Consider the following 55,734-nt stretch of genomic DNA (forward strand, 5'->3'; position numbering starts at 1 on the left):
ACCGGTACAACGCCACCGCGTCCGCCTTGAACTCGGCGGGGTAATGCTTCATCCCCACGGGGACTCCGTTCTCCTGGACCATCAAGATCCAAGTCTCTCCGGTGTCCAAAACCCGGGGTCAAGACCCCTTCGCGGTCAAGCCCACTAGAACAGCGACGTACCCGCCGGTGGCGAGCACCACGTCAGTGCGGAAATCTGCGACCATCTTGCACGCCAGATCCACAGCCCACCGCGGCGCAGGCTGCCGCGAACCAGAGGCCCGCCTCGGGCAAGAACCCCGCAGCCGGCCTACCGTTCACCAAGAAGGACGGCGTCTGGGAGGTCAGCACCGCCACGCCTACGTTACGCAACACTGTCACCGACCCGGATGGTGACAAGAGCAACCTCACCTTCGAGGTGTGGACCACGGACACCGGAGGTAAGCCGAAGAGCCGGGTCAAGCTGACGGACGACAACGAGTACGGTGTCCTCGTCTCCGGCTTTGTCGCCTCAGGCAAGACCGCCCAGGTCACGGTCCCGGCTGGCAAGTTAAACGGCGGCCAGACCTACGCGTTGCGCACCTCCGCTTTTGACGGAACGCTGTACGAGACGGACTGGTCGCCCTGGGCCACGTTCAAGATCGACAAGCCGGTGCCGGCGAAGCCCACCAGCGTGGCGAACAACGGCAAGCCGGGTGAGTTCACCGTCTCCCTCCCCGCCGGTCACACGGCACAGTGGGTGGAGTGGCAGCTCGACCAGGCTGCATGGAAGCGTGCGGACGCTTCCGGGAAGACGTCGGTGACGATCGACACCGGCCTGCGCGCAGCCGTCGCGGCCGCCCGTGCTGCGGGTGATCACGTCCTCAACGTGCGCACTGCCAACGACGGTGGCGCCTCTGACGCTGTCTCCGTGGCGTTTTCGGGGAATGGAACCGGCAATACCGGCAAGGACCACGCGGTGGACCTCACCCTGCCGAACCCGGTCTCCACGGCACCGAACCCGGATCAGACGGGCAAGGTCACCCGCCCGCTCGGGGCCTCCGCGTCCAGCAGCCCGCCGCCCTTCGCGCCCTCCGGGCCCAAGGAACAGTGCGGACCGGTCGGCAAGGACGGTGGGCAGGCGTGCTTCGGCGCCCCGGTGAAGTTCGACGACCTGCCCGACGACGTCAAGGCCAAGGCGAAGCTGCGGGCCCCGGCCCCGGCCGCGGGCGGCATGACCGACTGGTGCAAGACGAGCAACTCCGGCGCCCTGGCCACCCGCACCGTCCAGTGCGAGTCCAAGCAGCTGCCCGTCATCTACCGCGTGGACGGCAAGCCGATCGCGACCGCCTACTTCACGATGACGCGTGAGATCTCTGTCGAGAATTCCGCGAACAGCTTCACCCATCGCCTGAACATCCACCCGGTCCTGGTCGCGCCGGCCTTCCGTGCCATCGAGATGGTCATGGACAACCGGACGTGCGTGGGCAGCACCGCCGCCCAGTGCAAGGACCCGGGCAAGGCCGAACTGTCGGACTGGGACGGGAAGGCCATCTGGCAGTCCCCCACGGACACCCATGACGCCAGCCTGACCACGACGTACACGTGGACAACTCGACCAAGGGCGCGGAGTACGACCTCCGGGCGGACTTCATGATCAAGGGAATCCTGATCGCGGGCAACACGCCCGGCCCGGTGTTCATGACCGACTTCCGCCGGGCCATGTCCGACCCGTCGGACCAGGAAGAGATCCGCTGCGACACCAAGGGCACCGCATCCGCGCTGAGCGGCTGCGAGTTCAAGAACGTCGCGCCGGGCTACACGTTCAACGCCGCCAAGTACCCGCAGGCCGCTGCCCACACGTGGCTGCTGCAGGAGAAGCTGCCCAACACCATGGGCGTGAAGACCCGCGACACCCCTCTGTACTACCTGCCCGGCGGAACGCGCGCGGACGGCAAGAAAAACAGGGACGCCATCTGCGACGTGGCGTCCTGGGCCAAGGGCAACGGCGATCTCAGCGCCATGGACGGAGCCGGGGACAAACCCAACTGTGACGAGTTCGCGTTCAACACCACCTACAACAGCGGCGGCATGCCAAAGAGCGAGGGCGGCCTGAACGAGGTCTCCTCCGGCAGCCAGTGCGTGCAGACCTTCACCAAGAAGGCCGACGACCGAGCCGTGCACCTGTACGACATCGACGGACACGCCCCCACCTGGCGCGAGGTGTGCGGCCGCTCGGCGATCTCCGGAAAGCGCAACAGCGGCTCAATGGCCGGATTGTCCGGATTCGTCAGGAACATGCGCCTGCTGGACAAGGACCCCTACTGGCTCGAGACCGGCATGACCGGGCAATGCGCACAGGACTCCAAGACGGTCAAGTGCACCCTGCGCACCCAATAGCGAGACCATCCGGCCGAACTAGCCGGTGAACCGGGAACCACAACAAGGACACACGTGTGGGCGGCACACCCCTGGTGCGCTGCCCACACCCCCTACTGAGCAGGGTCCGGCAGCCCCGAGGGGTGTCCGGCCGGTCGGGAGGCGTGTGACCGGCCGGGGGTCCTTGGGGCGCGGCGGCCGGGTCCTGTGCATGTGCACCCGGATGCGCGTGGGCCGACCGCCGCTAGGGCCTGTCCGGCCGATCATGCGGCTGATCCTGCACCGGTCTGATCCGGGAGTCGGGAGGGACACAAGGAAGCGCCGGGCCGGAGGATTCTTGGCGCGCCGGCCCTGGTAAAACAGTGACCGGTGGGTATCCAGGAGCGCGAACGAAAGATGTACCGGCCGCTGCGGCGGGCCGGCCTCGAGGTGATCCCCGACGCAGTGCCGGACGGCACGATGCCGTTCGTCTCCGGATGGCATCCCAAGGACGTTGTCGGCGGCTTCTCCCACCGGTATGAAACCCCACGGCTCGTCGAGCGTCTCAACGAGGACTGGTACGACCTGGCGGTTTCCTCGGGCCTTCTCGACCACCGGCGCGAGTTCCTCGTCCTGCTTCCCCACGGCACCCACACACACCAAGCCGTCCTGCGTAAGCAGAACCAGCACTATGGCCGCCGTGCCGCACCGGCGGTCTGGGCCCGGGTCCGGCTCCTGGACCGCTGGGACGTCATGGGCCGGGGTGCGGCATCGGCGTTCCTCGGCGTGCGTGCGGGCCACCCGGGCTTTGGCATGATGGCGCTCGACAGCAGCATGTACATCAGCTGCTCGACCGGTGAGGCCGGTGTCGACGTGCTCGCGGTGCGTCACCCAGACCGCTCTGAGAACATCCTGCAGCACCTGGAATGGTACGCGAATTGGGACTACCCCCTTGCGGACAAGGAGTTGCAGAAGCGGATCGCCGTCTGGCTCGCGGGCCGCGCACCGGGGACCGTCAGCCGTCCCGACCGATGACCGCGCGCCCCGGCGGCGAGGTTGGCAAGAGTGCCACCGTCCAGATGATTATGCGACTACTCCGTTGCTGAATCGTTGACGTGGTCATGGGGCGGGGTGGCCTGACGGATGCCGAATGGGAGCGGCTCCGGCCGTTTCTGCCTGTCAGTAACGGCTGTTGTGGCAGGTGGCGGGATCACCGGCAGGTGAATGACGGGATTCTGCACCGGGTGCGGGCCGGCGTTCAACGGCGCGACCCGCCCGAACGGTTCGGTCCGTAGATGACGGTCTATGAACGCCACCGCTTATGGTCGGCTGACGGAACCTGGGAACGCCTGCTCCGGCAGGTCCAGGCCGGGGCCGATGCAGCGGGTGAGATCGACTGGGACATTTCCGTCGACTCCACCATCGTGAGAGCGCATCAGCACGCCGTCGGCGCCCGCACCGATCCGCCGCTGGCTCCCCCTCAAAGGGGGGACGTGCCGGCAGAACACCAGGACGAGACGCGGTGGCAGAGCCTCGTCGCCCGTCTGGCGGAGGTGGTCCTGGAGGTGAGGGCCTGGGCCGTTCGCGCGGCGGGTTCACGACCAAGCTCATGGAGGTGTGTGAGAAGCTCGGGCCGGCGACCGTGCCCCGGGAGGCGACGCCGGGCCTGCGCCCGGTGATGGAGATAGCCGACGTCGACTCCGAGCTCATCGACTGGTCGGCCACCCGTCGTGAGCAGATCGAGAAGGCGCTGGAGGGCATCACCGACCAATCCGTCCGTGAACACGGGCGGCTGCCCGGCGAACGCGTCCGGCGCGGACTCGGGTGGTGGGCGGCGCAGGACACCCGCCGGGAGAAGAAGCCCCTGAAGCCGCTGGAGATGCTGCGCGCGTGGTGGCGGGCGTCCGCGCTCCTGCGCTTCGGCAAGCAGATGGTCCGACGGCCTGCGGGAGCGGTGCCGGGCTGCGGGGGAAGGTGATCCGGGCCCGGGTGGGCCCGCTGGTAGACACGGTCCTCGCCGCCGTCGACGTCGCCGCGGTCGTCTTCACCATGCGCCGCACCTTCGCCCGCCGCCACGTCCTGGCCGAAGCCCGCCGGCACCTCGCGGAGACCCTGCGCGGCCGCGCCTTCCCTCCCGGCCTGGACGACTACATTGCGGACCGCGCCCTCCCCTGGTGCCCGACGGCGTGGTGCTCCTGCACAACGGCTCCCACGTGTTCGTGGAGATCGACCGCACGATGTCCTACACCCGCCTGCTCGCCAAGCTGGAGCGCTACGACGCCTACCGAGGCGCACCGGCGTCCGGCCGCGGTAACGCCGCCCGCGCTCCCACTGGCAGGAAACCTACGCCGAGCCGTCGCTGGAGCGTCCCTTCCCGCCGCTGCTGTTCGTCCTCGCCTCCGCGCGGCCCCGGTGACGAGGGAGGTCGCCTTCCAAGACCGCGCCTGGCCGAACCGGCGGATCACCGTGGCGACGACGCCCCTGTCCCTGCTGACCGCGTACGGGCCGGCCGGTGTGGCGGGTCGTCGGCCATGGGGAGAACGGTCGGGCCCTGGCCACGCGGCCGACGCTGCGGTGAACACGATGGGCCCGGCTCGTGTGTCGTTTCGGCCCTGGGGCGCACTTTAGCGCCCTGGGGACCATGACCCGGGCCGGACAGCGTCGATCTGCAGCCTCCGCCCGTCTGGGCGGCGTGGAGGGTGCCGCGGGGCTCCGGGCAAGTCCCGAGATGCACCTGGTCCAGCCTGGCCATGGGCGCGGCGCGCCCCTGCTCCCCGGCCGGGCCCCAGGGGGCGGTGGCCTCGCGCGGACCCGAACGCCTGGGCGAGCCACCGTCAGCATGTCACACCTTCGCTGGGTTTCCCCCGCTGGCAGCGCCTTGGGCCCCCAGGCCCGGGAACCTCTTCCCGGGGCCCTGCCCACCATGGGCCCCTGCGTCCCACGGAAAGGCTGGGTACCCATGAGAGCGTTCCGCCATCCGTCCCCACGTGCCATGCGGACCGTCAGGCGGGCCGGCGCCTTGGCCGCCGCCGCGGTGTTCACCGCCTGCGCCCTGCCCTCCCCGGCCCACGCCATCATCGGCGGAGACCAGGTCAAGGCGGGCGATTTCATCTTCGCCGCGTACCTCCGCGTCGGCAACAGCGACTCCTGCGGGGCCACCGTTCTCGACAGCCGCAACGTGCTGACCGCCGCCCACTGCGCCTCCCTCCTCGGCCCGGTTCCCCGCACCGATCTGACCGTCTACTTCGGCGTACGGCAGGTCAGCGGGAGCCGGATCGACGCGGCTGCCAGGAGGGACCCGTTCCTCCCGGGGGACGTCATCGTCCATGAAAACTACTGGGGCCCGCTCAACCGATTCCACAACGACATCGCCCTGATCCGGCTGCGCCGCCCCTTGCCCTTGGAGACCATCGGCGTCCAGGCGGCCACTCTGCCGGAGCAGGGCTCGGGCCCCGCCCCCGGCAGCCCGGTCACCGTGGCGGGCTGGGGAGCCACCAACCCCAACGGCACCATGCCAGCCGCCGTGCTGCGCTCCGTCACCGTCCCCGTCATCGAGCGCACCGCGTGCAAGCCCCCGGACAGATTGGGCGTGGACGACGGCCAGTTCTGTGCCGGGGAAGCCGGTGTGGCGAAGGCGACCTGCGCGGGGGACGGAGGCGGGCCGGCCGTCAACGCGGACGGGGTCCTCGTCGGCATCCCGTCCTACGGTGCAGTCCCCTGCGGTCCGGCGGACGTGTACACCCGCGTCGGCAACTACATCGACTGGATCAACGCCCACCGCAGCCCCTGACCCCAACAGGATCCGCACCAGCACGGAGTGATCCAGCGGCGCCTGGCCGAGGTCTACCTCCGGCTGGACCGGGACGACCACCGTCGACCCGGAGGGCCGCTTCCTGGGCGATGGAACTGTGCGAAGTCGCAGCCGCTCGCCATCTATCAGCAGCTGCTCGCCGTGTACTGCCGACCGTCACACTGTGGTGAGGTGTGAAGATAACCCAGAATGTTAGTGGCCAGTTGGAATTCTCCATATTCTCCACTGCTGGCCAGTTGATGCGGAAAATGTTCGGCCGCCATTGATCACTCAGAGTGGTGGTTGTCGATGGGGGGTGGGCTGCTGGTCGTGTGCCGGGGACGCCGAGTCGAGTTCGCCGTGCCGGCCTGCCTGTTCAGTCGGGGCCGGCGGGTCAGGGCCGAGTTGGGGATGTCTGTTCTGGAAGTTCGCCGAAGATCATGCGGTGCCCGCGGGCTGTGTCCACGTATTCACGGACGCGGTGGATCAGCCCGTCCCGGAGCTCGAAGAGGAAGCAGTAGTCGTTGGTGTAGGGGCTGCCGTTGGCGAGCGTGGCTGTCATGGTCGCCTCCACGGTCACTCGGTCGCCGTCGGTGTGAGACCCGTGGAAGGTGACGGTGACGTCACGCGCGAGCAGACGGGGGAAGCCCTCGGTGAAGAAGCGCACGATTGCCTTCCTGCCCACCATGTGGTGGGTCGACTCGAGCGCGAGGGCAGTGGCGTTTCCAGGGGGCGACAGCCATTCGGCGTCCTCGGTGAGGACCGCGGAGATCTGGTCAGGGTCGCTGCCGGCAAACGCCTGGAAGGCGCCTCAGATCCCCGCCGCAGATCTCGCCGAGGGATGGTCGGGGCCAACCCGCCGCAACAGCTGCTGTCGTATGTCAACCATCTGCGCGGCGCACTCCCAAAGTCACCGCCGTGCACGAAGCCCGAACCAGGAGGTTGGTAGTACATCGTCAACGTGGCCCAGCGGATTCCGCCTGCGGTGCGGGACCGGGGGCCGCGCACCGGGGAGGGGTTCGCCGCGGACGTACGGCTGCAACTGCACCGTGGCCGGCGGTTCGAGATCACGGTCACCGACGCGCATACGGGCACGCGCACGGTGGACGGCTTCGAGTCGGTGGCCACCAGCAAGGTCGTCCTCCCGCTGACCGCCGAGCAGGCTGAGGCCTTCGGGCTGCCGGAGTCGGAGGAGGCGTACACGATCGAGGGTCTGGTCGTGGACGCCGAGCGTATGCCGGTCAAGCTGCCCACCACCCTCGCTCGACGACCAGCCACCGCACACCGCTTCTCCCGCGGCTGCCGCGATCGAACACGGAAGCGTACGGCCGTGAACCTCGTCGTACGAGCGGCCGATGTCACGCTCAAAGAGCGCAGGAAACTCGTCCTCGTTCCCCGTGAGGCGCCGCTGAACGAGATCCACCTGGAGAACATGCCGACCCTGGCCCGCATGGGCGCCCTGATCCTTCCGCCGATGCCGGCCTTCTACAACCACCCCAAGACCATCGACGACATCGTCATGCACCTCGTGGCCCGCATTCTCGACCACTTCGGTCTCGAAGTTCCTTCCGCCTTCCGCTGGAAGGGCGGGCTCGGCAAACCCCAAGCCGAGCTCGCGATGGACCCGATCGCAGAGCCGCCCCTGATGCGCATGCGCACACGTAGAGGGACGGGGTGAAGCCCCATCAACCCGCGAGAAACGCGGTCGTGGAGCACGCCGGAAATAAGAGAGAATCTCTTGGTTCACTCATGTACCAGGAGATTCATGCACAAGCGTCTGCCCCTGCTCGCCGCCTGCCTCACGGTCGCCGTCTTCGGCGTCTCGGCCTGCGGCCCGTCCGGTGACAGCGGGTCGAGCCCCTCGGCGACACCGGCCGCCGCGTCCGCCTCGGCCGCCCCGTCCGGGAGCCCGTCGGCGTCTCCCGCGGAACTGCGCGGGCTGACAGGTCTGTCGGCCATGCTCTACCTCAGGACGCTCCGGAAGCACTATCCGGACCTGGACCGCATCAGCGACGACGTGCTCGTCGCTCACGGCAACGCTCTCTGTCTCGCCGGCGGGCAGGACCTCGTCGACCAGGTCAAGAAGTCCAAGCAGGAGCTTGAGCTCAACGGGAAGGAAGCTTCGGCGATTATGGGTATCGCGCACGGGAGTTGCGGCAGGAAGAACGTGTTCGATTGATGTCGGCCGCCTGGTCGGCAACGCCCCCGGTGAGCTGACGGGCGTAGTGCCGCACATAGGTCGAAGCCGGCGGGAGCGGCGTCGGCTCAGCCTTCGGACCGTGGTTCGCGTTCGGCCTCGATGAGGACGCGGCGGAGCAGGTTCCCCAACAGCTCCCGCTCGGCCGGGTCGAGGGCCCGCAGGATGCGGTGCTCCTCGCGTCCTTCTGTCTCCAGGGCGGACTGCCAGGCGGTCCGCCCTGGAGCGGTGAGTTCGACCGTCACCTTGCGGCGGTCCGTGGCGGACGCCTCGCGGCGGACGAAGCCGCGCCGCTCCAGGCCGTCGAGGCGGCTGGTCATCGCGGACGGGGAGAGCGTGAGCGCGGCCGCGAGTTCCGAGGGCGTGGCCCGGCCGTCGCGGCCGGCGAGGGTGTGCAGTGTCCGGTACTCGAAGCTCTGGAGGCCGTGCTCGGCGAGGGCCGCCTCCTTGGCCCGGCCCAGGTGTCTGACGAGTGCCGACATCCGGGCCACCGCGCCCTCCACCACCGGATCGAGGTCCGGCAGGATCTTCCGCCAGCGGGTGACGTGCTCGTCCACGGAGTCGCGCTCAGTCATGGACACATTTTACTTCGCCGCCACAAAGTACGTTGTCGAATATTGCGACGTCGAAGTAATCTCGCGGGATGACGACCCACCCCCTGCGGTTACGCGACTTCCGGCTGCTGTTCCTCAGCCGCACCATGTCCACGCTCAGCGACGCCCTCGTGCCCACCGCACTGAGCCTGGCCGTCGTCCAGATCACCGGCTCCGCCACGCTGCTCGCCGTCGTCCTGGGCTGCGCCCTCGGCACCCGGCTCGTGCTGCTGCCGGTGGCCGGCGCGATCGCCGACCGGTTCGACACCCGCCGGGTCGCCCTCGCCGCGGACCTCACGCGGATGGTCACCCAGGCGGTGGTGGCCGTGGAACTGCTCGGCGACGATCCCGGCATCACGTACATCGCGATCGCCCAGGCCGTGGCGGGAGCGGCGTCGGCGCTGGGCCTGTCCAACCTCTCGCCCCTGGTCACCAAGATCGTGCCCGCCGCCGGGGAGCTGCGGATCAAAGCCAATTCCCTGATGAGCGTGGCCAAGAGCGTCTCCCTGCTGGCCGGTCCCGCCCTGGCCGGAACCCTGATCCTCGCGGTCGGCTACGGCTGGGTCTTCGTGCTCGACGCGGCCGCCTTCGGCATCAGCGCCGCCCTGATGCTGACGGTCCGTCTGACCGAGGCCGCCCCCGCTCCCCGGGCGCGCACCTCGATCCGGGCCGACCTCACCGAGGGGTTCGCCGAGGTACGGGCCAGGGACTGGTACTGGACCAGCCTGATCGCGCACGCCGTGTGGAACTTCGTCGCCAACATCCTGCTCACCCTCGGCCCGCTTATCGCCGTGCGGCGGCTCGGCGGCGAGGGCGCCTGGGTCGCGGTGACCCAGGCGGGCGGCATCGGTCTCCTCGCCGGGTCCCTCCTGTCGGGCCGGGCCCGCCCGAAGCGTCCCGTGCTCGTCGGAAACATCGCCCTCGCCAGTTACGCGCTGCCGCTCGCCCTGTTCGCCGCCGGGGCCCCGCTGCCGCTGCTGGTGGCCGGCTACGGCATCGCCCTCGCCGCGCTCGGCTTCCTCAACCCCACCTGGGACACCACCGTCCAGACCGTCGTCCCACCGGGCGCGCTCGCCCGGGTCAGTTCCTACGACTGGCTGGTGTCGCTGGCCGCGCAGCCGCTCGGCGTGATCCTCGCCCCGGTCGCGCTGTCCCTGTGGGGCGAGCGGGTGCCCTTCGTGGCCGCCGCGGTCCTGGTCGCGGTGGTCTGCGTGGGCACGGCCGCGGTCCCCGGCGTACGGAACCTCCGCCTGGACCATGCGGAATCCGCCCGCACCGGGTCCGCGGGAGGAGAGGCCCGCGCGACGGCCGGGAGTGCGGCCGAAGCTCTCAGGGAGTGCGGGGAAGGCGCGAAAGCCCCCGTCTGATCGGCCAGGCGCGTGCCCTCAGCCGTCGAGGTGGCGGGTGTCGCCGAGGCGGGCGATCTGGCGGTTGTGGAAGAAGTCGTCCTCGCGCAGGTGGGTGATGCTGCCCGACGGCGCCCGGAGGTTGACGTAGCCGAGGGACTCGATCGGCATTCTGATCCAGGACGCCACGACGAACGTCAGGGCGAACCCGTGGGTCACGATGATCTGATGTGCGCAGGGACGCTCCAGGATCTCGTCCATGGCCGCGTAGACGCGGCGGGCCAGCGCCGCCTTCGTCTCGGCTCCCGGCACACCCTCGTCGTGCCCCATCCGGTCCCCGGTGGCGGGCGGCGGGACGAACCGCTCGTCCAGCCACCCCTGGGGCCGCCCCTCCGCCTCCCCGTAGGACTTCTCCCGCAGCCGGCGGTCCAGGACCGGCTCCACGCCGAACACTCCGGCGATCTCCTCGGCCGTGCGCCGGGTCCTCAACAGATCCGAGGAGATCAGCTCGACCTCGGCGTCCTCGGGGATCTCGGCCCGCAGCGCACGGGCGATGGCGGCCGCCGCCCGCACGCCGGTGGGGGTGAGGCGCGAATCGTGCCACCCGCCGACCACCCCCTCGACGTGGTGGCTCGCCTCCGGATGAGTGACGACGTGGATGCTGCGCACCGGCGCGTGCCTTTCCGGTAGGAGGGGAGAAACCTGCCTGACGCCGGACCGTACCGCATCACCGGAACGGGGCGCCGGGGATTCGGGGGAGGGACAGTTCCAGGACCATCAGGCCCCACAGCAGCCGGGCGTGGTCCCGGCCCTCCGTGTGTTCCGCGAGGACCCGCCGTACGGCGGGCCCGCTCAGGAATCCGGAGTCGCAGAGCCGGGGCCTGGCAAGGACGTCGGTGGTGAAGTCCCAGAGCTTGGTGCCCGGTGTCATGAAGGCGTCGACGGGGAACGTGAACGGCTGTTTCGGCCGCTCCTGGACGGACCGTGGGACCAGCCCCCTCCCGGCCGCCCACAGGATCCGCTTGCGCCGTGCCCCGTCGACCTTCAGCGCGTCGGGAGCGCGCCGCGCGAAGGCGGTCACGGACGGCTGGCAGTAGGGCACCCGGCCCTCGACCGCGTGCGCCATGGCGAGGTGGTCGAGTTTGCGCAGGTTGAGGCTGGGCAGCTTGTGCAGCCGGTCGAAGGACAGCACCTGTTCCAGACGTGACGGGCCCGGCCGGCCCAGCAGTTCCAGGGACCGCCGCCGGCTGCTCACCCCGGAGTCGACCAGGGCGCGGTACTCCGGGGTGTAGAGCCGCCGGTAGTACGCCTCCGGGACTAGTGACAGCCGGTCGAGATAGCGGGCCCGCCAGGTCTCGTCGTCCCCCGCGAGGGCGGTGCTGTGCCGGCGGTAGCCGCCGAACTGCTCGTCGGCGCCGTCGCCCACGAAGCAGACCCGGAAGGAACTCCTCGCGATCTCCCGGAAGAGGACGTACGCGCTCACGGCGTGCGGTGTGGCGTTCGGCGTGCCCAGCGCCGTCACCGTGGCCGGGATCAGGTCGGGCAGGTCCGCCTCCCGGATCTCCACCACTTCGAGCGGGATCCCGGCGTGCGCCGCGGCCTCGCGCGCGTAGCCCTCCTCGTCCGAGTCGTGGCTGCCCTCGTGCGTCACGTGGAAACCGGTGACGTCGGCACGGCGGCGCCGCAGCAGGGTGGCGATCACGGCGGAGTCCAGGCCGCCCGAGACCTGGACCGCCACCGGCGCGGACTGGGTGGACATCCGCTCCACTTCCCGGGTCAGCAGCGCGCCGAGACCCTCAGGCGTGCACGCGTCGCCCGCGGGCGGGGGACAGGTGTTCCGGGGCCGGTGTTTGACGACGGTCCTGACGTCGTGGACCAGCTGCTCACCCGGACGCAGGGACGACACCCCGGCGTACCACGACGTCCCGTTGGGCAGGCATTGCCAGTTCATGTAGTGGTCGACGGCGAGAGGGTCCACGTCGAGGGGCCGGGGCCGCAGGGCGGTCAGACCACTCAGCTCGGACGAGAAGGCGACGCCGTCCCCGGTGACGGCGTAGTACAGGCTCTTGACGGCGAGGGGATCGCACCACAGTTTGAGCCGCTGCCCGAAGCGCAGGTCCATCAGGGCGATGGCGTACATCCCTTCGAGCCGGTCGACGAAGCGGTCGCCGTGGAGCTCGTAGTACGGCACCAGGACCGAACCGTCCGAGTCACCGTCGACACGTACGCCACGCCCGGCGAGCTCCTCCCTGATGGCGCGGAAGTTGTAGATCTCGCCGTTGAACACCGCGTGCACCGAACCACCGGCGTTGGTGAAGGGCTGGCGGCCGTGGGACGGGTCCTGGATCGAGAGGCGGTTGCACCCCAGGCCCCAGTTCTCCCCCCGGACGCAGTGCTGCTGGTCCGGGCCGCCCGACAGCTGGGCGTCCCGCGCGGCGCGCAGGGCGGTCTCGTCGGGACCGGCCCCGACGTAGCCGTAGATCCGGCACAAGGGCGTCTCCCCCTGGCGATCGCTGAGGGCCGGGCGGCCTCTCAGGCGGACTTGTTGTTCTCCCCGGCGGGTGCCGTCCGGCCGGCGGCCCACTCCTGGAGCGGCAGGCGGTGCGCCGCCGGGCGCCGTGCCGTCATGGCGGTCAGCAGTTCGCGCAGCGAGGGGAGGTCGGCCTCGGCCTCGCGGGCGCGGAAGCAGTACTCGTTGGAGATCTCGGCGTTCCAGCTCATCGTCCGGTGGAGTTCGCCCTTCAGCAGGCCGAGGAACTCCTCCCGGCCGACGAAGGCGTCGGCGCCGTCGCGCACCCGGCGGATCTCGGCGAAGGCCAGGTCGATGAGGTCGAGCCACTCCAGGACGGTGTCCGCCGCCTCGGCGGGGTCCGCCACCCCGTAGGCGTTGAGGTGACGGAACCGGGCGACCGGCCCGGACAGCCGCTGGGGGAGCCGGGCCAGGAAACGGGCCAGGTACTTGGGGTTGCGGTTGGTGTTGCCGTAGGCGTGGGTCAGGCCCCGGAAGGTGTCGACACCGAGCTTGCGGGCCGCGATCAGCGCGGACTCGTGGTCGCCCTGCGCCCACATGCCGGCCAGGTCACGGAAGTCCGGGTAGCTTCCGACCGCGGTGCGGAACGCCGTGTACGCGACCTCGCCCGGACGCACCTCCCCGGCGAGCTTCTCGAACCCGGCGGCGTTCGTCAGCGGGACACCGTACGTGAGGCGGGAGAGGAGACGGAAGTCCACGGCCGAGGAGGCGAAGCCGGACGACTTGCGGGCGCGGCCCCTCAACTGCGCGTACAGCCGCGCGTGCGCGGCGAGCATGTCGGAGATCTCCTGGACCGTCCAGTACTCGACGTCCACCCCGAGCAGGCTGTGGGGGAGGTAGTCGAAGCTGGCCTTCACCCGGTCGCCGCTCGTGTAGTACCTCATATGGCTCTCGCGGGGGAAGGTGTCACGGTGGAACCTCTCGTCCTTCGACTGCGCGATGACGCTGAAGTCGAAGTCCGACGACGGGGTGCCCGAGCCGTCCACGAGCGAGCCGGACAGTATCAGGATGTCGCCCTCGACGAGGTGGATCCTCGCGAGTACGGCCTCCTCGTCGAAGTCGTCCATGCCGTCGACCGGGGAGATATGTGCGCGGAAGGAGAGCATGACGGCTCTGCCCCTCTCTGCGGAGTGGGTGGTGCGACCGCCTCGGCCCGTGCGGTCGTCGATCCCGGGATGAGCGGGGGGAAGGCGTCGTCACTCCGGCACCCGGGCGCGTAAGTGATCGGCGAGCCGTCCGACCTCCCGGAGTACGTCGCGGAACCCGTACCGGAAACGGAACGTCGGCAACGCCGTCAAGGCGTCGTGGGTACGCGTGAGCGTTCCGTGGTCGGGTTCGTGGCCGAAGATGTTGAGATGTTTGTTCGGCAGGGCCAGGACGTGCTTCTCCAGCAGCCCGTCGCGTTCGGCGGGCGGTACGGGGGCGAATCCGGCCTCCGAGGGGTCGTCGGCGAGGCTCAGGTGCACGAGCGCGTCGACCCCGGTGGACCGCCCGATCTCCGTGCGCAGCAGGTCCGCGTACTCCCAGGGGTAGACCAGGGCCGTCCCGTGCACCTCGGCCCCCGACTCCCGCAGGACCGGAAGCGTCCGGTTGGCGGGGTGGGTCAGCGAGGCCAGGACGGCCCGCGCCCGGTCCCGCCCGAACAGCAGGTCCAGGGTGTCCAGCCGCACCGAGACGGACCGGGGCCACCCGACGCCCAGGACGCCGCTCCCGTCCGGCCGCGCCGTCAGGCTGACGTCGTCGTTGCACACCATGACGCCCGACCCGCGCAGCACACCGGCCATGATCAAGGAGGTCTTGCCCGCCCGGCTGCCGCCGACCAGGGCGACACCGAGGCCGTCCAGTTCGACGAGCCCGGCATGGAGGAAGAGCACCCCCTGGCGGCTCGCCGCCGTGCGGTGCACCGCACGGGTGGCCCGCAGGAGGGACTGGGTGACCCACGCCTCGCCTTCGGGGGCGAGGTGGAAGACGTGCCGGCGGGTGTGGTCGACCGCGTAGTCCACGGCGACTTCGCCCAGCGCGGTGACCGATTCCGGTACGGCGTCCTCCGGGGGCCGGGCGTCCGCGATCACCTGCCACGCACCCGGTCCGGAGAAGCCCGGTTCCACGGTGAGGTAAGGACTCGCGAGACGGGCGACGCGCTCCGCCACGGACGGTGTACACGTCAGGCCGGTGCGTGCGAAAGGGGAACGGACGGTGTACCGGTGCGCCGGGCCGCTCGAATCCATCGAATCCATCGGGTGCGTCACCCCCGCGTCGGCGTGCGGGCCGGGAAGCGGCCGCTCGATCGATCATGACAAGGTTTCCGTGCCCTGTCCGGAGCGATTCCGCTGGGCGGAACGGCCTCGGGACCGGCCGCCGCCGGTCACCGGCGGCCGGCGGAGACGGCGGTTCACGGAGCGGCCGGGTCCGGGCCCGTCACCAGCGGGCCGCGGGTGTCCCACCCCAGTTCTGCGAGGCCGCGGAAGAACCTGCCGTTGGACCGCGCGGCGGGCAGGCCCAGCAGCCGCACCAGATCGTCGGCCGCGGGCCCGGGTTCCAGCGGGGCGGACCCGGTGCCCATGTCGGTCCGAATCCAGCCCGGGCAGTAGGAGAAGGCCGACAGGTCCCCCTGACCCGCCGTGAAGTGCCGTGCCACCGTGAGGATCAGCGAGTTGGCCGCCAGCTTGGACGAGCGGTAGGCGAACGACGCCCCGTCGGCGTCCTGGAGCCTGCCCATTCCCGAGGAGACGCAGACGATCCGGCCCGACCCCCGCGCGAGCATGCGCGGCGCGTACCTCAGGACCAGGCGCGCCGTACCGAAGAGGTTGACCTCGAAGGTGTCCCGCAGGTCGTCCGCGGAGAGCGAGAAGAGGTCGCCGTAGCCCCGGCGGGGGTCGTCCAGGTAGACCCCGGCGTTGTTGACGAGGACGTCGACGTCCTCACCGGCGAACAGGTCGTCCGCGAGCGGCTCGCGCAGGTCGGCCACCCGGTAGTCGTCGAGGGCGTCGTTCCGGGGCGAGGCGGCAAGCCCCGCCCCCAGCACGCGGTAGCCGGCCGCCTTGAGGGCGCGGCAGAGGTGCGCCCCCAGGCCGCGGGAGACACCGGTCACCAACGCGCTCGGCATGCCCGCGAGCGTAACCGGTCCGCCGGAAGATGTCTGCGGTCGGAAACCGGTGGCACGACAGCGGGTTCCGGACCCGTGCCACCGCGCGCCGCGTGTCGCTCAACACGACTGCTGTATAAGCTGGTTGAACGAATCGAGGCACTCCAGGAAGGGAAGGCGGCGGATGCGCGGGCACCGGCTGCTCGTCACGGGACCGAGCGGAGCGGGCAGCACGACACTGGGGCGCGCGCTCGCGACCCTGTGGGCGGTACCCCACGCGGACGTGGACGACTACCTCTGGCTGCCGACCGCCCCGCCCTACACCCACAAGCGCCCCGTCGAGGAACGCCTCGCGCTGATGCACGCCCTGTTCGTGCCCCGCGCCGCCTGGGTGCTGTCCGGATCGCTGCGGGGCTGGGGCGACGGCGTCATCGCACGGGCCGACGGCGTCGTCTTCCTGACCATCGACGCGGACACCCGCATGGACCGCCTCAAACGCCGCGAGTACGTCCGGTACGGCGACAGCATCGAGAACGGCGGCGCCCATGAGACGGCCCACCACGACTTCATGCGCTGGGCGCGGGGCTACGAGGACACCGAGGTCCCCGGCCGCCGGACCAAGGACGAGCACTGGCTGGCGCGGCTGACCTGCCCGGTGCTGCGGCTCGACAGCACCCGGCCGCTGGACCTGCTGGTCAAGACGGTGACCGACTGGTGCGGCGAGGAAGTGGCGGCGGGCGGCCACCGGCCGTGACCGGCTCCGCGCGCCTCACGGTCCGGTGCGCCATGGAGCTCGTCACGGCCGGGCGCGCCGAAGCCCTCGAAGGCCGCGGCCTCAACACCTCCTACCGGCTCGCCGTGGGCGGCCGGACGTTCTCCGTGAAGGTGCACTGCGCCGAGCGCTCCTCGGACGCGGAGTTCCGGCGCATCCGGTGTGTGGACGCGGCGCTGCGCGGCACGGCCTGGTACCCGCCGGTGGGCGACATCGGGTTCCACGCGGCGGAGCGGCCCCGCCTGGTGGTGGTACGGCCGTACGCCCCGGGGGAGCCCTCGGACGACGCGCGGCGGCACATCGCCCAGGTCGTCGAGGTGCTCGCGGACCTGGCGGCACGGGCCGGCTCGGTGACGGCCGGAGAGGACCTGGTCGGTGACTACGCCTCGCCGTGGCTGTCCGGCGCGGAGGGCGAACGCGCGCTCGTGGCCCCGCTCCTGACCGGCGAGTGGCGGCCCCTCGCCCGGGCCATGGACGACCACCTGGACGAGTCGCGGGCCGCCGCCTCCCGGCTGACGCGCCCGGACGGCCTGGTGGTCCACCACGGCGACCTGCACGGCCGGAACCTGATCGGCGGCGGTTCGCGGCCGCTGACCGTGATCGACTGGGACGAGGCCGGTCTCTCCCGCCGGCCGGCCGACGCGGGCAAGGCGCTGTGGCTCTCCTGCCGCCTCGGCCGCGGTGACTTCGTGCTGGACCCGCGGGCGCTCCGCCGCTTCCTCACACTCTCGCACGCGCGTCTGGGCGTGCCGTACGCGAGCGCCGGCGATCTGGCGCGGCTCGGCGCCCTCTGGTTCCTGCCGAGGCACGGCCATGTGACCCTGCTCGGGCGGCGCGACACGGGCCTGGGCCCGTGGTACCTGGACTGGGTCGCGCGCTTCTGGGCCCGGTACCGGCGGAACACGGACCTGATCGCCGCGACGGCGGCGGCGCTCGGCGCCTGAGCGGGCCGGGGCCGCCGCGACGGCTCGTGCCGCGCCCGGGGCCTCACCTCCGTACGGCGTCCCGGAACCCGTCCGCCAGCTTCGCCAGGTCGGAGGCGCCGCCCACGGAGCAGCGCAGCACGGGAAGTTCCGCGAGGTGCTCCAGGAAGGCGTCGATCGACGGGGGTTCGGCGCGGCGCCGGGTGGGGACGTCCAGCCAGTCCTCGCCGTAGAGGTTGTCGTCGAGGGAGAAGCAGTTCCTCCTGATCACCTCGGCGGCGTGGCCGGGCGACGAGGGTTCCAGGGCGTAGCCCGCCATGAGGTCGACCCTGGGCAGGAGCACCCCGGCGAGCGGGGCGTTCGGCACGACGCGTACGCCGAGGTACCGGTTGACCTCCTGGGAGCTCAGCTTGAGCTTGTCCTCGCCGTGGAAGCGGTCCCAGTCCGATCCCGGGGGCGGGAAGCCCGCGCGTACGGACCAGCTCGCGAAGTCGGTGACGCCCATGACGTCGAGGGAGCCCTTGTTGACGGCGAGGGGCAGCGGGCAGGCCGTCACCCGGTAGCCCCGGTGACCCTCCGGCCGCCGGTCCAGGTGCATGCGGTCGTTGCCCATCCAGCCGGAGGAGGGCAGCAGCCGGGCCAGCGCGACGGCCGTGGTGGACTTGCCCGCCCCCGAGTCGCCGATCACCAGGTAGGCGCCGCCGTCGTGGACGAACGCCGACGAGTGCAGGACCAGGGAGCCCTCGGCCTTGGCGATCCGGGTGGCCACGTCGCGGACGATCCGGGTCAGCCACCGGTCGCCCAGCACCGACCGGGGGCGTACGAGGGTGAGGCGCCGCCGGGTGCGTATCAGCGCGGCCACCTCGTCGGAGTTCACGTCCCTCAGGGTGAAGACCGTCCAGGTGTCGCCGTCGAAGCGCGGCAGCCGGTAGTGCCGGGTGAGTTCGTAGGTACCCCGCTCGCCGGAGGCGGCCGCCTCGTCGAGCAGCTCCTGGATCCCGGCGGGACCGAGGGTCGTGTCGACCACGGTGAGGTCGGGCCCGGCCTCGTCGGCGGTCTCGGTCACGCCCAGCATCCCCGGTGGCCAGAAGGTCTCCGACACCAGGGCACCGGCCCCCGCGGAGGTGGTGACGATCCGCAGCGGCTGGTCGCGGACCAGCAGGTACCGGACGGTCGCCCCGGCGGGGTCGCCGCCGGCGAGTTCGTGCACGCGCATGAGGGCTCCAGACTCCGGACGGCGTGGTCCGGTGTGCTCCGGTGGGGTCAGAACAGGGGGCAGGTCCGCGCGGTGCCGCGGCGGAAGACCGTCCAGGTGCGGAAGCCGATGTCACCGAGGACCTTGACCACTTCCGGGTACTGGTCGCAGACGCGTTCGGGCACGTGCGCGTCGGAGGCGAAGGTGATCGGGACCCGGAAGTGGTGGGCGCGTTCGAGAAGGTCCGACTCGGGGTACCAGCCGCCGCACATCTTCGTGCCGCCCGAGGTGTTGATCTCCATCACGGCGCCGGAGTCCCGGATCGCGCGCAGCATCTCGTCGGCCGCGGCCGGTGCGGGGACGGCCCCCAGCTTCGGGTGGTTGCCCTTCAGCGCGTCCACGTGCCCCATGACGTGGAAGAGCCGGGACCGGGCGCACTCGGCCACCGCCCGGAAGTAGCGCCCCTTGACGGCCGCGAGGTCGTCGTCCGCGACGGTCTCCCAGCGCCTGGCGTCGAAGATGTCCCGGCCCTCGAACATGTGGACCGACCCGATGACGTAGTCCAGCGGATACCGGCTCAGGGCCTCGGTGTACGGGTCCATGCGGCCGCCGAAGAAGTCGGCCTCGGTGGAGACGAGGATCTCGATGCTGTGCGCGAACTCCTCCTTCAGCGCCAGGGCTTCGGCGATGTAGGAGGGGAACTCGGACTTCGGCATCGCTACCCGTGGCAGCGCGTGGTCCTCCTCGGCCGCGAACATCGGCGTGTGGTCGGAGAGCCCCAGGACCTTGACGCCCTTGTCCAGGGCCGCCGTGACGTAGTCGCGCAGCGAGCCGGTGGCGTGCCCGCAGCGGCTGTGGTGCGTATGAAGATCGATCATGATGTCATACCGCCAGGTACCCTCCGTCGACCGGCAGGTCGGCGCCGGTGATGAAGCTCGCCTCGGACGAGAGCAGGAACGCGATCGGCGCCGCGACCTCGGCCGGGTCCGCGAACCGCCCGAGCAGGAACTTGCCGCCGTGTTCCGGGGCGGCCTCGGCCGCCGCCCGGTCGAGCCCGAGCACCTCGCGGTGGTACCGCTCGTTGCCCGCGTTCCACACCGTCCCGGGACTCACCGAGTTGACCCGGATGCCCCGAGGAGCCAGCTCCTCGGCGGCGCACCGGGTGAAGCCCAGCACGGCGGCCTTGCTGGTGTTGTACGTCAGGTAGCCGCTCTGGGCGATGTGCGCCGAGATGGAGGCCATGTTCACGATCGCGGCGCCGGCGGCGCGCTCCGGGAGCCCGGCGGTGAACTCCCGGACGACCAGGGAGAGGCCGACGAGGGTGGGGTCCAGGGCGGCGTGCCATTCCTCGGGGGTCGCCTCCAGGCCCTTGAAGACGAAGCCCGCGGCGAGGTTGACCAGCAGCGTCGGCCTCGGCCAGCCGTCCGGGAGGCCCGCGAAGGCCGCCGCCACCGCCGCGCCGTCCGTCACGTCGCCCACGGCCAGCCGCGCCTCGTGGCCCCGCGCCCGCCAGGCGTCCACCGCGGCCCGCCCGTGCTCGGCGCTCTTGTCGTAGACCAGGACGCGGCAGCCCTCGGCGCACAGCCGTTCGGCGACCGCGGCGCCGATCCCCTGGGCGCCGCCGGTGACCACCGCCGTGCGCCCGGCGAGTCCGTTCACGTCCCCAGCCCCTTTCCGGTGGCGGCCCAGCGCAGCACGCGGTCGAGGGCCGCGGCACGGGGCAGGTTCTCGGTCGCGCCGTGCGGGGACACCGTCTCCCCGGAGTCCTCGGCGAGGTTGTGGTCGGCGGCCAGCGCCGCCACCTCCGCCGGGGACACCCCGCGGTCGGCCAGTGACCGGCCGAAGGCGGTGCCGCCCACGTCCTCACCGTCGGCGGCGGTGAAGTACCGCCAGGCCTGGAACATCCCCTCCAGGTGCCCCGCCGACAGGTGGACGGCGTTGCGGCCCTCGGAGAGGGCGGTCCCGTGCTCGCGGGCCAGGGCGCCCAGGGCGCCGCGCAGCGACTCCCGGGGTGCGCCGACGGGGTCGAGCGGCCCCAGGAGCCCGCCGCGCAGCTCGTCGATCTCGCGGAGGCTGTGGCATTCCAGGAGGCCCACCAGGGTGCCGGGGGCGGCGTATCCCGCGGCCAGGGAGGGCAGGAACCCGTTGAGGACCGTGGCCGGGCGCCCGTTCAGCTCGGTCACCGAGGCGTACGAGCCGGAGCCCAGCTTGCGGATGCCCGCCGTCCGGCAGCGCTCGTCCAGGGCGGCCGGGGACAGGCCCGCCTCGCGGGTCATCGCCTCGTACGCGCCGACCGCGCCGCCGGTGCCGGACGTGGCCAGGAGCGCCCCGAGTTCCTCGCGGGCGCCGGAGCACAGTGCCCGGGAGCCGTCCGCGGCGACCCGGTGCAGGCGCGGGTAGTGCAGGAGCAGGTACCCGCGCCCGGCGAAGTCCGCGGCCGGCACCACGGCACCGCGCAGGACGTCCACCTCCCCCCGGCCCAGCACCCGGACCGCCTCCGCCAGGGCGTCGGCCGCGTGGTCGGCGGTCATGACCTCGGGCTTGACCAGCACCACGACGTGGCTGCCGGCCCGGGGCGCCGGCGCGGGACCGGTGTCCGCGCGCAGGCCCGTGGCGCGCGCCCGGGCGACGAGGGCCCGTGCCCCGTCCTCGGTCACCACAGGGTGATCCCCCGCTCGATCAGCTCGACCGTCAGCTCACCGGAGCCCGCGACCGTGGCCTCCACCAGGGCTTTCAGGTCGGGCTCGGCCGCGTCGGGGGTCGTCACCACGACCTCGTCCGGGCGCTCCAGCGGCGCCTCCTTGGAGGTGAAGATGTGCACCTGCGCCGGTCCGCCGAACCGCTCGTGCACCTGCCGGGCGAGCCGCGTGGCCATGACGTTGTAGATCTTGCCGGTGTGGTCCAGCGGGTTCTTGCCCGCGGGCGCCTCGATGCTCATCGGGCGCATGGGCGTGATGAGTCCGTTGACGCGGTTGCCACGGCCGACGACGCCCACGTCACCGGTGTCCGCGACGGAGCCGAGGGCGGTGAGGTAGGGGCGCCCGTTGCGGTCGGTGGCGTTCATCAGCATGCGGAAGTCCCGGATGCCGAACGAGCCGACGAGCTCCTCCAGCTCCTTCCGGACCACCGCCTTGCGGGCCAGGTAGTGGTCCATCGACTCGATGTGGCCCGCGAGGAAGGGCATGTTGACGACCAGGCTGAAGGCGTCACGCCGCCTGCTGCCGAACACCTTGACGTCCCAGCCGGTGTCCGTGTGCCGCCGTTTGAAGGCGGGACCGTTGATGTGGCGCTCCAGGCCCAGCACCGCGTTCTCCAGACGGGACAGCGGGGCGTAGCCGTGCAGCAGGTTGGTGTCGTTGGAGACGAGCCCGCCGGACCGCAGCGGGACGAGGTCCTTCGGGGCGGCGGGCTGGTACCTGGACCGGCCGCGGCCCGAGCCCTGGTGGTCCACCACGCCCAGTTCGACGACCAGGTGGCGGGCGGCGTCGAATCCGGTGGTGACCTCCGCCAGCACGCCCGCGGCGGCGTGGAACATCAGGTCCCGCACCGGGATCTCCGTGGCGCCGACCCGGAAGGCCGCCTTGCCGAAGACCCTCACCCGGTACGGGGAGGTGAGCTCGCCCCGCCCGTACCCGGTGTCCGCCCCGCCGCCGTACAGCGTCACCTTGTCGAACCAGTGGTGGGCGACACCACCGAACTCTTTCAGGCAGTGGAGGGAGTAGTAGCGGGACATGCGCTCCGCCATGGCGTCGCACATGGTGTCCGGGTGACCGACCCCCTTGCGCTCGACCAGCTCGTAGGGCAGGTCCTCGACCGAGGGGGCGTCCCGTTGTATCGACAGCATCGGCCGTCTCTCCGTTCGGTGGGCGAGGTGCGGTGGGCGGCGCTCGACGGGTGGAGTCCGGTGGGCGGCGGGGTCAGGAGGCGAAGCCCAGGAACGCGGCCCGCGCCTCGGATTCGGGCAGGCCGCGCGGCGGGCTCTTGAAGAGCAGCGGGGACGGGGCGTCCACCTTGCCGGACAGGCCGCGGTCGGCGGCCGTCTTCGCGGCCCGTACGGCGTTGGCGATGACACCGGCCGCGTTCGGGCTGTCCTCCACGGTGAGTTTGATGTCGATCCGCACCTCGGAACCCAGCACGGACTTCGCCCTGACGTTGGCGAAGCACACCTTGCTGTCACCGAGGTGCCCGATGAAGCCGGTGGGACCGGCCACCCCGTCGACGTCGGTCATGCCCGCCGCCCGCAGCGCGTTGGCCTTCGAGGTGAACTTGGAGGCCGAGCGGCCGGCGTCCGCCAGGTTCAGGAAGTCCGTGTTGCCGCCCACGTTGAGCTGGTAAGTGCTCGTCAGCTCCAGGCCGCGGCTGAGCATCAGCTCGATGAGGGCGGTGTGCAGGCAGGTGGCTCCGAGGTGGCTGCGCAGGTCGTCACCGAGGAGGACGACCCCCGCGTCCGCGAACCTGCGGCTGACGTCCTCGTCCCGGGCCAGTTCCTCGGGTGTGCAGTTCACGACGGCCGCGCCGGCGGCGAGGGCGGCGTCCGCGAACATGCGGACGGCCCGGGAGGCACCCGTGGGCAGGGCGATGACCAGGACGTCCACGTCGTGCTCGACGAGGGCCTTGGCCACGTCCTCCGGGGTGGCGTCGCGCGCGGCGGTGGCGGCCTGCACGACCGAGCCGAGCGGCCCGGTGAGACCGTCGAGGACGGGCGCCGGCAGGACCGGGGCGTTCCGGTCGCCGCCCAGCTCGGTGAAGGCCGTCGCGGCGATGGCGGGCGCCGTGAACGCCTCGGCCAGGGGCCGCCCGACCTTCGCCGCGTCCACGTCGAACGCCGCCACGACCCGTACGTCCGCGAGCCGGTAGCCACCCACCGTGTGGCACATCAGGCCCGGAAGCCGGGTGTCGGGGTCCGCCTGGGCCAGGGCGGCGAACTGGGTGAAGCTCCACGCGCAGTTCCCCGCGCCGGCGAGCGCGACACGTATCGCTGTCATGACAGATGGCTCCTTCTTCTCGGCGGACACCCACTACTCGGGGAGCACGCGCGGCACCTCAGGGCTTCCACGGCCGGGGCACCCGGCGGGCGAGGTTCTCGTGGGTCCCGGCCCAGCGGCGGATCGAGCGGAACAGCAACTGCGCGGTGTCCGCCACCCGGTCGGTGACGTCGAACGGCTCCGTCACCGACAGATAGCCCTGGTACGCGCGGAACGCGGTGACCCGGAGGAGCTGCGCCCGGTCCAGGTGTTCCTCGGCGAACGGCAGGTAGAAGCGGTTCCACTGCCGGGGCGTCACATAGGGGAGGCGGTCCAGCGGGGGCACACCGTGCTCGGCGCGCCAGGAGTTGAGGGCGCGCAGGATGGTGTCGAACGCCTCGTCCACCCGCTGGGCCCGGTCACCGCGCCCCAGGACCGTCAGCCTCCGGCCGGCCGGCGGTCCGGCGGCGATCAGCCGTGTCACATGGCCGGCCACGTCGTCGGTGCTGACCATGTCCAGCAGCGCCTTCTGCTCCGCGACCAGGGCGGGGACGGCGCCGGAGCACAGTGAGGAGGGCAGCCAGAAGAAACCGCTGTAGCGGTCCAGCGCGCCGTCCGCCCTGGCCCCCATCACGATGGGGAAGCGGACGATGTCGGCGCTGTCCCGCTCGGCGTGCACCAGGCGCTCGGCCGCGGCCTTGGACCACTCGTAGGAGTTGCGGTACGCGTCCGGGGAGTGCGAGGTGATGTCCCCCTTGAGACCCGTGACATAGGAGGAGGACAGGTGGACCAGATGGGTTCCGGGGCCGGCCAGGGACAGCACGGCGCGCAGCGGGGCGACGTTCGCCTCCTCGGCCTCCTCGTCGGGCAGGTTCCAGCGGGTGTCGGCCGCACAGTGGATCACCGCGTCCCACCGGCCGCGCAGCCCGGGCGGCGGCTCCTCCCGACCGGCCCGCCAGGCGTACTGCCGCGGCCCGTCCCCACCGCGCCGGCTCGCGCCGTACACCCGGTGGCCCGCGGCGTCGAGCGCGCGCCCGACGGCGCTGCCCACGGCGCCGGTGGCGCCGGTCACGAGGATGCGGGCCGGCGCCGTCACGGGACCGCCGTGATCCGCCGCTCGATGGCGCTGAGCATGTGCTCGGAGTTCTCTCGCAGCGCCTTGGTCGCCACGGGGTTGAGCATGTCGGCCAGGAGCGGGATGCCGATCTCGAAGTCGACCGAGAAGACGACCACCGAGGTGCCGTCCCCGCGGTCCTCGACCCGCCAGTACCCCCTGAACTCGTCGAGGTCGCCGGAGACCTGAGTGAAGGTCATGACACGCCTGTCCTCGTCGAGTTCGTCCTCCTCCACCCATTCCAGAACGGACCCCTTGAGCAGCACCGACCACTCGCTGGTGCGGGTGCCGGACTCCGTCTCCCCGAGCACGGTCACCGACTCGACGTTCTCCATGTACGCGGCGTAGTCCTCCAGCCGGGTGACGGCCGCCCAGGCGTCGGCCACCGGGGCCTTGATCGGCAGTTTGACCTCGACATGGGGCATGGCTGTGTGTCTCCTCAAAGCGCTCGGTGGGCCCGGGCGGCTGCGGCTCAGCCGGCCGGGTCGAAGCTGATCTCACGCCCCGTGCAGAAGGCGCCGACCGCCTCGTCGCAGGTCAGGAGCGACGGCGGATGGTGGTGGACGGCGAGTGAGTCGACCAGGAGGTGCGCGGCCCGCTGCCCGCGCCCGTAGAGGCGGCTGCCGATGACCGGGGTGACGGCGCCCAGCACCCGGTCGCGGGTGTCGCTGAGCGAGGCGCGCAGCCCCACCGCCGCCGCCAGCGCCGCCCGCCCGGCGATCGCGCCCGACGTGACGTCCGCGGCGAGCTGACGGCAGGCGCCGCCGAGCGTCAGCAGTTCCCGGGTGGCGCGGCCGAGCAGGGCGGTCCGCGGCCCGTACGCGCCCGCCCCGGTCACCTGACGGTACGCCTCGTCCAGCAGCGCGCCGAGGACGCCGTGGTAAGTGGCGCTCAGCAGCACCGCGAACCACACCATGCCGGAGACGACGTTGTCGTCGATGACGTCCGCGGGCCCGCGATGGAAGACGAGCCGGTCGTCCAGCTCCACGTCGCGCAGCACCAGCCGGGCGGTGTCGGAACCGGTCATGCCGAGCGAGGGCCATTCGCCCTCGACGGTGAGACCCGGGGACGACCGGGGGCACAGGGCGAGGATCGTCTCGTCCGTCCCGGCGACGCGGGCCGTCAGGCACACCAGGGTGGCCGTCGTGGCGAGCGAGCAGGGGTACTTCGTCCCCGTGACCCGGTATCCCTTGGTGGTCGGTACGGCCTCGGAGCGGCTGCTCATGAAGTTGGGGCTGCCGCCCGGCTCGGCGAACGCGGACGCGACCAGGGCGCCGGTGCGGGCGATGCCTTCGAGCAGCATCCAGCTGGTGTCCCGGTGCCGCTGCCAGTAGTCGGCCATCAGCCCCACGGTGAAGGCGTGCATGTTCAGGGCGACGGCGGCGGACGGGTCGGCCGTGCCCAACGCGCGCTGTGCGGCGGCCACTTCGGCGAGGCTCGCGCCCGCGCCGCCGAACTCCTCGGGGACCGGCAGCGCCGCGTAGCCGCCGGCGGCGAGCTCGCGGACGCGCTCGGCGCCGGTGGTGCCCTCGCGGGCGGGCGCGGGCCTCCAGGCCGTGCTCCAGCCGGCGTCGAGCAGCACCCGGTGCGGGGCCTCGTCGTCGCCGGGGTGCCGGGCTCCGTCCATGGCGGCCGTGGTCATGCCTCTCCCTTCCGGGCCGGTCGGTGAAGACGACGGAACGGGTGCCCGCGGGGACCGGTACCGGACGACCCTAGGCCGATCGGGCGGCCGAATCAGCGAGCGTTTCTTTGTGCGGAACACCGGATCGTCCCGGGTACGCGCGCCGGGAGAGGACCGGCCGCTCTCACAGCTCCAGCAGGGCGAGGAGCTCCGTCAGATCGGGGCCGGAGGGATCCACGCGCACGGTGTCCCAGCCGAGCGCGGCGGCCGGCGCGATATCGATCTCCTCGGAGTCGCCGACCATCACACGCCGCTCGAAGTCGCCTTCGGCGATCAGCCGGAAGGCGCGGGGGTCGGGCTTCTTCGGCCCGCCGTCCGCGGTGAACAGCGTCCGGTCGTACACCTCGGGCACCTTCAGTTCGCGCATCAGCCGCCGCATCAGATCGCCCGGCAGATAGCAGTTGGACATCACCCGGACGGTGTGCCCGGCGGCGGCGGTCCGGCGCATCGCGTCCGCCGCCGGCTCGCACAGCGCGTACCGGCCGGGATCCGCACAGCCGAGCGCGTGCCACAGCGCCCTCTCCAGGTCCGCCTTGTCCCGGGGCTCGCTCCGCTCCCGCAGGGCCGCGTCCAGCAGACCCATCGTCGGAGGCTGGAGCGCGGACCGGTCCGACATCGCCGCGAACACGGCGGTGAAGACCGTGTGCACGACCTCGCCCGCGCACCGCCGGTCCAGCGCCAGTACGTCGGCCAGGCAGGCGGTGAACGTCTCGGGGCCCGGCAGCGGCCCGGACAGGACGAGCGTGTCGAAGCAGTCGAAGACCACGGCGGCGGGCATGGCTGTCCCTCTCTGACGTCGTACGGTCGCCGCCGGGCGGGTCGCCGGACGGCGCGCGGTGGAGCCCGGCCGTTTCAGGACCAGGAGAGCTTGCGGTGCTCGGCACGGAAGAAGAACAGGGTCACAGCGGTGAGGCCCGCGGCGAAGGCGCACAGCACCCCGGCCGGGAGCAGGACCGCGCCCACCCCGCCGCCGTCGAGGATGACGGCCGAGAAGCCGCGCATCGCCCAGTAGCTGGGCACGCCGGGTGCCAGCGGGCGGGCCCAGTCCGGCAGCGCGGACCGCGGGGTCAGCGCGCCGCCGAGCCCGGCGAACAGCAGGGCGAGGAGGTTGGCGAAGACGCTGAGCTGGGCGATCGTGCGGCACAGCGCCACCAGCGCCATGCCCACCATGACCACGCACAGCGCGAGCGGCACGCCCACCAGGACCAGGGCCGCGTACGAGCCGGTGACCCGCAGCCCGAACAGGAGCCCGCCCGCGGCGAAGACCACGGCGAGCTGGACCACCGCGACCACCAGCGGCACCACCAGCCGTCCGGCCACCAGCTCGAACGGCCGCGCGGGTCCGGCCCGCAGCCGGTCCCAGGTGTGCCAGCCGTGCTCCCGGAACATCGCGAAGCCCACGATGTTCACGAGGAAGAACAGGAACATCACCGCCATGCCGGGCACGCCCTGCTCGGCGCCGGTGGCGCCGCGCACGTCGTCGGCCCGCAGCGCCGCGCGGAACAGCGGCTGCATGAAGCTCATGAGGAGCAGCGGCATCACCGTACGCACGATCAGCGGCGAGGGATCGCGCACCAGGAGCCTGCCGTCCTGCCGGACCAGCGCGGCGATCCGGCCCAGCGCACCGTCACCCATGGCGTCCCGCCTCGATGCTCCGTTCCCCGGTCGGCACCGGGCCGTCGCCGGAGCCCCCGGCCCCCACGTCCGCTTCCGGGGCCCGCCCGTCCCGCGCCGGGCCCGCCGTGTCCGGTCCGTCCGTGTACCGGCGCCCGGTCAGGCGCAGGAACACGGTCTCCAGACCGGGCTGTACGACCCGCAGGTTGACCAGCCGTCGCGCCGACTCACCCAGGGCCGCCAGCACATGAGGCACCGCCGAATGGGGCCGCTCGACGCGGACGCGCAGCACACCCGCCTCGTGGGCCACCGGCCAGGGGAGGCGCAGCGCGGGCGGGGCGCCGGAGAAGTCCAGCTCCACGGCGCTGTCCCCGTGGCTGCGCACCAGCTCCCTGAGCGTGCCGCGCGCGATCACACGACCGTGGTCCAGGATGGCCACGCTCGCGTCGAGCGCCTCGACCTCGGCGAGGTAGTGCGTGGAGTAGCAGACGGCCGTCCCCGCGGCGGCCAGCTCCCGGACGAACGCGAGGAGCCGGGCCCGGGTCTCCACGTCCACGCCCGCGGTGGGCTCGTCGAGCAGGAGCAGCCTCGGCCGGTGCAGCAGGGCCATCGCGGTGTGCACACGCCGCTGTTCGCCTCCGGAGAGCCGGGCGACCCGGCGGTCGAGGAGAGCGGTCAGGCCCAGCGGCTCGGCGACCTCCCCGGTACGCAGCCGGACGTCGCGACCGCGCAGGCCGGCCAGCTCCGCGAAGAACGCGAGGTTCTGACGCACGGTCAATGGCGGGTAGACGCCCAGTTCCTGCGGCGCCAGGCCCAGTTCGCGGCGGGCCCGGCGCGGGTCGCGGACGGGGGAGACGCCCCGTACCTCGATCTCCCCGGCGTCCGGCCGCAGGAGCCCCGCCACCAGGGACATCAGCGTGGTCTTACCCGCCCCGTTGTGCCCGAGCAGGCCCACGATCTCGCCGTCCGCGATCCCGAGGGACACGTCCTCCAGAGCCGTCGTGCGGCCGTAGCGCTTGGTGACTCCGCGCAGGGCCAGCGCCGGCACCCCACACGGCGCCGGATCAGTCGGCACGGCGCGTCCAGGCGTCCGGGAGCAGGTCGGGCAGGCCCACGCGGTGCAGCAGGGGCTGCCAGGTGCGGGCCAGTTTGAAGCCCTTCATCAGACCGGTCCCGGACCGCACGTCGGGCAGCGGCTCGCCGTAGCCCAGGAGGGCCTCGGTGTCCCGCAGGTGGCCGCGGAGGCGCTCCAGCCACTCCTCGCCGCGCGCGCCCACGGCCTCCCGGCCCTCCGCGGCGAGGAGCAGACCCGCCTCGGCCTCCTCGGCCGGGACCCCGGCGAAGGGGTCGAAGCCGGCCTCGTCGCGCCCGTAGACCAGTTCGCCCTCGGTGCGCAGCCCGCGGACGGACAGGGAGAACTGCACCAGGTCGTAGGCCATCAGGACCGCCACCTCGGTCTGCCCCGCGCCGACGGCGCCCTCGACGTCCTCCAGGCGGGCCCGGCAGCCGAGCAGCAGACGGGCCGCGCCGTGGGCACGGAAGGCGAGCAACCGGCGCAGGTCCGCCGGGGGCGCCTCCGCGCCCGCCGCCGCCTGAGTGCCGAGGGGCGTCATGCCGGCACCTCCGGGTCGGGGGGCGCGACACCGAGCCACAGCATGTCGTGTACGAACAGGCGCAGGAGATCGTCCGGCGGAGAGGTCCCGGCCGGGCCCGACCAGACGACCGCGTCGCCGCCCTCGGGCGGCAGGTCCCGCCTCGGGACCTCCAGGGCGCGCAACTGCCAGCGGTCCACGACCGTACGGTCGTCCAGCACGGTCGCCCCGATCCCGGTGGACCAGCGCAGGACCGCGTGCAGGGGCGCCGCGTCACCGATCAGGCGCTCGACGGCGGCCAGCCGGTGCGCGACGTGCTCACGGGGCGCGAGCGGAGGCGCCAGCGCGTCGCGGAGCAGGGCCAGGCCCTCGGTGTCCCCGAGCGCCTTGAGCTTCTCGCCCACCCACTTCGCCGCGAAGTACAGCTCCCCGGCCGCCGCGGCCCGCGCGCTGAGCGCGGCGACCACGGCCTCCCGGGCGCGGACCGCCGCCGCCAGGGGCCTGGCGCCGAGCAGCCAGCGCGCGGCCTGCGCGAGCCGGTGCGCCTCCACCGTCCACCACTGCTCCACCGCCTCCGCCAGCCACGGGCCGCGCAGGCGCGCGTGCCAGTCGTCCCACGGCGGCGAGGCGGTCAACGGCAGCCCGAGCGCCAGCCGGTTCGCGGTGTTGAGGGCACGGCGCCGGTGGTTCCACGCGCCCTCGGTGACCGTGGCGAACCCGGGCCAGGGCCCGGCGGCCAGCCCGGCCGTGCTGTCGCGGACCGCGCTCGCCCGGCGGATGTTCACGTCGATCAGCGTGCCGTGTTCGTGGGACTGGACGGGGAAGCGGGTGAGCCTGTCGTTCTCCACGAGGACGAGCAGGTCGAGATCGCTGCGGTGGTTGCCGAAACCGGCGAGCACCGACCCGGCGGCCACCGCGAGCGCCGGCGCGCCCACGCCCTGGTCGGCCTCCGCGCGCACCGCTTCCCGGCTGATCCCGCGCTGCTCCAAGAACCTGTCGAGACGCTCCTCCAGGGTGCGGGAATCCGGGAACGCGCCGGCACTGACTGACCTGGTCTCCATGCGGTCGGTGCACCTTTCGGACGCGGAGGGCGACGGTGCGGCGGGCGCTCCCCGGGGGCCCGCGCCGCGACGCTCTCCGGGCCCCTTCGGTGCCGCCGCCGGCCGAGCCTCTCAAGCGCCGCCGCCCGGGACCAACGGGCGTTCCGGCAGCCGGAACGCGACTTCCCCCCAGGGCGGCCGGGGGACTACAAGTTGACCGGACCCCTTGACGACTCGTACGAACCGCGGCCCGGGAGGGCGCGGGACCGGACCACCGGACGAGGACGAGGAGAGGACGGCCCCGCATGGCCGCGACCGCAAGGCACGGGACCGCCCGGAGCGTGTTCGACGCCACGCGCCGGCACTTCTCGTCCCAACTGGCCCTCGTCTACGGCATGAACGGCTCCGGCGCGATCGAGATGAGCGGCGAGGGCGCCCGCGTGCGGCTCTCCGACGGCCGCAGCGCCCTCGACTTCGGCAGCTACGCGGTGACCCTGCTCGGACAGCGCCACCCCGCCGTCGTCGCCGCGGTACGCCGGGAGCTGGAGACGATGCCGGTGTCCACCCGCGTCCTGGGCAACCGCGCGACCGCCGACCTCGCGGGTGCCCTGGCGGCCTGGACCGACCAGGGCCGGCTGACGAAGGTGTGGCTGGGCCTGAACGGCTGCGACGCCGTCGAGGCGGCGCTCAAACTGGCACGCCTCGCCACCGGCCGCACCCGGGTCCTCGCCGTCGAGGGCGCCTACCACGGCAAGTCGCTCGGCGCCCTCGCGGCGACCTGGAACGCGCGCTACCGCCGCTCGCTCGAACCGCTGCTCGGCGGCGTCACCCACATCGCCGCGGACGCCTCCGCGGTACCCGGCGCCTTCGAGGACGGCGACGTGGCCGCCGTCCTCGTCGAACCCGTACAGGGCGAAGGCGGCGTACGACCGCTCGACCCCGGGTTCCTGCGGGCCCTCGCGGACGCCGCCCACCGGCACGGCGCCTTCCTGATAGCCGACGAGATCCAGACCGGACTGCGCAGATGCGGCCCCCGGACGGTCAGCACCGACGCCGGGCTACGCCCCGACGCCGTGCTGCTCGGCAAGGCCCTGGGCGGCGGTGTGCAACCGGTGTCGGCCGTCGTGGCCACGCCGGAGCTGTACGCGCCGCTGGACGCCGACCCGTTCGCGCACACCACGACCTTCTCCGGGCATCCGCTGGGCGCGGCCGCCGGCGTCGCCGCGCTCGCGGCGGTCGAGGAACTCGCACCGCGCGGCGAGAAGCTGGCGGAGCTGTTCTCCTCCGGCCTCGCGGACCTCGCCCGGCGCCACCCCACCCTGATCACGGAGGTACGCGGCCGGGGACTGCTGTGGGGCCTGGAGTTCGCCACCCCCGCCGTGGCCGGGGACGTCCTGACGGAACTCGGGCGCCAGGGGCTCGTGGTCTCCCCGTGCCTGGGGCGGCCGGAGGCGCTCCGGCTGCTCCCGCCCCTGGTCGCCACGGACGAGGAGGCCGAGGAGGCGCTCGCCGTCCTGGACACCGTCTGTACCGCGGTGCCCGACGAGTTCCGCCCGCCGGCCCCGGCGACGCCATGAGCCGGGCCTGGGGCCCACCCGGCCCGGGGGAGACCGCGGGACCGCGCGCACCGGGGAGCACCGCCGTGCCGGGCACCGGGGCACACGGTCAGCGCGACGTCCAGTACGGCTACCACCGGGAGCTGTTCCCCGCGCTGCACGACTGGGAGCGCACCGAGCGGTCCATCGTCGGGTTCACCGGGGAAGAGGGGCCGTCCGGCCTGCTCGGCCTCGACCAGATGGGCCACTTCGGACCGCAGGGCTGCGACCTGGTCGCCGACGCCGTCGTCACCGCGCTCGGTCCCGGCCGGTCCACCGTGGACCTGTGCGAGCTGGGCAGCGGCTTCGGCGGCGCGCTGCGTTACACGGTGGACCGGCTCGCTACGCGCGGGGTCACCGTACGCCGTGCGTTCGGCGTCGACCTCGTCGCCGAGCACTGCGCGGTCAGCCGCCGCATCAGCCGCGCGCAAGGACGGGAGGCGGTGACGGAGCTCTGCGCCTCCGCCACGGCCGTTCCCCTGGCGGACGCCGCACTCGACGTCGTGGTGGTGACGGGATCGATGCCGCACTTCCCCCGGCCCGGCGACGTCCTGCGCGAGGCCGGGCGGTTGCTGCGCCCCGGCGGCCTGCTGGTCCTCACCGAGGAGGTCGGCTTGAGGCCCGGCGACGAAGAGCCGTCCGCCGCGTTCCGCGCGACCCATCCGCCCGAGGTCTTCTTCACCACCTCCCTCACCGACCGCATGCGCCAGTTCGCCCACGCGGGCTTCGCCGACGTGGAGCGGCGTGACCTGACGGAATGGGCCGTGGAACTGCTCGCCGAGCGGCTCAAGGTGGTACGGATCTTCCGCGGCAGTGTCGCCGGGATCTACGGGACCGAATCGACGGACCTCATCCGGGACACCCTCATGGCGGCCCGTGAGGAGTACCTCGCGGGGCGGTCGCTGCCCACCCTGTTCACGGCGCGGCGGAGCGGGCGCGGCGCGGCGTCCGCCGCACCGGCGACCGGCCCGCGCCGTGCCCACCGGGCGGCGGATTCCTGAGGTTCACCGGACGAGCGCCGGCTCGGGGGTCCTCTGGAGCGCACGGGAGACGGCGGCGCACGCGGAACGCAGGTGCGAGGCGGCCTTGACCACCTGTAACCGGCTCTGCGGACCGGCGACGGCCAGCGCTCCCACGGCCGTGTTCGACGCCGTCAGCACCGGCGCCGCGATGCCGACGGCCCCGGTCGCGCCACGGACGGCCACGAACCCCTGGTGCTGCGCCTGGGCGGCTTCCTCGTCCGTCACCCGCGCACCCCGGGAGGGGAAGGTCGCGCACGCGCCGAACGCGTGGAAGACCCTGGTGGCGGCCTGGGCCGAGGCCCGGGTCTCCTGCTCGGCGCCGGCACCGTACGCGCGGCGCACCGCGTCGACCAGTGCGGCGTCGGGGCCGAGGGCGTCGGAAATGAAGACGAAAGCGCTTCCGCGTGTGAGGTGGTGCAGTTGTTCGGCGTAGGGAAAGGCCAGACAGCGGAGTTCGAGCTGCCGGGGAACTCGTGCGCCGATCATGAATAAGGAGATGCCGAGCCTCAGCCCTTTCTCGCCGCGCTCCAGCATGCCTTCCATGACGAGTTCCGTGATGATCCGGTGAGCGGTCGCTTTGGGCATGTCGGCCCTGCGGGCTATTTCGGAGAGCGGGAGCTCGGATTCGCCTGGCCGAAAGCAGCGGAGAATGCTCAGGCCGCGCGCGAGCATGGAGCGGGAGCGCTTCTGGACGGACAAGGGCCATTCCTCCGAGGAGTCCGGGGGAGGAGCGGCGCGGAACGTACGGCGTCGCCCCTCGGACAGGCGTCAGCATCCACGGGGATCGCCCTGTTGACGTGCTGAGACGGAGCACTGCGGTCCGTGCGTGCCTCGGGAGCGGGCATGGCGCGGGCCACTCGGTCCGCGCCGTATCCCCCGTTCACTACCAGCGTGGTCAGGGCCGGACGACCAGACAGGAATCCGGCGCTGCCGGAGCCTGGTAGCCGGAGGTCGTACAGAAAACAAACTGTAGCAGTGCGGACATCGTATGAATGGATTTCGGCGCAGCGATTCTGGTCATTCTGCGAGCGATCAATAGGAACGCGGTCCGAAGATTCCTCACCGTCAGCCCAGGGTGTTGATCCGGTGCGGGAGCGGCCGTGCACGGCACCGCGGTCTTCGGCCCGGCGGAGCGACTCCTAGGAGATGTCACACACCTGGCGCTCCCGAGAGCAGTACGCGGTCCGGCCGGATGGGCAGGTCGCGGTGGCGTACGCCCGTCGCGTGCCACACCGCGTTGGCGACGGCCGCCGCGGCGCCCACGATGCCGATCTCGCCGATGCCCTTGATCCCGACCGGGTCGTCCGGGTCCGGGTCGTCGATCCAGTGCGCCTCCACGTCCGGTACGTCGGCGTGCGTGGCGACGTGGTACCCGGCGAGGTCGGCGCCGTAGTGGCCGCCGGAGGCGGCGTCCCGGACCGCTTCCTCGTGGAGGGCCATGGAGATGCCCCAGACCATGCCGCCGACGAACTGGTTGCGGGCGGTGAGCGGGTTGACGATCCGGCCCGGCGCGAAGACGCCGAGCATGCGCCGCACCCGGACCTCGCCGGTGCCGGTGTCGACGGCGACCTCGGCGAACTGGGCTCCGTAGGAGTGCCGTTCCTTCGGGGGGAGCGCGTCGACGGCCGCGCTGGTGTCCGACCGCACCGTGATCCCCTGCGGCGGGACGCCGGTGCCCGCGGCGAGCCGTTCGCGCAGTCCGGCGGCCGCGGCGGTGATCGCCCACGCCCAGGAGCGGGTGCCCATCGAACCTCCGGCGATCATCGCCGGCCCGAAGTCGCTGTCCCCGATCCGTACCCGCACGCGGTCCGGCCCGGTCTCCAGCGCGTCGGCGGCCACCAGCGTGAGCGCGGTCCGCGCGCCGGTGCCGATGTCCGCCGCGGAGATCCGCACGGTGAAGGTCCCGTCCGCCTCCGCCGTCACGGCCGCCGTGGACGGCCGGGCCATCACGGGGAACGAGGCCGCCGCCGTGCCGGTGCCGAGCAGCCATCGGCCCTCGCGGCGCAGCCCCGGGCGGGGGTCGCGGTCCGCCCAGCCGAACCTGCGGGCGCCCTCACGGAAGCAGGCGAGCAGGCCGCGGTCGCTGAAGGGGAGGCCGGACACCGGCCCGCGCTCGGGCTCGTTGCGTGCGCGCAGCTCGATCGGGTCGACGCCGCACTTCTCGGCGAGTTCGTCGAACGCGGACTCGAGCGCGAACGAGCCCGGTGCCTCGCCGGGCGCGCGCATCCACGTCGGCGTCGGCACGTCGAGCCGCACGACCCGGTTGGCCGTGTGGTGGGCGGCCGCGTCGTACATCGCCCGCGCCACCGAGGCGCTCGGCTCGACGAACTCGTACACGGTGGAGGTGGCGCTCACGGAGCGGTGCTCCAGCGCGCGCAGTCGCCCGTCCGCGTCGGCGCCGAGTCTGATCCGCTGGGCGGTGGGACTGCGGTGTCCGGCGAGCGAGAACATCTGACGGCGCGTCATCACGACTCGGACGGGCCGCCCCAGGACCGTCGAGGCCATCACGGCGGCCACCTGATGGGCGCGGATCCCCTTGCTCCCGAACCCTCCGCCGACGTGCTCGGACCGTACTCGCACCGACGCCGGGTCGAGCGAGAACAGCCGCGCGAGGTCGCCCGCGACCCAGGCGGCGCCCTGGTTGGAGTCGACGACCTCGAGTCGCCCGCCGTCCCGGCGGGCCGTGGCCGCGTGCGGCTCCATCGGGTGGTGGTGCTCTTCGGGGGTGCTGTACTCCGCGTCCACGACGACGGCGGACGCGGTCAGTCCGGCCTCCAGGTCGCCCTTCCCCGTCACGGCCGGCACATGGCCGTCCACGTCGTACGCGTCCGGGCGCTCGCCGGTGAACACGGTGTCGTGCGGTTCCTCCTCGTAACGGACGACGAGCGCCTCGGCGGCCTCCCTGGCCTGCTCGGACGTCCCGGCGACGACCAGCGCCACCGGCCATCCCAGGTGCGGCACCCGGTCGTGCTGGAAGACGGCGCAGGACGGGTCCGGCGGGACACCCAGAAATCCGATGTAGCCCGTGTCGACCCGCGGGGCGTTCCCGTGGTGGAGGACCGTGAGCACTCCCGGCATCGCGAGGACCCCGGCGGTCTCCACCGAGCGGACACGGCCGCGCGCGACCGTGGACAGCACGAACCAGCCGTGCGCGAGATCGGCGAACCGCACCTCCCCGGCGTAGCGGGCCGCCCCGGTGACCTTCTCGCGGCCTTCCACCCGGGTGTGCGCGGTGCCTACGGAACCCTCGCGCGCCGTGGGGACGGTGGTCATCGGGCGGCCTCCTCGGCGAGTCCGGTCAGCACCGCCACCATGAGGTTGCGGGTCAGTGCCACCTTGTACGCGTTGCGCGGCAGCGGGTTCGCCGCCGCGAGTTCGGCGTCCGCCGCGGCGGCGAACGCCTCGCCGTCGGCGCGCGCCCCGGTCAGCGCCCGTTCGGCGGCCCGGGCCCGCCACGGGCGGGACGCCACCGCCCCGAGGGCCAGGCGCGCCTCCCGGACCACGCCGCCCTCGACGTCCAGCGCGGCGGCCACCGAGCCGATCGCGAACGCGTACGAGGCGCGCTCGCGCACCTTGCGGTAGCGGGAGCGGGCGGCGACCGGAGCCGGTGGCAGGATGACGCCGGTGATCAGCGCTCCCCGCGGCAGGGAGGTCTCCCGGTGCGGTGTGTCGCCCACGGGCACGTAGAACTCGGTGAGCGGCAGCTCGCCCGGCCCGTCGGCCGTCTCGTACGAGACGACGGCGTCGAAGGCGGTCAGCGCCACGGCCATGTCCGAGGGGTGTACGGCCACGCAGTGGCCGGAGGCGCCCAGGATCGCGTGGTTGCGGTGCTCGCCCTCGACGGCGGGGCAGCCGCTCCCGGGGACGCGCTTGTTGCACGGGCGGGTCACGTCGGTGAAGTAGCCGCAGCGGGTGCGCTGAAGCAGGTTCCCGCCGACCGTGGCCATGTTGCGCAACTGCCCGGAGGCGCCGGCCAGGACGGCCTGGGCCAGCGCCGGGTAGCGGCGGCGGACCTCGGGGTGCGCGGCGAGGTCGCTGTTGGTGACGGTGGCGCCGATGCGCAAGCCCCCGTCCGCGGTCGGCTCGACGCGATTCAGGGGAAGTCCGCGCACGTCGACGAGGCGGGCGGGGCGTTCGACGCCGGCCTTCATGAGGTCGACGAGGTTGGTGCCGCCGCCGAGGAACCGGGCGTCGGAACCGGCGTCGAGCAGGGCGAGGGCGCCGGGGACGTCGAAGGCGCGCTGATAGGCGAACTCCTTCACGCGGGCGCCCTCTCGGTCCGCGTGCTGACGGTGGTCGGCGTGCTCTCCGCCCGTACGGCGGCCGCCCGGGCGACGGCCCGCACGATCGACACGTAGGCACCGCAGCGGCACAGGTTCCCGCTCATCCGTTCCCGTATCTCGTCGGCGGTCAAGGGGGGCGGCCCGGCTTCGGGCCGTATGTCGTCGGTGACGGCGCTCGGCCAGCCCGCCGCGTGCTCCTCGATCATCGCGACGGCCGAGCAGATCTGCCCGGGGGTGCAGTAGCCGCACTGATAGCCGTCCAGGTCGAGGAACGCCTGCTGGGCGGGGTGCAGCCGCTCGCCGTCGGCGAGGCCCTCGACGGTGGTGATCGCGCGTCCCTCGGCCGCCACGGCGAGTTGCAGGCAGGCCACGGCCCGGTGGCCGTCGAGCAGAACCGTGCAGGCGCCGCACTGCCCTTGGTCGCAGCCCTTCTTGGTGCCGGTCAGGTCGAGACGCTCGCGCAACGCGTCGAGCAGGGTGGTGCGGTGGTCCACGGTCAGCGTGTGCTTGTCGCCGTTGACGTCCAAGGTGACGGAGCTGTACGCCGGCGAGGGGGCTGGGGCCATGATCAGCCTTCTTTCGCGGGTCCGGAGCACGTCGCGGGGGACGGACCGGACGCCGAATCAGGAGACGTACCGGGAGACTTGTGCGAGGACGAGCGGGAGGTGGCGCTTTACGGGGCTGTACCTGGCTGTACGTGGGCTGTATGTGGCGACGCGGTCCGGGAACACCGCCGGTGGCCTGGATCTTCGTGCCGGTGCCAAGAGCCACCGGCCGGCCGTGTCCGACGCTAAGGTGAGCACAAGCGGACAGCTGTCCGTATTTTCGGAGCGTAGTGGACAGTTGTCCGGTTAACAAGGGTGGGATTCGGGCTCGCGCCGTCAGGAGGACGAGTGCAGGAGAAGAAGGGCGTGGCCCTGCGGACGGACGCGCGGCGGAACCGCGAGCGCATCCTGGAGGCGGCGGTGGCGGAGCTGACGCGCTGCGCGGACGCCCCGCTGAGCGTGATCGCCAGGAGGGCGGGCGTCGGACAGGGCACGTTCTACCGCAACTTCCCCAGCCGCGAAGCGCTCGTCCTCGAGATCTACCGCCACGAGATGCGGCAGGTCGCCGACGCCGCCGCCCACTTGCTCGAGACGCGGGAACCGGCCCGGGCCCTGCGCGAGTGGATGGACCGCCTCGCCCGGTTCGCCATGACCAAGGCCGGGCTGGCGGACGCCATCCGCATGGCCACCAGCGCCCCCGGAGGGCGGCCGAAGCCGGGCCACGCCCCGGTGACCTCCGCGGCCGGCCTCCTGCTCCGCGCCAACGAGGAGGCGGGCACCATCCGTCCGGGGGTGACCCCGGACGACTTCTTCCTCGCCATCGCCGGCCTCTGGCAGCTCGACCCCCGCTCGGACTGGCAGCCGCGCGCCGCCCGGCTGCTGGACCTCGTCATGGACGGGCTGCGCGCGGGGGCGCCCGGGCGGTGAGGGGCGGGCGGGACCGGGGGCCGGGATCCGCGTGCCGTCAGGGAGAATCGCCTGTTCAGGGCTGCGTGGGCTCCTTGGCCGGCAGGTTGAGCAGGCCGAGCAGGCCGAGCGGCAGGGCTGTCGCTCCGTACGCCGTCCCGGCCCCTCAGGACTCGAATCGGCCCCTCAGGACTCGAACTCGAGGACGTCGCGCACAGGGCGGCGAGGCGTGGCCGGGCACTCCGGGCCGTACCCCAGGCGGAGGATCATCTGAACCTCGCCCGCCCCCGATCCGGGGTCCCGCAGGGGCCAGCGCAGGTCCGGCCATTCCAGAGCCTGCGTGGCGAACGAGGCGGAGAGCCCCTTCGAGGTGGCCAGGAGCAGGACACGTTCCATGGCCTGGCCCGCCCGTATCCAGTACGGGGCCCGGTCGCCTTCCGTGGCGAGCAGGGCCAGGCGCGGGTCGTCCTCGAAGGAGGTGGTGGGGACGCCGGCGGTGGGCTTTCCGCCGGAGAAGTCGCGCAGGGGAGCCCCTCCGCCGTCCTTGCGGGGCCCGAAGGCGTACTCCGGCACCCCGTCGGCGGCGTATCCCGGTGCCTCACCGGCGGCCGTGCGGGCCCCGGTCGGGCCGCGCCGGGTCCAGCGGGCCAGGTCCGCCGCGCTGCCGCTGTCGGTGAGGTTGCGGTTCTCGGCCTCCTCGGAGAGTTCCCGCACCCAGTCCAGGTGCCACGGGTCGGGGAAGGACAGCACGGCTCCTTCCCGGAAGGCGGCGTCGATCAGGGCCACCCGCACGGGCTCGGGGATGTCCGTCTTCGCGAAGGGGTACCGGCTGGTGTGCCGGCGCGCGATCGCCGGACGGAGCGCCGCGAGCCCGGCGTCCTCGACGCCCGCGCCGGTCGCCCGTACGGTCGCCAGCAGCGCGGGCTCGTCGGCCTCCGGAAGCAGCGTGACCTCCGCGTGCGCACCGGCGTGCGCCAGGGCGACACGGAGGTTGAACAAAGCCGCCCCGCACCCCATGTGCAGCGCGCGGGCCTCGGGGTCCGTGTGCGCCATCTTGCGGTCGAAGTCGGCGTACAGCCGGAAGGTGCGACGGCCCCGCGCGTAGCGGAAGCGCCACGGCTGCGCGTTGTGCATGGACGGAGCGGCGGTGGCCTCACGGACCAGTTCCGTCACACGCGAATCATCCATCATGAGTGGTGCGGTCACGGGAATCTCCCTTCCACCTGTGACGGACCCGCCGGAGGAGCCCTGTCCCCATGGTCCCTCCGGCACAGGGCAGGAGGGCCAGGGCCAGGAGTCCCTCTCCACGGGGCCGGCCGGCCCCCTTTCGCGTGGGACGAGGAGCGCCCTGGAACGATCGCCTCGCGCGGCCGCTCGGTGAACTCGCACGGCTCATTCGGCCGGAACGACCCCCCTTGCACTCCGGCACCGGGGTACCCGGCCGGACGCGGCCAGGGACCCCACGGTCGTCACGCCATCACAAGGGGAATCCGCTATGCCCGATCCACAGCAGCACCAGGAAGCGCAGGCCGAGGCAGAGATCGAAGCACGGACAGAAGCGTTCTACGATCACGAGGACGATGTCTACCGGTCGTTCTGGGACAGCTCGGGGTCACTGCACTGGGGCTATTTCGCCGACCTGTCCCGGACGGATCCGGAGGCGTTCCTCGAAGCGAGCCAGCGGTGGACCGACCTCCTGCTGGACAGGAGCGGGATCGGCCCCGGCTCGCACGTCCTGGACATCGGTTGCGGCAACGGCACCACCGCCGCTTACCTGGCCCGGAGGACCGGTTGCCGGGTGACCGGCATCGACATCAGCGGTGTCCGCGTCGGCCACGCCCGGGCCCGGACGCACGCCTTGCCGAACGTCGACTTCCGCAAGGCGTCCGCCGCGCTGCTCCCCTTCGCCGACGGCACGTTCACCCATGTGTGGAGCCAGGCGACGCTGTACCACGTCCCGGACCGGGAGCGGGCCCTGGACGAAATCCACCGGGTCCTGGCCGAAGGCGGCACCCTCGTCCTCGACGACCTGGTCACCCCCTCGCCCTCGGTCACCGACACGGGGCGGCGCGTCGTCTACGACCGGCTCATGTTCGAACCCGGCCCCAGCCACCAGGAGTACGAACGGGCCCTGCGCGACAAGGGCTTCGCGGTCCTCGACGGCGCCGACCTCACCCCGCACCTGCGCAAGAGCTACGAACTGCTGGCCGAACGGGCCCGGTCCGCCTCCCCGGCGCACTCCGCGGCCTACCGCCAGGTCACGTCCGCGATCGACGCCCAGGACGTGGGGTGGTCCGCCTTCGTGGCCGGCAAGGTCACCGACCGGCTGGCATGGGTCTACGAGGCTTCCGGGGACCTCACGCTCCGGGAGAAGTACGACGCCTGGTCCGCGACCTACGAAGAAGACCTTCCCGGCTCCTACCGGGACTGCCCGCGCACCGCCGCCTCCCGCCTGGCCGACCTGCTCGGCGACAGGAACGCCCGGGTGCTGGACGTGGGCGCCGGCACCGGCCTGTGCGGCACGGCGCTGGCGGACCACGGCTTCCAGGACGTCACCGCCGTCGACCTGTCCGACGGCATGCTGCGGCAGGCGGCACGCAAACAGGTCTACCGCGAACTGGTGCGGCACGACATCGCGCGGCCCTTCCCGTGGGCGAAGGGGACCTTCGACGCGGCCGTGGCGAGCGGAGTGTTCACTTTCGGCCACGCCCGGGCGCCGGCGCTCGTGAACATCGCCGACCAGCTCCGGGAAGGGGGGATCCTCACGGTCACCTTCCGGGACGACTACCTGGACAGCGAGCCGGAGATCGAGCGGACGATCAGCGGCCTCCCGCTGCGGCTGAGGTCCCGCACCCCCATCACCGTGTTCGACGACACGCCCATGTCGGTGCTGACGTTCGAGAAGTGCGCGGAGGCGGTGGCATGACGCGGCCCGCGAAGGACGACGACCGGCTCGTCGACGTGTCCGGACGGAAGTTCCACCCGGCCTGGCTGCGCTACAGCTGCCCGTGCGCCCGGTGCCGTCACCCCGAGTCGTTCCAGAAGACCTCCGACCTCAGCGACCGCCCGGAGCTCCCCGTGGCCGACCGCGTCGAGCTGGACAGCGAGGCGAACGAGCTCCGCGTCGACTGGCGGGAACAGCCCGCGCACCGCAGCCACTACCCGCTGGACTGGCTGCTCCTGCACGGGCCGGGACAAGCGGGAGAACAGGGGGCGGCCGGCCTCGACCACACGGTCCACTGGGACGCGCGGACCCTGCGCGCCCGGGGCGTGCGGTGGCACGAAGCGGAGGCTTGTGGCACCGACGGCGGCCCCTGGTTCGACGACCTCCGGTCCGTAGGATTCGCGCTGCTGACCGGCCTCACACCGCAAGGGCTGGAACGGCTGCTGACCGGCCTCGCCCCCGTCTTCCACACCGAATACGGCCGGCAGGCGGACGTCAAAGCGGTACCGGGCGCCGAGGACCTCGCCGAGACGGAAAGCGCGCTGCCGGCTCACACCGACTACCCGTACAAGGTGACGGGCCCGCTGACCCAGTTCTGCTACTACGCGGAGAACCGGGCCACGGGAGGCGAGTTCTTCCTGGTGGACGGCTTCAAAGCGCTGGAGGACTTCCGGCGGGACCACCCCGGCTGGTTCGACCTGCTGGTCTCCTCACCCGTGGAATTCGAGCAGGTCTACACCTCGTGGCGCTATCTGTACCGTGTGCGGCGCCCCGTCATCACCCTCGACGGCCGGGGCGCGATCGAGGCGATCCACCTGGGCCACTCCCACGCCTGGGCCTGGGACGTCGCGCCCGAGCTCTGCGGTGAGTTCTACCGCGCGTATCACGGGCTGGTCCGGCACCTGGGCGACGAGCGCTATCGCTGGGCCCACCGTTTCGCCGACGGCGAGTGCGCGGTGTTCCGCAACAACCGGATCCTGCACGGCAGGAACGCCTTCGACCCCCGCACCGGGGTCCGCCACCTCATCACGGCCTACGTACCGTGGCAGCAACTGGAATCCAGGATCAGGTTCCACGAGGAACGGCGCTTCTACTTCTCCCCGCGCGAGCGGAAATGACCGTAGGGCAGGAACTCCTGCTCGTCCTGGCAGGGCTGGGGGCGGGCGTCATGAACACGGTGGTGGGTTCCGGGACGCTCATCACCTTCCCGGCGCTGCTGGCGGCCGGCCTGCCCCCGGTCACCGCGAACGTGGTCAACAACATCGGCCTGGCCCCCGGCTCGCTCAGCGGCGCCGTCGGCTACCGCGACCAGGTGCCGCCACCGCCGCGCCGTACGCTCACCCTGGCCGCGGCGGCCGCGGTCGGCGCGGTCGCCGGCGCGCTGCTGTTGCTGACTCTGCCCTCCACCGTGTTCCGGGCCGTCGCACCGGCCCTCATCGGCCTCGCCGTACTCCTGGCGGCACTCCAGCCACGGCTCAACCAGGCACTCCTGGTCCGGCACCCCGCCCCGTCGACCCGCGCCGCCGTCCCCCTGACGCTCGCGGTACTCCTCACCAGCGTGTACGGCGGCTACTTCGGAGCGGGCCAGGGAGTCCTGTTGTTCGCCTGCATGAGCATCCTCATGCGCGAGCCGCTGCAGCAGGTCAACGGACTCAAGAACACCCTCCAGGCGGTCGACAACACCGTCTCGGCACTCATCTTCTCCTGCACGGCCCACGTCAACTGGACCGCCGCACTGCTGCTCGCCTCCGGCGCGACCGCCGGCGGACAGATCGGCGCCCGCGCGGGACGGAGACTCTCGGCCACCGCGCTGCGCGTCATCGTGGTCGCTGTCGGCCTCGCCGGGCTCGTCCACTTGGCGCGCGGGTGACGGACGCGCAACGTGGCGCGGCGTGAGGCGCGGGTAGCCACGGCCACGCGCCTTCCAGGGACCGGGCGCGCCGTCGAGCAGTCGGCCGCCTCACGGGCCGATCTCGAACCGGGGCGGCCGCAGACCGGTGAGGCATCCCGTGTCCGGGGCGGTCGGGCTGTCGAAGAAGGAGACGGTGATCTTCTGGGCGCACGGTGACGTCGCGAACACCACGTGGGGCTCGTAGGGGACCTTGACGACGGTCGCGCGGCTCAGCGTGCGGGCCACGTACGGCCCGTTGGCCGCCCCGGTCTGGGAGTCGAAGCCGCCCGACAGGGCGAGGGTGGGGATGTCGCTCCGTGTGACGTTCCGGATCGAGCGCGGCGCCGCGGGGACGTTCCAGACGGCGCAGTCCGGACGGAGGAAGGTCAGCTGCGGGGCCTGGGCCAGGACCGAGCGGGGGAACGACGGGAACGCGTCCCGCCCGCCCCGGAGCGCCTCGGCCCGGCTCTCGTACGGCACCCACTCGCTGCAGAAGATGCCGTAGGTGAGCCCGTGCGAAGCCACCCCGATGCCCTGCGGGTTGAGCTTCCAGCCCGCCCACTGCCGGGCGATCCGCTGCGGTTTGCCGTGGGCCAGCTCGTCGAGGGAGCGGGGGACGCCCTCCGCCACGTGGGTGGCGGTGGTCATCCAGTTCACGAGCGCTCCGCCGTCCAGGACGACCTTGACCGGCTTGTCGTCGCCGGAGAGCCTGACGGTGGTGGTGACGGGCTTGGCTTCGAGGGCGCGGACGAGCCGCTCGAAGGTGGCCGGCAGGTTCGGATAGCGCTTGTTACACGCCGGCTGCCGCGCACAGGCCTTGAACAGGCCGTCGAAGCCCTCCCGGGCGCTGCTCCAGGCCAGGGCCGACCCGGCCCTGGACGGCGGCAGGATGCCGTCGATGCCCACCGAACGGAGCCCCTCGGGGTGCAGGCGCATGGAGACCAGCGCCAGGTGGGTGCCGTAGGAGATGCCGAAGAGGTTCCACCGCTTGACGCCCAGCGCGATGCGCAGGTCCGCGTAGTCGGCAGCGCTCTCGATGTCGTTGTAGGCACTGAGGTCGGCCCCGAGACCCGCCAGCCGGTCGCGACAGGCGCGTGTCGCCGCGACGTGCAGGCGCTCGGTGGACGGCGCGTCGTAGACGAGGCCGACCGCGCGTCCGTTGAACCGGTCGATGCCGGGGCAGAGGAGCGCCGGGTCGGCCGAGTACGTACCGCGCTGGGACATGAGGATCACGTCCCGGTCGCGGTTCAGGCCGCCGCCGACCGCCATCTTCGCCTCCCCGACGGCGTCGTCGCCGGGGCCGCCCGCGAGCCACACGATCGGGTCGGGTTTCGGTGCGGCGGCCACCGCCGGCACGACGGCGACACCGAGGGTGATCCGCCGGCCGTGGGGCCTGGCCCGGTTCTCGGGCACGGTGAGCGTCCCGCAGCGGGCCTTCGCGAGTTCGGCGATCGGCTCCGCCGTCCTCGGGCAGGGGCCCGGCTCGTAGCGGGCGTGGCCCATCGCCCGGGCGACCGTGCCGATCGCCGCTGCTCCGGTGCCGGGACCGGTGCCGTGCTCCGCGCCCGCGGGCGTCGCGAGCAGTCCGGTGAAGAGGATTCCGGTCGCCACCGCGGCCGGCGCGGCCTGGAGCCGGCGCGCGGTGCGGCGACGGCGGGGTATCGGGGTGGGTGCCATCTGCCCTCCAGGTCACTTCGGGATGATCGTGAACGGTTGCGGAGTGAGACCGGCCACGCACCGGGTGTCGGGCGCGGTCGGGCGGGCGAGGAACGAGGCCAGCACCTGTTGCGCGCAAGGCGATTGCGGGACCACCCAGTGCCCGATTCCGGGGATCCGTACGAAGGTCGAGCGGGACAGCGTACGGGCGGCCTCCCGGGACCAGCTCGCCCCGACCTTCGCGTCGAACGTCCCGGCGATGAGGAGTGCCGGCACCGAGCTGGAGGTGGCCACCCGCTGGGAGGCCGCGCGGTCCGGTACGTCCCAGACGCGGCACACCTCGTGCTGGAACGGAAGCTGCGGTGCCTGGGCCAGGACCGTGTCCGGCCACCCGGGGAAGGCCCGGCGCCCCGCCTTCAGCACGTCGGATCGCGTATACCCCGGTACCCACTCGGCGCACGCCACCGACTCCGTCAGCCCGTGTGCGGTCATGCCGACGACGGCGGCCGAGTCGGCGGCGCGGGCCCGTGCGAAGCGCTCCGGACGTCCGTGGGCGAGCTCCTCGATCGCCGCGGGGACGTCGGGGAGCGGGACGGCGTTGGCGACCAGCAGGTTCAGCAGCGCGCCGCCGTCCAGGACGACCTTCACCGGCTCTCCTCCGCGTGGCGGCCGGGCGTTCAGCGTCAAGGGGTGCGCTTCCAGCCTGCGCACCTGGGCGGCGAGGGTCCGGCGGAGGTCCGGGTAGCGGCTGTCGCAGCGGGGCTCGGCCGCGCACGCCTTGAGGATGTTGCCGATCCCCTCCCGGGCGCTCCGCCAGCCCCACGGCAGGGTGACGCTCTGCGGAGCCGTGGACGAGTCGAGTGCCACCGCGCGGATCCCCTGGGGGTGCTCGCGCAGGTAGGTGAGGGCCACGTTGGTGCCGTAGGAGTGCCCGTAGACGTTCCACCGGGAGATGCCCAGTGCCGTGCGCAAGGCGGCGAAGTCGGCGGCGTTCTCCGCGGTGTTGTAGGCGCTCAGGTCGATCCCGTCGGCTGCCAGGCGGTCGCGGCACTTCTTCACGGAGTCCAGCAGGAGTCGTTTCGCCCGCGGCGAGCCGTAGCCGAGCCCCACGTACCGCGCGTGGAACCGGTCCATCTCCGGGCAGGCGAGGTTCGGCCGGTCGTAGAGGTTGCCGCGCTGAGCCATGACGATCAGCGCGCGGTCCCGGTTCAGGCCGGAGTCGACGAGGAAGGGGATGTCGTCGAACGTCTCGCCGCCCGGGCCGCCCGACATGAACACCACCGGGTCCGCGGCGGGCTTCGCCGATGTGGCGGGGATGACCGCCGCGGCCAGCCGGATGGTGCGGCCGCCGGGGCGGGCGCGGTTCTCGGGGACTTCGAGGAAACCGCACCGCGCGGTGCTCAGCGCGGCGATCGGCTCGGGTGTCTTCGGGCACGGACCGGGAACGAACCGCGACGGCGCGGCCCGGCCGTGCCCGGCGGCGTCGCTGTGCGCCGCCGCACCGCTCGGTATCGGGCCGAACGTGGTCAGAACCAGGGCGACCGTGACGGCCGCCGCGTTGATGCCGTGCTTGGTCATGTGATCCCGTTCCTCCGCCGAAATCCACGGCTGCCCAACCGGAACAAAATTGCATCAGTATGGGTGGATCGGACTTCAGGGACGATACCGGGCAGGTTGTGCGGGCGCATACGGACAGCCGGAGCCGGACGGGGCCCGAGCCCGGGCCGCGGCGCGGCCGGGCCACGTGAGACGACGAGACGCGGCCCGGGCCGACAAGGTGCCGAGGGCTGGGCCGACCGGGGGAAGGGCCACCGACGGCTCCGCGCCTCGGAGCCGCGATCTCCGGCCCGTTCCGGATCGGATGCGAATCTGAATCCGTCCAGCAGTCGTCCTGCCCCTCAGGGCTCAACGATCGGAAAGCGCAATGGGCGGTGCGAGAGAGCCTTCGAAACCGACAGCACCCCCGCCCCTGCCCCCGCCCCCGTCCACCGGGGATGTTCAGGCCGTGCTGGGAAAGCGTCTGGACGACGTGGCCAAGATCCTGGCCGGTGCGCTCGTCGCGGTGGCCGGCATCATGACCACTCTCGGGCTCAACAGCAAGTTCGTGTTCGTCGCGCTCAACAACAGGTCCTGGCCCATCTACGTGGCCTCGCTCTGCGCCTCCCTGAGCATCGCCGTGGTGGGCGCGGCCCAGGCGGCGGGCGGGAACGGCCGCCCGACCATCACCGACGTCACGCCCGACGGACCCCGCTCCGCCATGCGGCTTGCGCTTCGGTGTGCGGGCCGACGGCGTCCAGAAGGGAAATGCGAAGCCGAGACGCAGCGCGGGCCGGCGTGCACGGAACTCCACATCTCCTGAGCCGGACCGCAACGGCAGGATCCGTCGTCGGCCCTTTCGGCGCGCGCCTTACCCGCGCCTGACGCGTGGCCGGGTCTAGCATCGTGCGAGTGACCATCCAGCGGATGCACCACGTGGGCATCGTCGTCGAGGACCTCGCGGCCGCGACGGCGTTCTTCGTCGAGCTCGGGCTGGAGCTCGAGGGCGGCGGGCCGGTCGAGGGCGGCTGGGTGGACCGCGTCGTGGGGCTCGAGGGCGTCAGGTCGGAGATCGTGATGATGCGGACCCCGGACGGCCACGGACGGATCGAGCTGGCCAAGTTCCACAGGCCGGCCGGCGGGAGCGGCGATCGGGCCGCCCCGGCGAACGCGCCGGGCATCCGGCATGTCGCGTTCGTCGTCGAGGACATCGACGCCCTCGTCGCCGGTCTCCGGGCCCGCGGCACGGAGCTCGTCGGTGAGCTGGAGCGCTACGAGGACGTCTACCGGCTCTGCTACGTCCGGGGCCCGGAAGGGATCCTCGTCGAGCTGGCGGAGCAGATCGGCTGACGGCCGACCCTCCACCGATCACGTACGACCTGTCGTCAGCCCGTCAGCCCGTCAGCCCGTCAGCCCGTCAGCCCGTCAGCCCGTATTCGGCCATGGACGTTTCGGGCGCGTACCTACGAAGGCGTACAACCTTTCATCGTCCATTTAGGTTCCCACCACACCTATCCCTCGGACATCATGCGTGGGTCCACCAACAAGAGGGGAATACACCATGAACATAGCCAGACCAGTAGCAATCGCGGCCACGGCGGCTCTGCTCGGCGGCGGACTCCTCCTCGCCCCCTCCGCCACGGCCACGCCCGCCACCGGCACCGGCTCCCCGTCCGTCTCCAGCGCCGACCTCCTGAACTGCTCGCACAAATGGTCCAACAAGGACGCGGGCAAGGAGAAGGCCACGGCGAACGGCGTGCGGTACCGCGTCGGCCCGCACACGAGCTGTTCGGCCCTCGGGCAGATCGCCAAGGGGACCACCGTCTACTTGCACTGCTACACCACCACCAAGGACGACGGGACCTGGTCGCACGTGAGGGTCAAGGGCACCGACAACCAGGGGTGGGTGAAGGACTCGCTGATCGGCGGCGGCAGCCTCAAGCTGTGCTGACGGCGGCCCGATAGACCACCGCGCACGCGGTGCCCGCGCCCCGCCGGGTGCGGGCACTCACCGGGGCCGACGCTCGGTCAGTCGCCACCGCCCCCGTCACCACCGCCGTCGCCCCCACCGGAATCCCGCTGTCGCCGCCGTCCGCGCCCCAGCCGTCACCGCCGCCGGCCTCGTTGTCCTCGCCGCCCTTCCCGAGGTTGCTGAACCAGGGACGGTCCCACCCCGCGTCGGCGGAGACCGGCTCGGACCCGTTCGCCGGGCGCCGTTCCGACCGGAAGCGTGCGTAGCCCGTCGTGTCCCCGAGTCCGAAGGCGACGGCGAAGACATGCGCCATGACGGCGTCCAGCGGGTCGGGGCTCTCGTACCGCACGGGGCCCAGCGGCAGCAGTACCGCGCCCGGCTCGAGCACCGGCCGACGCGCGGGACGCGTCAGCAGGGCGACGCGCCGGTCGTCGCGCAGGAGCCATGAACTCACCGCGTTCTCCCGCCGCAGCACCCAGTGCCGCCCCGGGATCCGCACCTCCGTGGAACTCTTGGACTTGCGCAGCCTCTTCTTGAAAGTGAGCTCCGCGGTGACGTCGCCGACGGTGAGTTCCAGCCCCTTGGACGGTCCGGAAGCATCGTGGTGGAAACCGTGCGGCGCCCGGATCCGTACGGCGGGGGCCTCGGGCCCCCAGACGTCCACGCGCACCGAGCGCCGGTCCACGGCGACGGTGACCGGCCCGGCGGGCCCCGGCGCGTGCCTGCGCGCGATCCACAGCGGTACGCCCTCGGCCCGGGCCCCGGCCGCCAGCTCGGCCACCTGGTCCGGTCCGCCGCACTGTCGTACCGCCAGCGCTCCCAGCTCACCGGCGAACGCGGCGGCTTCCCGCACCTTCACCAGTGTGGTGGTTCCGGTGACGCGGGTCACCGGAACGACCCCGGCCCCCTCCCCGAGCCGGTCCAGCGGGCGCTCCGCCCCGCCGCCCCCGAGCCAGCACCCGCGCTGGAACGCCTCGGCCATGGCACCGAGGTTCAGCTCGCTCAACGGCGTGGTCGCGCCGCCCCTCCGCAGCCGGTCCTCGGTCAGCTCCACGGTCCGCGCCAGCGGATTCCACGACCGCTCGCTATAGAGCACCTGGCTCACAACAACCCCCATACGTACATACAGCCGGCTCAGAATGGCCCACCCTCACATACCCCGGCTTCGCCCTGTCACCGGGGTCTCACCGGGACCGCGGAGATCGGGCGAGCGGCATCGCCGGGCCGGCCATCGAACACCAGCCCCTAGCCCCTGGCCGCCGGCCCCTGCCTCATGGCCGTACACCAGCCCGGAACCCCGTCCACCGCAGATCGGCCGGCAGGTGCCCCATGTCGTTGTAGAGCAGCACCGCCGGCACCGACTCGTCGCGGTACTCGACCACCGTCAGCGCCGTGTTCCCGCAGTTCAGGCCGAGCCAGCGCACCGGAGGCGCGTCGAGGGCGTCCCGGACCAGCCAGGCCACGTCCGGCGGAGCCTGCTCCGGTACGTACGGCACGTGGTCGACCAGTTCGGGCGTTTCCCGCACGGCGGCCTTCGGCAGACGGGTGCCGATGATCCCCGCGGATCGCACTGCCCGGGGCAGCGGCGAGTGCCACACCGCGTCGATCGGAAGGCAGGACAGGCGCTGCCCGATCAGGTCCGATTGCCGCTTTCCGGCCCCGGTCAGTTCACCGAACGGGTCCGCCGCTCCGTGCCGTACCAGGTACACGTGCCGGGTTGCCATCCCCGCTCTCCTCGCAGGTCGGGCTTGTGGTCGATGATTCGAGTGGTCGTCGGCGCCGGCATTCGGACGCTGCTGCTCAGCCGTGGCGCAGGACGGCCTGAGTCGCGTCGAGGCGCCGGGCCTCGTCCCGTTCGGAACGGCCGCCCGAGATGTCGTCGGCCCAGGAGAGCAGCCGGTGGAGATGCCGGTGCCGCGTCCGCGACGACGCGGGGGGTGCCGAGGGCGACCTCGCCGCCCGTCCCGTCGATGGTGACGAGGGTGCCGTCGCCCACGGTGCGCCCGCCGACCGTCACGGAGCCGCCGAGGCCGGCCGCCTGGCCAGTGGCCTGCTGTCGGCGACGCGAAGACCTCCCCCTGGGCCGGGTCAGTATCCGATGGCCTCTCGGAGAAGCAGCACGGTGCCGCGCCCCGGGCCGGGTTCCGCGTTGAGGACGAGCAGGCGGTTGACGGCGCTGGGCATCCCGTACACCGCTTGGGCCCGGGCGTTCTCCAGGGGAAGGCAGTGTTCTTCGACGCGGCGCAGCGCTGAGCTCAGGTCGGGCACCACCTTCTGCGCGCCGACGATCCAGACGGCGCGGGAGGCGCCGCCCGCGTTGGCGGGGAGTTGGCTGCCGCTGCCCGAGGCGAGGACGAGCGAGCCGGTCTCGGTGACCGCGGCGACGCTGTTGACGACGTAGTCGGGAGTGGAGACCAGCCGTCGGATCTCGTCGGCGCCGGTGGCACGGTCGATGCCCCGGACGCGCGGCCTGATGGCGTCGTACCGGTCGCCGGCGTTGAGGTCCTCGTCGATGCCGGACAGCCGGAGGGTCTCGCTGGCTCCGGTGAGCACACTGGCGCCCTCGGGGACGAGGTCCTTGACGCGGGCGCGTGCGGCTGCGGCGTCGTCGAGGACCTCGGCGGCGAAGCCGTTGGCGATCAGCGCGGCGGCCACCCGCTCCAGTTGTTCGGTCGGTACCGGGTCGGTGAAGGACGCGGTCGGCGCCGGGGTGGCCGTAGCGTCTGCCGGGTTGGTCCGGGCGCCCCGCGCCGGTTGGGGCGCGGTGCCCGCCGGCGGGGAGGTGTCGAGGTACCTGACCTCGTACACCCGCTCGGCGAACTTCCAGCCCTCCGGGGTGCGCCGGTAGCGGTCGTGGTAGACGGCGTAGTTCTGCTCCTGGTGCCCGTCGAGGGTGCGCGCGAGCTCTTGGACGTAGGCGCGGCCGGTCGCGGTGTCGCCGTCGAGAAGGATCGTGCCGGCGTGTGTGGTCTGTACGAAGAAGTCCCACCGGCTCTGCAGCCGCTCGCCCCCGGCGCGGATCTCCTCGCGGCCGACCTGATCGGCGGGGACATGGGGCATGCGCAGGGCGCCGTCCGGAGTGAACAGCGACGCCAGGCGGGGTCGGTCGCGCATCATCGCCGCGTCGGTGAACTCGCCGCGCAGTGCCTCGATCTCGACGCGGTCCGCGATGGCCTGGAAGTCGTTCATCGAAGTGCCTCTCCGTCTTGTCGTCGGTCTCACCGTTACGACAGCGCGGCCCTTCGGAATGTGAGGTCGACGCGCCGCCTCACATTCCGAAGGGCTGTCTTGTCGTCAGGGGTGGAGGCGACAGAGGCGAGCGAGGGAGACTGCCGGACCATGACCACCAGGGCCGAGCCCGGCGACGATCAGAACGATCCGGGCCTCAGCGTGATCGTGAGCGAGCGGCGCAGGCTGATCAACCTCGCCTACCGGCTGCTCGGGTCCCTTGCCGACGCCGAGGACGTCGTGCAGGAGACCTACGCCCGCTGGTACGCCATGTCCGCACGGGAGCGGCAGGCCATCGGGTCGCCCGGCGCCTGGCTGATGACGGTCGCCGGGCGCATCTGCCTGAACCTGCTCGGCTCGGCCCGGGCCAGGCGGGAGACGTACGTGGGCGACTGGATCCCGGAACCGCTGCCCGAGCCCACGGAGTGGAACACCGGGGGCTCCGGCGGCGACCGGACCGACCCGGCCGATCGGGTCACCCTCGACGAGTCGGTGACCATGGCCTTCCTGGTCGTCCTCGACGCCATGACCCCGGCCGAGCGCGTCGCGTTCGTCCTGCACGACGTCTTCCGCTACCCCTTCGGCGAGGTCGCCGAGATCGTCGGGCGCACTCCGGCGGCGTGCCGCCAACTGGCCTCGTCCGCCCGCCGTCGCGTCCGTACCGCGCAGACCCCGGCGGCGGGCCCGGGCGCCGGGCGGGCCGGCATCGTGAGGCGGTTCAGAACGGCGTGGGAGGCCAAGGACATCGACGGCCTGATCGGCCTGCTCGACCCCGACGCCGTCGCGACCGCCGACGGCGGCGGGCTGGCCGTCACCCACCCGCACCCGATCGTGGGCGGTGAGCGGATCGCACGTGCCTACGCCGAGATCGCCCGTGTGTCGGGCGACCGCACGACGTTCCTGGAACGCACGGTCAACGGCCTGCCCGGCTTGGTGGCGTATCAGGACGGCGGCATCGCGACCGTGTTCGCGTTCGAGATCGCGGGCGACCGGATCAGGCGCATCTGGGCGGTGCGGAACCCCGAGAAGCTCCGCCTCTGGCGGATGGGCTGAGGAGCGCGGATGGGTGCTGAGGGGCGATCCGAAAACGCCCGTTACGCCAGGGCCGCGTCGACCGCTGCCTCGGTATGCGGGCGGGCGGGAGCGCGCCGGCTCAGGAAAGCCCGCCTCGTCGTGCGGAGCCCATCGGAAACCGGGGCATCGCGAGGGACAGCATCGCCACCCACGGCTCGTCGGAGAGCCGCTCGACGTCCTGTCGTGACAGGTCCGCCGATACGGTTCTGTGCTCCGCGGAGGCGGTGGACACCCCCGCCCCCCTCAGCACCGCGAGCTGTTCGTCCGAGGGCGCGTCGGCCAGCCGGACGATCACGGGGATCACCCTGCTTTCCCTGTCGTCCACGGACTCGATCCGGAGGGTGAGAGGGGCGTCGAGCTTTTTGTAGTCCATGGGTCCGTATTGCTCCGGCTCTTCACAGGTCGGCGGCGTCGATCAGTCCGAATCCCCACTTCCGGTCGAATTGAGTCGACGCGTTGCGGGGAATGGCGGAGTGGGTCTTCAGGATCTTCTTTACCCGCACGGGGTCGAGGTCGTTGTCCCTTTGCAGCAGGAGCGCGCACAGGCCCGCCATGAACGGACACGCCATGCTCGTTCCCTGCAAGGCGACATGCTCGGTGTCCAGCGTGAGGAAGCGATCCGGTTCGGAGTCCCGCGACAGGGAAGCCACCACCATCGCACCGGGGGCCGTCACGTCCGGCTTCTTTCCGCCGTCGCGCAGGGGTCCCTCGCTGCTGAAGTCCGCGATGTCGTCCAGGCGCAACCAGGTGGCCTCCTGGTCCTCCCCGTCGATGTCGACCCAGGACGTCCTGCTGGCGTACGCCGCGACGGTGATCGCGGAGGAGCAGCAGCCCGGCGAGCCGATCTTCATGTCGTCGGACGTCAACGGGCCGCCGAGTCGCGCGTCGCCGCTCGAGTCCAGGATCCAGACGTCCGCGTGGCCGCGATCGCTTCCCGAGGTGCCCCGGACCAGCAGCTGCCACGTCGGCAGCAGCGGAGAGTTCGCCGCGCGCCGTTCGGGGTGCACGATGACGAAGAAGTTGCGGTCGGAGTTCAGGGAGGTGGACGGCTGTGTGGCGATCTCCACCAGTCCGTCCGGCAGCTCGTGGGTCACGGCAGGGGTTTCCCCGGGGGAGCGGATGGCCTGGAATTCCGTCGCGCGCCCGGACGGCGAGGCGACGGCGACCTCGAACTCGTTGGAGGCCGAGTACCAGCCGTTGAGCATGAAGTCCCGTCGCCTGCCCTTGATGCTGGGAATGCACGGCACGGATCTCACCGCGGTGCCGTGCACGTCGACGCGGGCGTGGATGTCGTCGCTGCCCTCGTTTCCGGCGGCGCAGCAGACGATCCGCCCCGGTCCGGTTTCGTCGTCGATCGCCAGGGAGAGGGCGTCCGTGCCGTCGTGGGAATCGGAGTGTCCACCGAGGCTCAGGTTGACCACCGCCGGCAGTCCCAGCTCCCGGCCGAGCCGGAAGATGTACTGGACTCCATCGGTGATCCCGTTGTCGAGGAAGTTCGTCTTGACCATCACGAGCCGGGCCTCGGGGGCCACTCCTCGGAATGCGGCGTCCGCTCCGGTGCATATTCCGCTCACATGGGTGCCATGGCCATCGGTGTCCCGGGACTGAGTAAGTTTCGACCCTTTCAGCTCCAGGCCGTAATGGCCTTCGGGGACCCCCGATCCGCTGAGCGTCTGGTCCCAGATGCGCTCGATGCGTCCCTGAAACGCCGGATGCTTCGAGTCGACGCCACTGTCGATGACGCCGATCAGCACGTCTTTCCCGGTGAGCCTCGAGTCATGCTGGAAAGAGTCCAGCCGCACGCTGCTGCGTGCCTCGTCGAGGCAAGGGCGGAGCAGGTGTGAGGAGACGATGCGCTCGATTCCGTCGTGCTCGGAAAGGGCCTCCAGCGCGTCGAAGGGGACGATGGCCGTGCGTACTCTGTCCCCGCCTCCGTTGATCTCCAGACCTTGGACTTTCACGTCGTTCAGGTTGGCGTCCGGGGCGCACACGAGGGAGACGACCGCTCGTGTCGGCTTGGCCGGTTCGTCCACGGACACCCATCCGAGTGATGCCGACTGCCGGCGCAGAGTGGCGGTGTCGTCCGCGAGATATCGCCCGTAGGCGGCGGCGAGAGTGGGTGCAAGCTTGGCGTATTCCATGATCGCCCCCGTGGTGTGTTTGAGCTGTGACCATGCGTTTCGGAGATTTGGCGACCACTTCCAGGCTAGTCCCTGTTGACAAGGGTTGGCAGGTCGAGTAGCTCGGCGGAGAGCGTGGCGGACGGTGAGCTCGTCCGGACGCTCTCGCCATCCGCTATAGCGGATGTCTTGACGGGTTCGGGTCCGCTGA

The 55,734-nt window shown here is 72.2% G+C and carries 52 protein-coding genes and 2 pseudogenes; 21 read left to right on the forward strand and 33 right to left on the reverse strand.

The features are described from left to right. Positions 1 to 396: 396 nt before the first annotated feature. From LUZ64_RS28785 to LUZ64_RS28810, 6 genes and pseudogenes are all read left to right on the forward strand, one after another. A complete protein-coding gene (locus LUZ64_RS28785; protein ID WP_095578496.1) occupies positions 397 to 1,614 on the forward strand; it encodes a hypothetical protein in 1,218 nt (405 codons plus the stop codon). Next, entirely contained in the window at positions 1,563 to 2,357 is a 795-nt protein-coding gene (locus LUZ64_RS28790; RefSeq protein WP_095578497.1) for a hypothetical protein, read from the forward strand. The genes LUZ64_RS28785 and LUZ64_RS28790 overlap by 52 nt, the downstream gene beginning before the upstream one ends. A 348-nt stretch (positions 2,358 to 2,705) precedes the next feature. Beyond that, a complete protein-coding gene (locus LUZ64_RS28795) occupies positions 2,706 to 3,350 on the forward strand; it encodes a hypothetical protein (RefSeq protein ID WP_232398939.1) in 645 nt (214 codons plus the stop codon). An 86-nt stretch (positions 3,351 to 3,436) separates the two neighbouring features. Continuing rightward, positions 3,437 to 3,924: pseudogene (locus LUZ64_RS28800) on the forward strand (transposase); the annotation flags it as partial. After that, a complete protein-coding gene (locus LUZ64_RS28805) occupies positions 3,925 to 4,293 on the forward strand; it encodes a relaxase domain-containing protein (RefSeq protein WP_232398970.1) in 369 nt (122 codons plus the stop codon). Between the two features lie 1,014 nt (positions 4,294 to 5,307). After that, positions 5,308 to 6,105 (forward strand): S1 family serine peptidase, encoded by a 798-nt coding sequence (locus LUZ64_RS28810; protein ID WP_170116628.1) that lies wholly within the window; start codon positions 5,308 to 5,310, stop codon positions 6,103 to 6,105. A gap of 394 nt (positions 6,106 to 6,499) precedes the next feature. Here LUZ64_RS28810 and LUZ64_RS28815 read toward each other — a convergent pair. Then, positions 6,500 to 6,898 (reverse strand): annotated as a pseudogene (locus tag LUZ64_RS28815) (nuclear transport factor 2 family protein); the annotation flags it as partial. 168 nt (positions 6,899 to 7,066) lie between these two features. Between LUZ64_RS28815 and LUZ64_RS36975 the strand changes: the two are divergent. Both LUZ64_RS36975 and LUZ64_RS28825 read left to right on the forward strand, forming a co-directional pair. After that, positions 7,067 to 7,783 carry a UbiX family flavin prenyltransferase gene (locus tag LUZ64_RS36975; RefSeq protein WP_276528248.1) on the forward strand — a complete coding sequence of 239 codons (717 nt, stop codon included), beginning with the start codon at positions 7,067 to 7,069 and terminating at the stop codon, positions 7,781 to 7,783. Between the two features lie 87 nt (positions 7,784 to 7,870). After that, positions 7,871 to 8,284, forward strand: coding sequence for a hypothetical protein (locus LUZ64_RS28825; RefSeq protein WP_095578502.1), 414 nt, complete (start codon positions 7,871 to 7,873; stop codon positions 8,282 to 8,284). A gap of 86 nt (positions 8,285 to 8,370) precedes the next feature. Here the strand turns inward: LUZ64_RS28825 and LUZ64_RS28830 are convergent, their stop codons facing one another. Then, complete coding sequence (locus LUZ64_RS28830; RefSeq protein WP_095578503.1) at positions 8,371 to 8,877, reverse strand: MarR family winged helix-turn-helix transcriptional regulator; 507 nt, start codon at positions 8,875 to 8,877, stop codon at positions 8,371 to 8,373. Between the two features lie 68 nt (positions 8,878 to 8,945). Between LUZ64_RS28830 and LUZ64_RS28835 the strand changes: the two genes are divergently transcribed. Next, entirely contained in the window at positions 8,946 to 10,262 is a 1,317-nt protein-coding gene (locus tag LUZ64_RS28835) for an MFS transporter (RefSeq protein WP_095578504.1), read from the forward strand. Positions 10,263 to 10,280: 18 nt separating this feature from the next. Here LUZ64_RS28835 and LUZ64_RS28840 read toward each other — a convergent pair whose 3' ends face one another. From LUZ64_RS28840 to LUZ64_RS28860, 5 genes are all read right to left on the reverse strand, one after another. Then, on the reverse strand, positions 10,281 to 10,910 hold the full coding sequence (locus tag LUZ64_RS28840; protein ID WP_095578505.1) for a histidine phosphatase family protein: 630 nt from the start codon (positions 10,908 to 10,910) through the stop codon (positions 10,281 to 10,283). A 58-nt stretch (positions 10,911 to 10,968) separates the two neighbouring features. Further along, the gene (asnB, locus tag LUZ64_RS28845) at positions 10,969 to 12,732 is read right to left on the reverse strand and encodes an asparagine synthase (glutamine-hydrolyzing) (protein WP_170116629.1); all 1,764 of its coding nucleotides are present in this window, start codon (positions 12,730 to 12,732) and stop codon (positions 10,969 to 10,971) included. A gap of 41 nt (positions 12,733 to 12,773) precedes the next feature. After that, entirely contained in the window at positions 12,774 to 13,877 is a 1,104-nt protein-coding gene (locus LUZ64_RS28850) for a hypothetical protein (RefSeq protein WP_170116630.1), read from the reverse strand. A gap of 90 nt (positions 13,878 to 13,967) precedes the next feature. Beyond that, entirely contained in the window at positions 13,968 to 14,921 is a 954-nt protein-coding gene (locus LUZ64_RS28855; protein ID WP_143592993.1) for a hypothetical protein, read from the reverse strand. Between the two features lie 242 nt (positions 14,922 to 15,163). After that, complete coding sequence (locus LUZ64_RS28860) at positions 15,164 to 15,877, reverse strand: SDR family NAD(P)-dependent oxidoreductase (RefSeq protein WP_095578507.1); 714 nt, start codon at positions 15,875 to 15,877, stop codon at positions 15,164 to 15,166. A gap of 163 nt (positions 15,878 to 16,040) precedes the next feature. Between LUZ64_RS28860 and LUZ64_RS28865 the strand changes: the two genes are divergently transcribed. Together LUZ64_RS28865 and LUZ64_RS28870 are read left to right on the forward strand one after the other, a co-directional pair. Further along, positions 16,041 to 16,610 carry an AAA family ATPase gene (locus LUZ64_RS28865; protein WP_095578508.1) on the forward strand — a complete coding sequence of 190 codons (570 nt, stop codon included), beginning with the start codon at positions 16,041 to 16,043 and terminating at the stop codon, positions 16,608 to 16,610. Next, positions 16,607 to 17,572 carry a phosphotransferase gene (locus tag LUZ64_RS28870; RefSeq protein ID WP_095578509.1) on the forward strand — a complete coding sequence of 322 codons (966 nt, stop codon included), beginning with the start codon at positions 16,607 to 16,609 and terminating at the stop codon, positions 17,570 to 17,572. The genes LUZ64_RS28865 and LUZ64_RS28870 overlap by 4 nt, the downstream gene beginning before the upstream one ends. A 43-nt stretch (positions 17,573 to 17,615) precedes the next feature. Here LUZ64_RS28870 and LUZ64_RS28875 read toward each other — a convergent pair whose 3' ends face one another. The 14 genes from LUZ64_RS28875 to LUZ64_RS28940 all read right to left on the reverse strand — a co-directional run bounded on the left by LUZ64_RS28875 (position 17,616) and on the right by LUZ64_RS28940 (position 30,772). Beyond that, positions 17,616 to 18,767, reverse strand: a complete 1,152-nt coding sequence (locus tag LUZ64_RS28875) for a hypothetical protein (RefSeq protein WP_095578510.1) — start codon at positions 18,765 to 18,767, stop codon at positions 17,616 to 17,618. Between the two features lie 47 nt (positions 18,768 to 18,814). Next, on the reverse strand, positions 18,815 to 19,624 hold the full coding sequence (locus LUZ64_RS28880; protein ID WP_095578511.1) for a histidinol-phosphatase: 810 nt from the start codon (positions 19,622 to 19,624) through the stop codon (positions 18,815 to 18,817). Positions 19,625 to 19,628: 4 nt separating this feature from the next. Next, on the reverse strand, positions 19,629 to 20,405 hold the full coding sequence (locus tag LUZ64_RS28885) for an SDR family NAD(P)-dependent oxidoreductase (protein ID WP_170116631.1): 777 nt from the start codon (positions 20,403 to 20,405) through the stop codon (positions 19,629 to 19,631). Continuing rightward, entirely contained in the window at positions 20,402 to 21,406 is a 1,005-nt protein-coding gene (locus tag LUZ64_RS28890; protein ID WP_095578513.1) for a hypothetical protein, read from the reverse strand. The genes LUZ64_RS28885 and LUZ64_RS28890 overlap by 4 nt, the downstream gene beginning before the upstream one ends. Further along, complete coding sequence (locus LUZ64_RS28895) at positions 21,400 to 22,590, reverse strand: methionine adenosyltransferase (protein ID WP_095578514.1); 1,191 nt, start codon at positions 22,588 to 22,590, stop codon at positions 21,400 to 21,402. Before LUZ64_RS28895 ends, LUZ64_RS28890 begins: the two co-directional genes overlap by 7 nt. Before the next feature lie 73 nt (positions 22,591 to 22,663). Then, the gene (locus LUZ64_RS28900; protein ID WP_095578515.1) at positions 22,664 to 23,731 is read right to left on the reverse strand and encodes an inositol-3-phosphate synthase; all 1,068 of its coding nucleotides are present in this window, start codon (positions 23,729 to 23,731) and stop codon (positions 22,664 to 22,666) included. A 58-nt stretch (positions 23,732 to 23,789) separates the two neighbouring features. After that, entirely contained in the window at positions 23,790 to 24,806 is a 1,017-nt protein-coding gene (locus tag LUZ64_RS28905; protein WP_095578516.1) for an NAD-dependent epimerase/dehydratase family protein, read from the reverse strand. Further along, the gene (locus tag LUZ64_RS28910; protein WP_095578517.1) at positions 24,803 to 25,249 is read right to left on the reverse strand and encodes a type II toxin-antitoxin system RatA family toxin; all 447 of its coding nucleotides are present in this window, start codon (positions 25,247 to 25,249) and stop codon (positions 24,803 to 24,805) included. Before LUZ64_RS28910 ends, LUZ64_RS28905 begins: the two co-directional genes overlap by 4 nt. Before the next feature lie 47 nt (positions 25,250 to 25,296). Next, positions 25,297 to 26,466 (reverse strand): acyl-CoA dehydrogenase family protein, encoded by a 1,170-nt coding sequence (locus LUZ64_RS28915; RefSeq protein WP_095578518.1) that lies wholly within the window; start codon positions 26,464 to 26,466, stop codon positions 25,297 to 25,299. Between the two features lie 163 nt (positions 26,467 to 26,629). Further along, entirely contained in the window at positions 26,630 to 27,283 is a 654-nt protein-coding gene (locus LUZ64_RS28920; RefSeq protein WP_095578519.1) for an HAD family hydrolase, read from the reverse strand. 74 nt (positions 27,284 to 27,357) lie between these two features. Next, entirely contained in the window at positions 27,358 to 28,140 is a 783-nt protein-coding gene (locus LUZ64_RS28925) for an ABC transporter permease (protein WP_095578520.1), read from the reverse strand. Then, positions 28,133 to 29,194, reverse strand: coding sequence for an ABC transporter ATP-binding protein (locus tag LUZ64_RS28930; RefSeq protein WP_095578521.1), 1,062 nt, complete (start codon positions 29,192 to 29,194; stop codon positions 28,133 to 28,135). Before LUZ64_RS28930 ends, LUZ64_RS28925 begins: the two co-directional genes overlap by 8 nt. Beyond that, entirely contained in the window at positions 29,184 to 29,732 is a 549-nt protein-coding gene (locus LUZ64_RS28935) for a hypothetical protein (protein WP_232398941.1), read from the reverse strand. The genes LUZ64_RS28930 and LUZ64_RS28935 overlap by 11 nt, the downstream gene beginning before the upstream one ends. Next, the gene (locus tag LUZ64_RS28940) at positions 29,729 to 30,772 is read right to left on the reverse strand and encodes a hypothetical protein (protein WP_095578522.1); all 1,044 of its coding nucleotides are present in this window, start codon (positions 30,770 to 30,772) and stop codon (positions 29,729 to 29,731) included. Before LUZ64_RS28940 ends, LUZ64_RS28935 begins: the two co-directional genes overlap by 4 nt. Positions 30,773 to 31,056: 284 nt before the next feature. On the opposite strand from LUZ64_RS28940, the gene LUZ64_RS28945 reads away from it, so the two are divergent. Beyond that, positions 31,057 to 32,328 (forward strand): aspartate aminotransferase family protein, encoded by a 1,272-nt coding sequence (locus LUZ64_RS28945; protein WP_095578523.1) that lies wholly within the window; start codon positions 31,057 to 31,059, stop codon positions 32,326 to 32,328. A gap of 65 nt (positions 32,329 to 32,393) precedes the next feature. Continuing rightward, entirely contained in the window at positions 32,394 to 33,347 is a 954-nt protein-coding gene (locus LUZ64_RS28950; protein ID WP_232398943.1) for a class I SAM-dependent methyltransferase, read from the forward strand. Positions 33,348 to 33,350: 3 nt separating this feature from the next. Here LUZ64_RS28950 and LUZ64_RS28955 read toward each other — a convergent pair whose 3' ends face one another. From LUZ64_RS28955 to LUZ64_RS28970, 4 genes are all read right to left on the reverse strand, one after another. Continuing rightward, positions 33,351 to 34,040, reverse strand: a complete 690-nt coding sequence (locus tag LUZ64_RS28955; protein ID WP_095578531.1) for an IclR family transcriptional regulator — start codon at positions 34,038 to 34,040, stop codon at positions 33,351 to 33,353. 477 nt (positions 34,041 to 34,517) lie between these two features. After that, on the reverse strand, positions 34,518 to 36,641 hold the full coding sequence (locus LUZ64_RS28960) for a xanthine dehydrogenase family protein molybdopterin-binding subunit (RefSeq protein WP_095578525.1): 2,124 nt from the start codon (positions 36,639 to 36,641) through the stop codon (positions 34,518 to 34,520). Beyond that, positions 36,638 to 37,630 (reverse strand): FAD binding domain-containing protein, encoded by a 993-nt coding sequence (locus LUZ64_RS28965; protein WP_095578526.1) that lies wholly within the window; start codon positions 37,628 to 37,630, stop codon positions 36,638 to 36,640. The genes LUZ64_RS28960 and LUZ64_RS28965 overlap by 4 nt, the downstream gene beginning before the upstream one ends. Next, positions 37,627 to 38,217 carry a 2Fe-2S iron-sulfur cluster-binding protein gene (locus tag LUZ64_RS28970; RefSeq protein WP_095578527.1) on the reverse strand — a complete coding sequence of 197 codons (591 nt, stop codon included), beginning with the start codon at positions 38,215 to 38,217 and terminating at the stop codon, positions 37,627 to 37,629. Before LUZ64_RS28970 ends, LUZ64_RS28965 begins: the two co-directional genes overlap by 4 nt. A 327-nt stretch (positions 38,218 to 38,544) precedes the next feature. Here LUZ64_RS28970 and LUZ64_RS28975 point away from each other — a divergent pair, with 327 nt between their 5' ends. Continuing rightward, positions 38,545 to 39,123, forward strand: coding sequence for a TetR/AcrR family transcriptional regulator (locus LUZ64_RS28975; protein WP_232398945.1), 579 nt, complete (start codon positions 38,545 to 38,547; stop codon positions 39,121 to 39,123). Positions 39,124 to 39,288: 165 nt separating this feature from the next. Here LUZ64_RS28975 and LUZ64_RS28980 read toward each other — a convergent pair whose 3' ends face one another. Continuing rightward, positions 39,289 to 40,308, reverse strand: a complete 1,020-nt coding sequence (locus LUZ64_RS28980; RefSeq protein WP_308251794.1) for an Acg family FMN-binding oxidoreductase — start codon at positions 40,306 to 40,308, stop codon at positions 39,289 to 39,291. 289 nt (positions 40,309 to 40,597) lie between these two features. Between LUZ64_RS28980 and LUZ64_RS28985 the strand changes: the two genes are divergently transcribed. Genes LUZ64_RS28985 through LUZ64_RS28995 form a run of 3 tightly spaced genes read left to right on the forward strand, consistent with a single transcriptional unit; the run spans position 40,598 to position 43,916 of the window. Beyond that, entirely contained in the window at positions 40,598 to 42,028 is a 1,431-nt protein-coding gene (locus LUZ64_RS28985; RefSeq protein WP_095581245.1) for a methyltransferase domain-containing protein, read from the forward strand. After that, a complete protein-coding gene (locus LUZ64_RS28990) occupies positions 42,025 to 43,164 on the forward strand; it encodes a TauD/TfdA family dioxygenase (RefSeq protein ID WP_095581244.1) in 1,140 nt (379 codons plus the stop codon). The genes LUZ64_RS28985 and LUZ64_RS28990 overlap by 4 nt, the downstream gene beginning before the upstream one ends. Then, positions 43,161 to 43,916, forward strand: coding sequence for a sulfite exporter TauE/SafE family protein (locus tag LUZ64_RS28995; RefSeq protein WP_095581243.1), 756 nt, complete (start codon positions 43,161 to 43,163; stop codon positions 43,914 to 43,916). Before LUZ64_RS28990 ends, LUZ64_RS28995 begins: the two co-directional genes overlap by 4 nt. Before the next feature lie 90 nt (positions 43,917 to 44,006). On the opposite strand, the gene LUZ64_RS29000 is transcribed toward LUZ64_RS28995, so the two are convergent. Further along, complete coding sequence (locus LUZ64_RS29000) at positions 44,007 to 45,614, reverse strand: alpha/beta fold hydrolase (protein ID WP_095581242.1); 1,608 nt, start codon at positions 45,612 to 45,614, stop codon at positions 44,007 to 44,009. Positions 45,615 to 45,626: 12 nt separating this feature from the next. After that, on the reverse strand, positions 45,627 to 47,171 hold the full coding sequence (locus LUZ64_RS29005) for an alpha/beta fold hydrolase (protein WP_095581241.1): 1,545 nt from the start codon (positions 47,169 to 47,171) through the stop codon (positions 45,627 to 45,629). 427 nt (positions 47,172 to 47,598) lie between these two features. On the opposite strand from LUZ64_RS29005, the gene LUZ64_RS29010 reads away from it, so the two are divergent. The 3 genes from LUZ64_RS29010 to LUZ64_RS29020 all read left to right on the forward strand — a co-directional run bounded on the left by LUZ64_RS29010 (position 47,599) and on the right by LUZ64_RS29020 (position 49,080). Then, entirely contained in the window at positions 47,599 to 47,952 is a 354-nt protein-coding gene (locus LUZ64_RS29010; RefSeq protein ID WP_095581240.1) for a hypothetical protein, read from the forward strand. Positions 47,953 to 48,041: 89 nt separating this feature from the next. Continuing rightward, the gene (locus tag LUZ64_RS29015) at positions 48,042 to 48,479 is read left to right on the forward strand and encodes a VOC family protein (RefSeq protein WP_170116740.1); all 438 of its coding nucleotides are present in this window, start codon (positions 48,042 to 48,044) and stop codon (positions 48,477 to 48,479) included. Between the two features lie 211 nt (positions 48,480 to 48,690). Then, a complete protein-coding gene (locus tag LUZ64_RS29020; RefSeq protein ID WP_170116739.1) occupies positions 48,691 to 49,080 on the forward strand; it encodes an SH3 domain-containing protein in 390 nt (129 codons plus the stop codon). Here LUZ64_RS29020 and LUZ64_RS29025 read toward each other — a convergent pair. The 3 genes from LUZ64_RS29025 to LUZ64_RS29035 all read right to left on the reverse strand — a co-directional run bounded on the left by LUZ64_RS29025 (position 49,067) and on the right by LUZ64_RS29035 (position 52,290). Then, on the reverse strand, positions 49,067 to 50,206 hold the full coding sequence (locus tag LUZ64_RS29025) for a hypothetical protein (protein WP_308251795.1): 1,140 nt from the start codon (positions 50,204 to 50,206) through the stop codon (positions 49,067 to 49,069). The genes LUZ64_RS29020 and LUZ64_RS29025 overlap by 14 nt on opposite strands. A gap of 166 nt (positions 50,207 to 50,372) precedes the next feature. Continuing rightward, positions 50,373 to 50,825, reverse strand: a complete 453-nt coding sequence (locus tag LUZ64_RS29030; RefSeq protein WP_095583273.1) for a phosphoglycerate mutase family protein — start codon at positions 50,823 to 50,825, stop codon at positions 50,373 to 50,375. 364 nt (positions 50,826 to 51,189) lie between these two features. Beyond that, entirely contained in the window at positions 51,190 to 52,290 is a 1,101-nt protein-coding gene (locus tag LUZ64_RS29035; protein WP_095583274.1) for an LUD domain-containing protein, read from the reverse strand. 150 nt (positions 52,291 to 52,440) lie between these two features. Between LUZ64_RS29035 and sigJ the strand changes: the two genes are divergently transcribed. Then, positions 52,441 to 53,382: an RNA polymerase sigma factor SigJ gene (gene sigJ / locus LUZ64_RS29040; RefSeq protein WP_095583275.1), complete on the forward strand. Its 942-nt coding sequence runs from the start codon at positions 52,441 to 52,443 to the stop codon at positions 53,380 to 53,382. A 100-nt stretch (positions 53,383 to 53,482) separates the two neighbouring features. Here sigJ and LUZ64_RS29045 read toward each other — a convergent pair whose 3' ends face one another. Continuing rightward, complete coding sequence (locus LUZ64_RS29045; RefSeq protein ID WP_095583276.1) at positions 53,483 to 53,776, reverse strand: hypothetical protein; 294 nt, start codon at positions 53,774 to 53,776, stop codon at positions 53,483 to 53,485. A gap of 22 nt (positions 53,777 to 53,798) precedes the next feature. Further along, a complete protein-coding gene (locus tag LUZ64_RS29050) occupies positions 53,799 to 55,544 on the reverse strand; it encodes a S8 family serine peptidase (RefSeq protein ID WP_095583277.1) in 1,746 nt (581 codons plus the stop codon). Positions 55,545 to 55,734 lie beyond the last annotated feature (190 nt).

This window comes from Streptomyces albireticuli (genome assembly GCF_021228125.1).
In the GTDB taxonomy this organism is placed as follows: Bacteria; Actinomycetota; Actinomycetes; order Streptomycetales; family Streptomycetaceae; genus Streptomyces; species Streptomyces albireticuli.

What these genes read in the sequence shown, in the direction of transcription:
- LUZ64_RS28805 (WP_232398970.1), top strand. Translation starts at nt 3,925, where the DNA reads ATGGAGGTGTGTGAGAAGCTCGGGCCGGCGACCGTGCCCCGGGAGGCG.
- LUZ64_RS28810 (WP_170116628.1), top strand. Translation starts at nt 5,308, where the DNA reads ATGCGGACCGTCAGGCGGGCCGGCGCCTTGGCCGCCGCCGCGGTGTTC.
- LUZ64_RS28825 (WP_095578502.1), top strand. Translation starts at nt 7,871, where the DNA reads ATGCACAAGCGTCTGCCCCTGCTCGCCGCCTGCCTCACGGTCGCCGTC.
- LUZ64_RS28830 (WP_095578503.1), bottom strand. Translation starts at nt 8,877, where the DNA reads ATGACTGAGCGCGACTCCGTGGACGAGCACGTCACCCGCTGGCGGAAG.
- LUZ64_RS28835 (WP_095578504.1), top strand. Translation starts at nt 8,946, where the DNA reads ATGACGACCCACCCCCTGCGGTTACGCGACTTCCGGCTGCTGTTCCTC.
- LUZ64_RS28850 (WP_170116630.1), bottom strand. Translation starts at nt 13,877, where the DNA reads ATGCTCTCCTTCCGCGCACATATCTCCCCGGTCGACGGCATGGACGAC.
- LUZ64_RS28860 (WP_095578507.1), bottom strand. Translation starts at nt 15,877, where the DNA reads ATGCCGAGCGCGTTGGTGACCGGTGTCTCCCGCGGCCTGGGGGCGCAC.
- LUZ64_RS28865 (WP_095578508.1), top strand. Translation starts at nt 16,041, where the DNA reads ATGCGCGGGCACCGGCTGCTCGTCACGGGACCGAGCGGAGCGGGCAGC.
- LUZ64_RS28875 (WP_095578510.1), bottom strand. Translation starts at nt 18,767, where the DNA reads ATGCGCGTGCACGAACTCGCCGGCGGCGACCCCGCCGGGGCGACCGTC.
- LUZ64_RS28880 (WP_095578511.1), bottom strand. Translation starts at nt 19,624, where the DNA reads ATGATCGATCTTCATACGCACCACAGCCGCTGCGGGCACGCCACCGGC.
- LUZ64_RS28895 (WP_095578514.1), bottom strand. Translation starts at nt 22,590, where the DNA reads ATGCTGTCGATACAACGGGACGCCCCCTCGGTCGAGGACCTGCCCTAC.
- LUZ64_RS28900 (WP_095578515.1), bottom strand. Translation starts at nt 23,731, where the DNA reads ATGACAGCGATACGTGTCGCGCTCGCCGGCGCGGGGAACTGCGCGTGG.
- LUZ64_RS28910 (WP_095578517.1), bottom strand. Translation starts at nt 25,249, where the DNA reads ATGCCCCATGTCGAGGTCAAACTGCCGATCAAGGCCCCGGTGGCCGAC.
- LUZ64_RS28915 (WP_095578518.1), bottom strand. Translation starts at nt 26,466, where the DNA reads ATGACCACGGCCGCCATGGACGGAGCCCGGCACCCCGGCGACGACGAG.
- LUZ64_RS28920 (WP_095578519.1), bottom strand. Translation starts at nt 27,283, where the DNA reads ATGCCCGCCGCCGTGGTCTTCGACTGCTTCGACACGCTCGTCCTGTCC.
- LUZ64_RS28925 (WP_095578520.1), bottom strand. Translation starts at nt 28,140, where the DNA reads ATGGGTGACGGTGCGCTGGGCCGGATCGCCGCGCTGGTCCGGCAGGAC.
- LUZ64_RS28935 (WP_232398941.1), bottom strand. Translation starts at nt 29,732, where the DNA reads ATGACGCCCCTCGGCACTCAGGCGGCGGCGGGCGCGGAGGCGCCCCCG.
- LUZ64_RS28940 (WP_095578522.1), bottom strand. Translation starts at nt 30,772, where the DNA reads ATGGAGACCAGGTCAGTCAGTGCCGGCGCGTTCCCGGATTCCCGCACC.
- LUZ64_RS28945 (WP_095578523.1), top strand. Translation starts at nt 31,057, where the DNA reads ATGGCCGCGACCGCAAGGCACGGGACCGCCCGGAGCGTGTTCGACGCC.
- LUZ64_RS28955 (WP_095578531.1), bottom strand. Translation starts at nt 34,040, where the DNA reads ATGCTCGCGCGCGGCCTGAGCATTCTCCGCTGCTTTCGGCCAGGCGAA.
- LUZ64_RS28960 (WP_095578525.1), bottom strand. Translation starts at nt 36,641, where the DNA reads ATGACCACCGTCCCCACGGCGCGCGAGGGTTCCGTAGGCACCGCGCAC.
- LUZ64_RS28970 (WP_095578527.1), bottom strand. Translation starts at nt 38,217, where the DNA reads ATGGCCCCAGCCCCCTCGCCGGCGTACAGCTCCGTCACCTTGGACGTC.
- LUZ64_RS28985 (WP_095581245.1), top strand. Translation starts at nt 40,598, where the DNA reads ATGCCCGATCCACAGCAGCACCAGGAAGCGCAGGCCGAGGCAGAGATC.
- LUZ64_RS28990 (WP_095581244.1), top strand. Translation starts at nt 42,025, where the DNA reads ATGACGCGGCCCGCGAAGGACGACGACCGGCTCGTCGACGTGTCCGGA.
- LUZ64_RS28995 (WP_095581243.1), top strand. Translation starts at nt 43,161, where the DNA reads ATGACCGTAGGGCAGGAACTCCTGCTCGTCCTGGCAGGGCTGGGGGCG.
- LUZ64_RS29000 (WP_095581242.1), bottom strand. Translation starts at nt 45,614, where the DNA reads ATGGCACCCACCCCGATACCCCGCCGTCGCCGCACCGCGCGCCGGCTC.
- LUZ64_RS29005 (WP_095581241.1), bottom strand. Translation starts at nt 47,171, where the DNA reads ATGACCAAGCACGGCATCAACGCGGCGGCCGTCACGGTCGCCCTGGTT.
- LUZ64_RS29020 (WP_170116739.1), top strand. Translation starts at nt 48,691, where the DNA reads ATGAACATAGCCAGACCAGTAGCAATCGCGGCCACGGCGGCTCTGCTC.
- LUZ64_RS29030 (WP_095583273.1), bottom strand. Translation starts at nt 50,825, where the DNA reads ATGGCAACCCGGCACGTGTACCTGGTACGGCACGGAGCGGCGGACCCG.
- LUZ64_RS29035 (WP_095583274.1), bottom strand. Translation starts at nt 52,290, where the DNA reads ATGAACGACTTCCAGGCCATCGCGGACCGCGTCGAGATCGAGGCACTG.
- sigJ (WP_095583275.1), top strand. Translation starts at nt 52,441, where the DNA reads ATGACCACCAGGGCCGAGCCCGGCGACGATCAGAACGATCCGGGCCTC.
- LUZ64_RS29045 (WP_095583276.1), bottom strand. Translation starts at nt 53,776, where the DNA reads ATGGACTACAAAAAGCTCGACGCCCCTCTCACCCTCCGGATCGAGTCC.
- LUZ64_RS29050 (WP_095583277.1), bottom strand. Translation starts at nt 55,544, where the DNA reads ATGGAATACGCCAAGCTTGCACCCACTCTCGCCGCCGCCTACGGGCGA.